Origin of the sequence: Pseudomonas sp. FJ2-5-13, from assembly GCF_029201605.1 — a bacterium.
Classification (GTDB): Bacteria; Pseudomonadota; Gammaproteobacteria; order Pseudomonadales; family Pseudomonadaceae; genus Aquipseudomonas; species Aquipseudomonas lactis.
This window is the reverse complement of the sequence record NZ_CP104045.1, coordinates 230,686-287,220: the sequence shown is the minus strand read 5'-3', so window position 1 is coordinate 287,220 and position 56,535 is coordinate 230,686. Positions and strand designations below refer to the sequence as shown.

At 60.3% G+C, this 56,535-nt stretch carries 54 protein-coding genes and 1 tRNA gene (2 of these 55 cut by a window edge); 21 read left to right on the top strand and 34 right to left on the bottom strand.

The window, feature by feature from the left end:
- Positions 1-849 carry the 3' portion of an AAA family ATPase gene (locus N2A98_RS01230; RefSeq protein WP_003187620.1) on the top strand. 315 nt of this gene lie to the left of the window's left edge, so only the last 849 of its 1,164 coding nucleotides appear in the window; the start codon falls outside the window, past its left edge; the stop codon is at positions 847-849.
- A gap of 119 nt (positions 850-968) precedes the next feature.
- On the opposite strand, the gene N2A98_RS01225 is transcribed toward N2A98_RS01230, so the two are convergent.
- The 12 genes from N2A98_RS01225 to N2A98_RS01170 form a co-directional block, all read right to left on the bottom strand.
- Entirely contained in the window at positions 969-1,817 is an 849-nt protein-coding gene (locus tag N2A98_RS01225; RefSeq protein ID WP_003187618.1) for a transporter substrate-binding domain-containing protein, read from the bottom strand.
- Entirely contained in the window at positions 1,814-2,590 is a 777-nt protein-coding gene (locus N2A98_RS01220; RefSeq protein ID WP_275622919.1) for an amino acid ABC transporter ATP-binding protein, read from the bottom strand. Before N2A98_RS01220 ends, N2A98_RS01225 begins: the two co-directional genes overlap by 4 nt.
- Positions 2,587-3,246, bottom strand: a complete 660-nt coding sequence (locus tag N2A98_RS01215) for an amino acid ABC transporter permease (protein ID WP_034125471.1) — start codon at positions 3,244-3,246, stop codon at positions 2,587-2,589. The genes N2A98_RS01220 and N2A98_RS01215 overlap by 4 nt, the downstream gene beginning before the upstream one ends.
- Complete coding sequence (locus N2A98_RS01210; RefSeq protein ID WP_078802300.1) at positions 3,227-3,892, bottom strand: amino acid ABC transporter permease; 666 nt, start codon at positions 3,890-3,892, stop codon at positions 3,227-3,229. Before N2A98_RS01210 ends, N2A98_RS01215 begins: the two co-directional genes overlap by 20 nt.
- A gap of 788 nt (positions 3,893-4,680) precedes the next feature.
- Entirely contained in the window at positions 4,681-5,463 is a 783-nt protein-coding gene (locus N2A98_RS01205) for a MetQ/NlpA family ABC transporter substrate-binding protein (RefSeq protein WP_003187613.1), read from the bottom strand.
- A 106-nt stretch (positions 5,464-5,569) separates the two neighbouring features.
- Complete coding sequence (locus N2A98_RS01200; protein ID WP_275622918.1) at positions 5,570-6,496, bottom strand: sigma 54-interacting transcriptional regulator; 927 nt, start codon at positions 6,494-6,496, stop codon at positions 5,570-5,572.
- A gap of 47 nt (positions 6,497-6,543) precedes the next feature.
- A complete protein-coding gene (locus N2A98_RS01195) occupies positions 6,544-7,125 on the bottom strand; it encodes an alpha/beta hydrolase (protein WP_078467157.1) in 582 nt (193 codons plus the stop codon).
- A 238-nt stretch (positions 7,126-7,363) separates the two neighbouring features.
- Complete coding sequence (locus tag N2A98_RS01190) at positions 7,364-10,288, bottom strand: DUF6543 domain-containing protein (RefSeq protein WP_275622917.1); 2,925 nt, start codon at positions 10,286-10,288, stop codon at positions 7,364-7,366.
- Between the two features lie 184 nt (positions 10,289-10,472).
- A complete protein-coding gene (locus N2A98_RS01185; protein ID WP_032894164.1) occupies positions 10,473-10,874 on the bottom strand; it encodes a biopolymer transporter ExbD in 402 nt (133 codons plus the stop codon).
- On the bottom strand, positions 10,875-11,597 hold the full coding sequence (locus N2A98_RS01180; RefSeq protein ID WP_102047798.1) for a MotA/TolQ/ExbB proton channel family protein: 723 nt from the start codon (positions 11,595-11,597) through the stop codon (positions 10,875-10,877).
- Between the two features lie 25 nt (positions 11,598-11,622).
- Positions 11,623-12,426, bottom strand: coding sequence for an energy transducer TonB (locus N2A98_RS01175; protein ID WP_047712314.1), 804 nt, complete (start codon positions 12,424-12,426; stop codon positions 11,623-11,625).
- 232 nt (positions 12,427-12,658) lie between these two features.
- Complete coding sequence (locus N2A98_RS01170; protein WP_275623585.1) at positions 12,659-13,510, bottom strand: LysR substrate-binding domain-containing protein; 852 nt, start codon at positions 13,508-13,510, stop codon at positions 12,659-12,661.
- Between the two features lie 110 nt (positions 13,511-13,620).
- Here N2A98_RS01170 and N2A98_RS01165 point away from each other — a divergent pair, with 110 nt between their 5' ends.
- A complete protein-coding gene (locus N2A98_RS01165) occupies positions 13,621-14,820 on the top strand; it encodes a CynX/NimT family MFS transporter (RefSeq protein WP_275622916.1) in 1,200 nt (399 codons plus the stop codon).
- Here N2A98_RS01165 and N2A98_RS01160 read toward each other — a convergent pair.
- A complete protein-coding gene (locus N2A98_RS01160; protein ID WP_275622915.1) occupies positions 14,791-17,106 on the bottom strand; it encodes a TonB-dependent receptor in 2,316 nt (771 codons plus the stop codon). The two genes, N2A98_RS01165 and N2A98_RS01160, sit on opposite strands and share 30 nt — an antisense overlap.
- 155 nt (positions 17,107-17,261) lie before the next feature.
- Here N2A98_RS01160 and N2A98_RS01155 point away from each other — a divergent pair, with 155 nt between their 5' ends.
- Both N2A98_RS01155 and N2A98_RS01150 read left to right on the top strand, forming a co-directional pair.
- A complete protein-coding gene (locus N2A98_RS01155; RefSeq protein WP_275622914.1) occupies positions 17,262-18,206 on the top strand; it encodes a LysR family transcriptional regulator in 945 nt (314 codons plus the stop codon).
- Between the two features lie 668 nt (positions 18,207-18,874).
- Positions 18,875-20,482: an alkaline phosphatase family protein gene (locus tag N2A98_RS01150; protein ID WP_275622913.1), complete on the top strand. Its 1,608-nt coding sequence runs from the start codon at positions 18,875-18,877 to the stop codon at positions 20,480-20,482.
- Between the two features lie 124 nt (positions 20,483-20,606).
- Here N2A98_RS01150 and N2A98_RS01145 read toward each other — a convergent pair whose 3' ends face one another.
- Positions 20,607-21,512 carry a TauD/TfdA family dioxygenase gene (locus tag N2A98_RS01145; protein ID WP_078802292.1) on the bottom strand — a complete coding sequence of 302 codons (906 nt, stop codon included), beginning with the start codon at positions 21,510-21,512 and terminating at the stop codon, positions 20,607-20,609.
- A 184-nt stretch (positions 21,513-21,696) separates the two neighbouring features.
- Here N2A98_RS01145 and N2A98_RS01140 point away from each other — a divergent pair, with 184 nt between their 5' ends.
- On the top strand, positions 21,697-22,617 hold the full coding sequence (locus N2A98_RS01140; protein ID WP_098949861.1) for a LysR family transcriptional regulator: 921 nt from the start codon (positions 21,697-21,699) through the stop codon (positions 22,615-22,617).
- A 100-nt stretch (positions 22,618-22,717) separates the two neighbouring features.
- On the opposite strand, the gene N2A98_RS01135 is transcribed toward N2A98_RS01140, so the two are convergent.
- Positions 22,718-23,719, bottom strand: coding sequence for an ABC transporter substrate-binding protein (locus tag N2A98_RS01135; protein ID WP_014716431.1), 1,002 nt, complete (start codon positions 23,717-23,719; stop codon positions 22,718-22,720).
- A 279-nt stretch (positions 23,720-23,998) separates the two neighbouring features.
- On the opposite strand from N2A98_RS01135, the gene N2A98_RS01130 reads away from it, so the two are divergent.
- A complete protein-coding gene (locus N2A98_RS01130) occupies positions 23,999-25,597 on the top strand; it encodes an ABC transporter permease (RefSeq protein WP_275622912.1) in 1,599 nt (532 codons plus the stop codon).
- Positions 25,594-26,409, top strand: coding sequence for an ABC transporter ATP-binding protein (locus N2A98_RS01125; protein ID WP_047712308.1), 816 nt, complete (start codon positions 25,594-25,596; stop codon positions 26,407-26,409). Before N2A98_RS01130 ends, N2A98_RS01125 begins: the two co-directional genes overlap by 4 nt.
- On the opposite strand, the gene N2A98_RS01120 is transcribed toward N2A98_RS01125, so the two are convergent.
- On the bottom strand, positions 26,396-27,469 hold the full coding sequence (locus N2A98_RS01120; protein ID WP_047712307.1) for a fatty acid desaturase: 1,074 nt from the start codon (positions 27,467-27,469) through the stop codon (positions 26,396-26,398). The genes N2A98_RS01125 and N2A98_RS01120 overlap by 14 nt on opposite strands.
- 101 nt (positions 27,470-27,570) lie before the next feature.
- On the opposite strand from N2A98_RS01120, the gene N2A98_RS01115 reads away from it, so the two are divergent.
- The 3 genes from N2A98_RS01115 to uraH all read left to right on the top strand — a co-directional run bounded on the left by N2A98_RS01115 (position 27,571) and on the right by uraH (position 30,203).
- Positions 27,571-28,575, top strand: coding sequence for an AraC family transcriptional regulator (locus N2A98_RS01115; RefSeq protein WP_069558905.1), 1,005 nt, complete (start codon positions 27,571-27,573; stop codon positions 28,573-28,575).
- 716 nt (positions 28,576-29,291) lie between these two features.
- The gene (locus N2A98_RS01110) at positions 29,292-29,765 is read left to right on the top strand and encodes a heme-binding protein (protein WP_044271345.1); all 474 of its coding nucleotides are present in this window, start codon (positions 29,292-29,294) and stop codon (positions 29,763-29,765) included.
- A gap of 27 nt (positions 29,766-29,792) precedes the next feature.
- Positions 29,793-30,203: a hydroxyisourate hydrolase gene (gene uraH / locus N2A98_RS01105; protein WP_014716425.1), complete on the top strand. Its 411-nt coding sequence runs from the start codon at positions 29,793-29,795 to the stop codon at positions 30,201-30,203.
- On the opposite strand, the gene N2A98_RS01100 is transcribed toward uraH, so the two are convergent.
- On the bottom strand, positions 30,198-30,884 hold the full coding sequence (locus N2A98_RS01100) for a Crp/Fnr family transcriptional regulator (protein ID WP_078802288.1): 687 nt from the start codon (positions 30,882-30,884) through the stop codon (positions 30,198-30,200). The two genes, uraH and N2A98_RS01100, sit on opposite strands and share 6 nt — an antisense overlap.
- 83 nt (positions 30,885-30,967) lie before the next feature.
- Between N2A98_RS01100 and N2A98_RS01095 the strand changes: the two genes are divergently transcribed.
- Positions 30,968-31,495, top strand: a complete 528-nt coding sequence (locus N2A98_RS01095; protein ID WP_069557421.1) for an Mpo1-like protein — start codon at positions 30,968-30,970, stop codon at positions 31,493-31,495.
- A 107-nt stretch (positions 31,496-31,602) separates the two neighbouring features.
- Here the strand turns inward: N2A98_RS01095 and N2A98_RS01090 are convergent, their stop codons facing one another.
- The 6 genes from N2A98_RS01090 to dibA all read right to left on the bottom strand — a co-directional run bounded on the left by N2A98_RS01090 (position 31,603) and on the right by dibA (position 38,033).
- Positions 31,603-32,571, bottom strand: coding sequence for a sulfate ABC transporter ATP-binding protein (locus tag N2A98_RS01090; protein WP_032894194.1), 969 nt, complete (start codon positions 32,569-32,571; stop codon positions 31,603-31,605).
- A gap of 3 nt (positions 32,572-32,574) precedes the next feature.
- Entirely contained in the window at positions 32,575-33,447 is an 873-nt protein-coding gene (gene cysW, locus N2A98_RS01085; RefSeq protein ID WP_044271338.1) for a sulfate ABC transporter permease subunit CysW, read from the bottom strand.
- A 13-nt stretch (positions 33,448-33,460) separates the two neighbouring features.
- Positions 33,461-34,279: a sulfate ABC transporter permease subunit CysT gene (gene cysT / locus N2A98_RS01080; RefSeq protein WP_032894195.1), complete on the bottom strand. Its 819-nt coding sequence runs from the start codon at positions 34,277-34,279 to the stop codon at positions 33,461-33,463.
- A 199-nt stretch (positions 34,280-34,478) separates the two neighbouring features.
- Positions 34,479-35,489, bottom strand: coding sequence for a sulfate ABC transporter substrate-binding protein (locus N2A98_RS01075; protein WP_275622911.1), 1,011 nt, complete (start codon positions 35,487-35,489; stop codon positions 34,479-34,481).
- A 148-nt stretch (positions 35,490-35,637) separates the two neighbouring features.
- On the bottom strand, positions 35,638-35,820 hold the full coding sequence (oscA, locus tag N2A98_RS01070; protein WP_010565387.1) for a sulfur starvation response protein OscA: 183 nt from the start codon (positions 35,818-35,820) through the stop codon (positions 35,638-35,640).
- 296 nt (positions 35,821-36,116) lie between these two features.
- Entirely contained in the window at positions 36,117-38,033 is a 1,917-nt protein-coding gene (gene dibA, locus N2A98_RS01065) for a phosphodiesterase DibA (protein WP_275622910.1), read from the bottom strand.
- A 166-nt stretch (positions 38,034-38,199) separates the two neighbouring features.
- Between dibA and desA the strand changes: the two genes are divergently transcribed.
- Both desA and N2A98_RS01055 read left to right on the top strand, forming a co-directional pair.
- The gene (gene desA / locus N2A98_RS01060) at positions 38,200-39,384 is read left to right on the top strand and encodes a delta-9 fatty acid desaturase DesA (protein WP_032894197.1); all 1,185 of its coding nucleotides are present in this window, start codon (positions 38,200-38,202) and stop codon (positions 39,382-39,384) included.
- A 187-nt stretch (positions 39,385-39,571) separates the two neighbouring features.
- Positions 39,572-40,573, top strand: coding sequence for a sensor domain-containing diguanylate cyclase (locus N2A98_RS01055; protein ID WP_034134599.1), 1,002 nt, complete (start codon positions 39,572-39,574; stop codon positions 40,571-40,573).
- 99 nt (positions 40,574-40,672) lie between these two features.
- On the opposite strand, the gene N2A98_RS01050 is transcribed toward N2A98_RS01055, so the two are convergent.
- The 11 genes from N2A98_RS01050 to N2A98_RS01000 form a co-directional block, all read right to left on the bottom strand.
- Complete coding sequence (locus N2A98_RS01050) at positions 40,673-41,875, bottom strand: HDOD domain-containing protein (RefSeq protein ID WP_275622909.1); 1,203 nt, start codon at positions 41,873-41,875, stop codon at positions 40,673-40,675.
- Positions 41,876-42,089: 214 nt separating this feature from the next.
- The gene (gene gabT, locus N2A98_RS01045) at positions 42,090-43,367 is read right to left on the bottom strand and encodes a 4-aminobutyrate--2-oxoglutarate transaminase (RefSeq protein ID WP_014716416.1); all 1,278 of its coding nucleotides are present in this window, start codon (positions 43,365-43,367) and stop codon (positions 42,090-42,092) included.
- 177 nt (positions 43,368-43,544) lie between these two features.
- Positions 43,545-44,987: an NADP-dependent succinate-semialdehyde dehydrogenase gene (gene gabD, locus N2A98_RS01040; protein ID WP_275622908.1), complete on the bottom strand. Its 1,443-nt coding sequence runs from the start codon at positions 44,985-44,987 to the stop codon at positions 43,545-43,547.
- A 419-nt stretch (positions 44,988-45,406) separates the two neighbouring features.
- Positions 45,407-45,721, bottom strand: coding sequence for a RebB family R body protein (locus N2A98_RS01035; RefSeq protein ID WP_003187551.1), 315 nt, complete (start codon positions 45,719-45,721; stop codon positions 45,407-45,409).
- Positions 45,722-45,771: 50 nt separating this feature from the next.
- Entirely contained in the window at positions 45,772-46,086 is a 315-nt protein-coding gene (locus tag N2A98_RS01030) for a RebB family R body protein (protein WP_003187550.1), read from the bottom strand.
- 79 nt (positions 46,087-46,165) lie between these two features.
- Positions 46,166-46,477, bottom strand: a complete 312-nt coding sequence (locus N2A98_RS01025) for a hypothetical protein (protein WP_056782563.1) — start codon at positions 46,475-46,477, stop codon at positions 46,166-46,168.
- A gap of 40 nt (positions 46,478-46,517) precedes the next feature.
- Positions 46,518-47,144, bottom strand: a complete 627-nt coding sequence (locus N2A98_RS01020; protein WP_003187547.1) for a hypothetical protein — start codon at positions 47,142-47,144, stop codon at positions 46,518-46,520.
- Between the two features lie 82 nt (positions 47,145-47,226).
- A complete protein-coding gene (locus N2A98_RS01015; protein WP_047712301.1) occupies positions 47,227-47,799 on the bottom strand; it encodes a hypothetical protein in 573 nt (190 codons plus the stop codon).
- A gap of 18 nt (positions 47,800-47,817) precedes the next feature.
- Entirely contained in the window at positions 47,818-48,045 is a 228-nt protein-coding gene (locus N2A98_RS01010; protein ID WP_003187543.1) for a RebB family R body protein, read from the bottom strand.
- A gap of 103 nt (positions 48,046-48,148) precedes the next feature.
- The gene (locus N2A98_RS01005) at positions 48,149-48,691 is read right to left on the bottom strand and encodes a sigma factor-like helix-turn-helix DNA-binding protein (protein ID WP_177342979.1); all 543 of its coding nucleotides are present in this window, start codon (positions 48,689-48,691) and stop codon (positions 48,149-48,151) included.
- Positions 48,692-48,778: 87 nt separating this feature from the next.
- Positions 48,779-49,474, bottom strand: a complete 696-nt coding sequence (locus N2A98_RS01000) for a Crp/Fnr family transcriptional regulator (protein WP_275622907.1) — start codon at positions 49,472-49,474, stop codon at positions 48,779-48,781.
- Between the two features lie 216 nt (positions 49,475-49,690).
- On the opposite strand from N2A98_RS01000, the gene N2A98_RS00995 reads away from it, so the two are divergent.
- From N2A98_RS00995 to N2A98_RS00960, 8 genes are all read left to right on the top strand, one after another.
- A tRNA-Arg gene (locus tag N2A98_RS00995) sits at positions 49,691-49,767 on the top strand.
- Positions 49,768-49,934: 167 nt separating this feature from the next.
- Positions 49,935-51,170 carry a tyrosine-type recombinase/integrase gene (locus N2A98_RS00990; protein WP_275622906.1) on the top strand — a complete coding sequence of 412 codons (1,236 nt, stop codon included), beginning with the start codon at positions 49,935-49,937 and terminating at the stop codon, positions 51,168-51,170.
- 246 nt (positions 51,171-51,416) lie between these two features.
- Positions 51,417-52,328: a hypothetical protein gene (locus N2A98_RS00985; protein WP_275622905.1), complete on the top strand. Its 912-nt coding sequence runs from the start codon at positions 51,417-51,419 to the stop codon at positions 52,326-52,328.
- 87 nt (positions 52,329-52,415) lie between these two features.
- Positions 52,416-52,682, top strand: coding sequence for an AlpA family phage regulatory protein (locus N2A98_RS00980; RefSeq protein WP_275622904.1), 267 nt, complete (start codon positions 52,416-52,418; stop codon positions 52,680-52,682).
- A complete protein-coding gene (locus tag N2A98_RS00975; protein WP_078740119.1) occupies positions 52,679-53,017 on the top strand; it encodes a hypothetical protein in 339 nt (112 codons plus the stop codon). Before N2A98_RS00980 ends, N2A98_RS00975 begins: the two co-directional genes overlap by 4 nt.
- Positions 53,018-53,545: 528 nt before the next feature.
- Positions 53,546-53,830, top strand: coding sequence for a hypothetical protein (locus N2A98_RS00970; RefSeq protein ID WP_275622903.1), 285 nt, complete (start codon positions 53,546-53,548; stop codon positions 53,828-53,830).
- Complete coding sequence (locus tag N2A98_RS00965; RefSeq protein ID WP_275622902.1) at positions 53,827-54,099, top strand: DUF3077 domain-containing protein; 273 nt, start codon at positions 53,827-53,829, stop codon at positions 54,097-54,099. The genes N2A98_RS00970 and N2A98_RS00965 overlap by 4 nt, the downstream gene beginning before the upstream one ends.
- Positions 54,096-56,535: the 5' portion of a DUF927 domain-containing protein gene (locus N2A98_RS00960; protein WP_275622901.1), read on the top strand. It continues 449 nt past the right edge of the window; 2,440 of the gene's 2,889 nt are visible here — the first part of the coding sequence; its start codon is at positions 54,096-54,098; the stop codon falls past the right edge of the window. The genes N2A98_RS00965 and N2A98_RS00960 overlap by 4 nt, the downstream gene beginning before the upstream one ends.

Here is a 56,535-nt window from a genome sequence, read left to right as displayed (position 1 = left end):
TACGCCATCTCCCTGGGCATGCCCATCCCGGTTCCCGGCAGCGAGTTCAAACTGGACCCGGAAATTAAAAAGGAATGTATCTGGGCCGGCCCCCTCTACCGCCCAGCCAGCCTGTTGGTGCAGCGTTCGGGGCCGATGGTACGCGCCCGTGATGGCCGCGCCTGGGACGTACTGGCCCAGCACACGCCCAACTATCACAGCCTGTTCGATCAGGTCGGCAGCCTGCGCGGTTCGCCGGAAGTGTTGCTGCTGCGCGAAAGCATCCGTGGCTGGCGTTTTTATGATCACTTTCGCAGCGATGTGGATGCGCCGGTACGCCAGCCGCAATTAGGCACGCGCACGCCGGTGCTGCATCACGATGGTCGGGACTTGGCGGCCGCGTTACAGACGATTCGCGAAGTGGGCGATGTCGAGGCGTTGCAGCACGCGGTCAGTGATGCCTTCCCCGGCGCACGGTTGCATATCGAACCCTTGCAGGGCGGACGCTTTGCCATTGAGTTCTATCAGGAAGGCTTACTGCGCCCGTTGTCGGCGGCGGAACTGTCGGACGGCACCCTGCGCTACCTGCTGCTGATCGCCGCGCTGCTGACGCCAAGGCCGCCGACCATGATGGTGCTGAACGAGCCGGAGACCAGCCTGCACCCGGACTTGTTACCGGCACTGGCGCGCTTGATTATCCAGGCCTCGAAGCAGTGCCAGGTATGGGTGGTGAGCCATGCCAGCCGATTGATTGCGGCGTTGCAGCAGGATGAAGAATGTAATTCGATTGTGTTGGAGAAGGTGATGGGGGAAACGCGGATTGTGGGGCAGGGCATTTTGGATGCGCCGGCGTGGCATTGGCCGGAGTAGGCGGTGACTGTACTGGCCTCTTCGCGAGCAAGCCCGCTCCCACAGGTTGGAATGCATTCCAAATGTGGGAGCGGGCTTGCTCGCGAAAGCGGTAGATCAGGCAACACACAAACCTGGAATCAGCCCTGCCACTTACCGCCTTCAACAATCACACTCTCAGGCTTGGTGTCGTCGCTCAGCTCTTTACGCACATATTGGTCATAAAGCTTGAGCAGAAACTTCTCCTCGCCCAACTTCGCCAGCTCGGCATTCACCCAGTCACGCAGCTCGGTATTGCCCTTCTTCACCGCCGGGGCAATCGGCGCTTCATCCCCCAGCTTCTCTTCCAGCACGCGGTAGCCTGGGTTCTGCTTGGCCCAGCTGAACAACACCAGATTATCCTGCGCATACGCATCACCACGGCCAGCCGACAGCGCCTGCAGCGACTCGGAGTTCTTCTCGAACTTGAGCAGTTTCCAGTCCGGGTGGTTCTTGGTCAGCCAGATATCCGCCGTGGTGCCGGTGGTGACGATGGTGGTGCGGGTTGCCAGGTCGTCCAGGCTTTTCACCGCACTGTCATTCGGCACCAAGGCCTGCACCGCGACTTTCAGGTTGGGGTTGGTGAAGTCCACCGCTTCCTTGCGTTCAGGCGTCACGGTCATGTTGGCGAGAATCAGATCGACCTTGTCGCTTTGCAGGAAGGGAATGCGGCTGGCCGGTTCCACGGCGACAAATTCCACCTTGTTTTCGTCGCCCAACAGGTCCTTGGCGAATTGCCGGCCGATGTCGGTATCGAAGCCGACATAGCGACCGGCTTCGTCCACAAAACCAAACGGCGGCTTGTCGGTAAACACGCCGACAATCAGCTTGTCCCGCGCTTTGATTTTGTCGATGTAGCTCACAGCCGCGGGTTTTACCGGCTCTTCGGCCTTTTTATCGCAGCCGGCCAGCAAGGCGACGGCAAACAGTGGCAGCAGTAACTTTTTCATATCAGCTCCAGCTCCTTGATCTTTTTGGGCAGTGTTGAAACAAAGGAGAACTTCTCCAGGAACTGCTGCGCGCGTGCGGTCTGCGGGTTCGTAAAGAATGCCTCGGGGGTGTTGTGTTCGAGGATGCGACCAGCCTCCATGAACACCACGCGGTCGGCGACGGCGCGGGCGAAGGCCATTTCGTGGGTGACGATCAGCAGGGTCATGCCATCGCGGGCCAGGTCCTGGATCACTTCCAGCACTTCCTTGACCATCTCCGGGTCGAGCGCTGCGGTGACTTCGTCAAACAGCATGACCTGGGGGTTCATGCACAACGAGCGCACGATAGCGATACGTTGTTGCTGGCCGCCGGAAAGCTGGCGTGGGAAGGCGTCGCGCTTGTCGGCCAGGCCCACGCGCGCCAGCAGTTTTTGCGCCTGCTCACGGGCCTCGCGGGGGTCGCGCTTTTGCACTTTCAGCGGGCCGAGCAGGATGTTGTCGAGCACGCTCATGTGCGGGAACAGGTGGTAGCTCTGGAACACCATGCCGATGGCCTGGCGTACCTGGCGCCAGTCGGTGGTTTTATCCAACAGCTCAAGGCCTGCAAACCGCAGACTGCCGCTGTGTGCCACTTCCAACCCGTTCAAACAACGCAGCAAAGTGCTTTTGCCACAACCGCTGGGGCCGAGGATCACCACTACCTCGCCGTTTTGCACGCTCAGGTCGATGCCCTTGAGCACCTGCGTCTCGCCGAAGAATTTGTTGAAACCCTGGAACTCGATCAATGCGCTCATGCTTGGGCCCAGCGCCGTTCCAGCACCTTGGAGGCGGCTGACAACGGGTAGCAGATAAAGAAGAAAAACAGGAACAGCGCGCCGTAGATCAATACCGACTCATAGGTACGCTCGATGATTTGCTGGCCGACCTTGATCACATCCACCACGCCGATCAGCACCGCCAGGGAGCTGGTCTTGATGATGCGCGTGTACACGTTGATGGTCGGCGGCGTCATGCGCTTGAGGGCCTGGGGCAGCAGTACATAGCCGTACAACTGTGGGCCGGACAGGCCAATCGACAGGCCCGCTTCGCGCTGGCCACGGGGCAACGAATGCAGCGCGCCACGCACCACTTCGCCCACCTCGCTGGCACCCCACAACGACAGCACCAGCACCGCGCACCAGAAACTCGGGATACTCAGGCCGAAGAAAATCGGCACGCCAAAAAACAGCAGGTACAACCACACCAGCACCGGAATGGCGCGGAACAGTTCCAGGTAAACCCGCAGCACGCCGTTGATCGCCTTGTTATTCAAGGTGCGCAGCACGCCGTAGAGCACGCCGCCCACCGTACTGAAGGCGATGCTCAAAAACGAAATCGACAAGGTTTGCGCAGCGCCCTTGCCCAGTTGCGGCAACGACACCCAAAGCAACTCAAGACCCGAACTGGCCATGCTGGAGCCTCCTTTCCAGGCGGCTGAGCAACAGCGACAACGGCAGGAACAACAGCACGCAAATCAGCGTCAGCACGGCGAGCATTTCGTAGGTCTTGTAGTAGAGAGCGATGTAGCTCTTGGTGGTGTAGAGAATCTCCGGCACCGCCACCGCCGACACCACGGTGGTTTCCTTGAGCAGGAAAATGAAATTGGCGAACAACGCCGGCAAGCTGAGGATGCCGGCCTGGGGCAGGATCACGTGGCGCAGCAGCTGCCAGTCGGACAGGCCAATGGACTTGCCCGACTCGATCTGCGCCAGCGGCACCGCTTCCACACCGGCGCGCAGCACCTCGGTGAGGTAGGCGCCGCCCAGAAAGGTCATGGTGATAATCGCCGCCCAGAACCCGGAAATATTGAACCCCAGGGCCGGCAGCGCGAAGTAGACGAAGAACAGTTGGATCAACAGCGGCGTGTTACGCGCCAGCTCCACATACAGCGCTACCAGACGCGACAGGTACGGCGTGCGAAACACCAGCAGCGCGGCGTTGATCAGCGCCACCATCAAAGACGTGGCAATAGCGATCAAGCCGACTTGCAGCGTCACACCCACGGCCTTGAGAAACGCCGGCAAGGTGCTGAGGATAAAAGCGAAATCGAAGGTCATGTGCAGTCCATATCGCCGCATGGGTAATGCCGCGAGCGCAGTCCGTGCCGACGTGGATAACGTCAGCTAGCGCGAACTTTAAAGGTATAAAAATCAAATTTTAAATACCAAAATAGCATATTGATATCACTCAAAAACCTAACCTCTGTGGAAGCTGGCTTGCCTGCGATAACCATAGGTATCTACACATCTGTAGCGCTCAACGGTAACCACGATGCGAAGCGAGCCGCTCTTGATCTTGATCTGCTTTTGATCTCAGGCGCCCCGTCAAACCACGCTGGCCGGAATTCGACAGGGATTTGGGGGGTAAACCGGCAGGGATGCCGGTTTAGCCGCCCCGCGCCATGGATGGCGCGTGGCGGCGGCCCCCAAAATCACTGGCGGATTACGGGCACACCGAGCCTAAGCGAGGTGCCGAGTGGTGGGGCGAGGACCTTTTGGTTACTTTTGGGTCCTTCCAAAAGTGACCCGCCGTCAGGGCGGAACCCTAAGTGGCCGTTACCGCAGCAATGGATATGCACACAATCCCACGGTGTTGACTGTTAGGCCGCCTTCGCGAGCAAGCCCGCTCCCACAGTTGGATCGCGGGGTGTCTGGTAGATAAGCGTTGCCGCTATCGCAGGCAAGCCAGCTCCCACATTTGGACTGAGGCGCGTCAGGTAAATAAGCGTCGGCTGTCATGCTGTCACGGGACCAAGTCCCCACAGTTTCGAATGTATTTCAGATAAAAAAACGCCGACGCTGGAAAAGCCGTCGGCGTTGAAACCTTGAAGGGGTTTTGGCTTACATCAGAACGCTGGCACCACCGCGCCGTTGTACTTCTTCTCGATGAAAGCTTTGACTTCCGGGCTGGTCAGGGCCTTGGCCAACTTCTGGATAGCATCGCTGTCCTTGTTGTCCGGGCGCGCCACCAGGAAGTTCACGTATGGCGACTTCGCGTCTTCAATGATCAGCGCGTCCTTGGCCGGGTTCAGGCCAGCTTCCAGGGCGTAGTTGGTGTTGATCAGGTCGAGGTCAACCTGATCCAGCACCCGTGGCAACAGGGCCGACTCCAGCTCTTTGAACTTCAGGTTCTTCGGGTTGCTGGCGATGTCTTTCGGCGTAGCCAAGGCGTTGGTCGGGTCTTTAAGGGTGATCACACCGGCCTTTTGCAGCAGCAACAAGGCGCGGCCGCTGTTGGAGCCCTCGTTCGGAATCGCCACGGTGGCGCCGTCTTTCAGATCTTCGATTTTCTTGATCTTTTTCGAGTAGCCGCCGAAGGGCTCAACGTGCACGCCCACCACGGTAATCAGGTTGGTGCCCTTGCCCTTGTTGAAGTTTTCCAGGTACGGCAGAGTCTGGAAATAGTTGGCGTCCAGACGTTTCTCAGCGACTTGCACGTTCGGCTGCACGTAGTCAGTAAAGACTTTGATCTGCAGGTCCACACCTTCCTTGGCCAGGGTCGGCTTGATCAGCTCGAGGATTTCGGCGTGCGGGATCGGCGTAGCGGCCACCACCAGTTTCTCGTTGGCCTGGGCGAAGCCGGCAGTCAGGGCAGCCGCCAGAGCGGTAAACAACAGAACCTTTTTCATGCAATGTCCTTCTAACGACCGTTTTTATGTGAGGTGCCAGCGAAGTGCTATCGCGGCGTGGGAAGGACAATACCTAGATTTTTTATTCCCGAACAATATCTTTTATTCACGTTGATATTCCATTTTGCTCATACAGGAATTTACGCACCGATTCCTGCTCGGCTGGGCTGGCGCTGGCAAAAATTCGTCGTACTTGGTCCAGCGGTGAACCCGCCACCGGCAAGTTCAAATGCTCGGGCAAGATTTCATCGCCACTGCTCACCAACAAGGCAAAGTGAATGACGTTTTCCAGTTCGCGTGTATTGCCCGGCCAAGTGTGGCGTTCCAGCACCTGCTGGGCGGCGTCGCTGATCAGTGGCACCGGCAGGTCCAAGCGCTGGCTGTAGATGCCGAGGAAATACTCGGCCAGGGACAAGATATCCCCCACCCGCTCGCGCAACGCCGGCAGGTCCAACCGGCCCTCACTCAAATAACGGAACAGACGCTCGTGGAACTTGCCCACGGCGACGGCCTGCGCCAGGTCGATGCTGGTGGCGGCCACCAGGCGCACATCCACCGGGCTAGGCTGATGGGCACCGACACGGGTGACTTCGTGGTTTTCCAGGGCCGCGAGCAATTTCACCTGGATCGGCAGCGGCAAGTCGCCAATCTCATCCAGGTACAAGGTGCCGCCATTGGCCGAGCCGAACCAGCCCGCGCGGCTGCTCGCCGCGCCACTGTGGCTACCGGCGGCATAGCCGAACAACTCGGCATCGGCATAGGTGGGGCTGATGGCGCCACAGTTGACCGAGACAAACAGGCCAGTGCGGTCACTGCCACGGTGGATGTGCCGCGCCAGCAATTCTTTACCGCTGCCTGTTTCACCGCGAATAAGTACGGGTAAGGCGCGCGGCGCAAGGCTTTCCAACTCTTCACGCAGTTGGCGTGAGCGTGGGTCAACGAACACCAGCGCCTTGGCGCGGATGCTCAACGGGCTTTTTTCAGCATCGGGAAAGGTCAGCAGCGGCTGGCCGAAGGTTTCATGCAGACTCATGGCAGGCTCCCGCCCCAATCCACACAGGGACGGGGCGTTGAAAAATATTAGGCGCTGCGCCTAGCGTGGTGCTCGAGGCGATGTTGCAGGCGGTAGAGGTAAGCAAACCCTTGCTCCCACCGCCGGTGGCCGGACTTCACATTGATATGCCCGGCACCCGAGAGGATGCCGGCTTCGGCGCCCCACTGGCGCGCCAGTTCCAGAGCCCTGTGGGCGCTCACGGCACTGTCGTTGTCGGAGCTGACCACCTGGCTGGGGAATGGCAACAAATCGGTGGGAATCGGTGCGAAGTTACGCAGGGCGGGCGCACATGCAGGGCGCTCGACATCCGCAGGGGCTACCAGCAATGCGCCGCGCACCTGCCGCAAGACCTGCACGGGAGCGGTAGCGGCCCAGTGGGCCACGGTGATGCAACCCAGGCTGTGGGCGATCAGGATGACCGGCGTACTATCGGCGGCGATGGCCTCAGCCAGCGCGGCGACCCAGTCCTCGCGACGGGGCGTCAGCCAATCGGCTTGCTCCACCCGCGCGCTGTTGGGCAAGCTGTTCTGCCAATGGGTTTGCCAATGATCTTCTGGCGATCCTTGCCAGCCCGGCACGATCAGATAACGAATCGACTCGCTGTGCATGGGTGTGCCCTCCTGCAGCGTTTAACGTTGCTGACCAGTATAGGGGCCGCTCAACAACCAAATAAGGAATAAAAAGTAATTTATTAATAACCATATGGAATTTATATTTTCCGAAATCTGTCAATGCTCAACCATCGCCCCCTCTTCACCAAGGTGCCAGGGGCGATAGCGACAGTGCAGACTGTCAGCCGGTGGATTCACGCAAGCCACTGCTAGTGGCTCGCCACGCTTTGCCGACTCAACGCGAATGATGCATGGAGTGCTCTGCGCCGATGGTGACGCCAAATTTATTACTCATTGGCATATAAAAATCGTGAACTTTCATGTAGTGTTTTGCATAATCCTGAGGCAATAAAAGACGCGCACTCATGAGTTCTGTAAGCTCATTAATGATCGGAAACATCCCATATTCTTCTTGCTCCAATACATCACCAAACATTCTCGGCCCGGTGACCTCGAATATCTTCGTTTCATACGCCTTATAAGCCTGCTGTTCTGCGGCGGTCGCCCCCTCCTCAAGGAAAGGTCGATGATTGGTAAACCAAGATTCGTTGGCTTTATACCGCTGATATGACTCCTCTAAAATCTTATCAAATAACGGATTGCCCGGATGACTTGCAAAATTGCTGGTATTAAACCCTTCAAAGTCTGTGGCTGCATAAGTCACTGGCGAGTTCAACAGAATATCATTGGCCGTGGCCTTCAGCGTGACCTCTCCCACGTTAAACTCTAATGTATCGTCCGTATCCAGGTAAATGCCACCGTATTTCTTCATCAAGGCCACGCGCATCACGTCCGATGATGCAGATAAATTCTGCCCTTGCCCTGAACGAAAATACTGATACATCTCCCCATACTTTCCAGCATTCAGCTCTTGAAAGGCTTCATCTTCCTTCAAGTTATGCACTTCAAGCCCACCGACTTTGTGATCCAGCGCCGCCTTTATTTTCTGGAACGTATCTGCATCATTGGCATCCACATGAACGATTGACTTATAACCAGGACTTTTTCTGGAATTTTCCACGATATTTTCGAGCAAGTGCTCTGGTATTTCATTACCGGCCCAAAAATAGTGGATCACCTTGGGCACTTCTGTCGCACCCGACGGCAGCGACGGCAACCGCGGTAGCTTGAGGGTCTTATTTATGATGGAAGCCGGGGTGTTTTTGCTTCCGACAACCGCTTCGGCCTTTGAACCCGCTTGCCATGTTCCTCGACCGTCACGCCAATAAAACAGGTCATTGACTTGACCATTTTCTCTAAGCCCGCGCCAAAGGCCTGCCTGTATGTCATACGTGACTTTCGTGCCGTATTGACCCACATAAACCATGTAGTCTTTAGAGAACATTTGATGGACACCGTCCATGGGAACCGTGAATTCGTCAAGGATCGCCGGTGTCGAAATGGGACTCATCGGGTACCCAATATGTCCGTTCACATGTCGTGGCGGGTTGAAGAACGGGCGGCCTTGTTCATTCACTTGAGCGGGCGCCTGGGCGGCGGCATCCACCTCTGTTGCCAGGCCACCGCCGGCCATCCGCCCGGTCACTTTCGCAAGCGGCGCCGCAGCATGTGTGGCTAATGGCGGTACAGCGTTCAACACCCCAAAAACGATACGGTCAGAGGCTGTCGCTTTACCTTTGACGGCATCGTCAATGCCGATACCTGCCTGGGTGGCGCCGGCAGCCAGGAAGAAAACATCCAGGGCTATTGCTACCTCCGGCATCACCAATGCCAGCGGCGTCATGAACATGGCGACCTTCGTGGCTTCCTCAACAAGCTGCAGGGCCTTGTTCTTGTTGTAGTCACCGTCACTGACAATCGCATTTTGCGCATCCGAATACGACCGCGCCTTTTGTCGAACCTTGATGGCTTCAAAAGGGTCGTTGCTTATCGGCTCAACCGAAACGTAGCGCTCCGGCACCCAGCCGTTGAGCGTGCCAAGGATAGACCTCCCGGCCGCCTGATGATCAGACCAGGTGCCCATCCCCACCAAGGTTTGACGTACACCGTCCGAAAAAATCCTTTCGGCCTGGTCCTCCAGCGAAAAGTGCGACAACAAGGATTCGCGCTTTGCCGGATCACTGGCTTGCTTAGCCAGCCAATTGCTTATTTGTTGCGGGTTATCGAAACGATGTATGGGCGAGGAGTTGCCCGGGATGTAAAGCAATGTCAGCTGAGTTTTCCGGTCGGTCACGCACATCAAGTCGGTCGACTCAAACCCATTGATGCTCAGCAAGCCGATGTCCAGGTCCGGGTCCTTCACGGCAGCCTCTTTAAAGTCCTGGACCGTCAGCTCGGACCAATCCTTTTGCGCCGCAGGCCCCAACGCACGCTGGGCGAGTGCCGTCTCGGCAGGGCCAAGGGTCCCTTCCAGGCTCTGCAGATTGATGGCTTTGACAAAGGAGATTTTACTCAATGCCGCATAAGAGTCGGTGTGTTTGTCCCAAAACCCATCCAGGGTTTTTTTATACATGCTGGTCCGGTCTGTATCCCAGACTAATGACTTGAAGCCATCTACCGGTATGGACACGCGAGTGTCGGCATTATACGGCGCATCGCCCGGTGCACTCGGTTCCCGATAAATACCTTGGCGACTGTTTGCTTCCTGCACCCAGCCGTCGATCTTGTTGTACACATACACCACTGGCGAAAAGTATTTGCCAATTTTTACAAACCAGTTTTCATTATCTTCAATCGTTACATCTTGCCTGTTTTTCAATGCCGCTTGTGTCAGGGTGATTTTTTCCACTACTTCCTTTTCATCTTCACTGTCACTTTTAAATGTCACCAGATAGGTTTTATCAGGGTCAACATCCACGCCCCATTGCTGTTTTATCTTTTCAGTTAAAATGCTGGAAATTTCTTTTTCTGGCGTTACAAAGTCGGAGGAATGCTTGCTGATATAAGATTCCAAATCCGCATTTTTCTTCAATACCGAGCTGACGCCGCCTGGCACAGGCTTTGTTTGAGCACCCTGCAATACACTATTTTTTCTCTTATAATCAGCCAGCGAGGGCAAGATACAGGCCGATGGATGTTTGAGATCCGGCGCTCGATAGTTTGAAGATGCCATTACGGGAGGCTTTTCTTCAGGCTTTTCAACCTCTACAGGCGGATTAACGAACGTGCTCACCATTTGAACAGGAAACCGTATAGACATGTATTACTCCATTAATTCAATCACTCCATGCGCCGACCAGCATAAGCATGCTCCCGAAAATTGCACGCTCGCAAACATGTAAATTCTTTACCTATGCAACATCTGTAAATACGTAGCCTTTAAATAAAAAAAGGCCGCACCCTGCCAAGGAAAGCGGCCCAAAAACTGTCGAATTCTTTTGAAACTAACGCGCGGTGATCACCGACAACTTGGTAATCCCTGCGCGTTCGATCGAGGCCATGGCGCGCGCCACTTCGCCATAATTCACCCCGTCGTCCGCCTGCAGTTGCACCCGCACATCGGGGTCCTTGGCCTTGGCCGCCTGCAGGTTGAATTCCAGCAGGTCCGGCTCGATGGCGTCCTTGTTGATAAACACTTTGCCTGCGCCGTCGATGCTCACCACCAGCGGGTCTTTCTGCTCAACCGGCGCCACGGCCTGGGTCTTGGGCAGGTTGATCGGGATGGAGTTGGTCAACAGCGGCGCGGTGACGATGAACACCACCAGCAGCACCAGCATCACGTCCACCAGCGGCGTGACGTTGATCTCGCTCAGCACCTCATCGCTGTCTTGCGTGGAGAAGGCCATTCAGGACGCCTCCTTTACTTTCTGCGGGCTGCCGGCGCTGGCCTTGGCCAACGTCGGATGCAGCAGCACGCGGAACGCGTTTTTCTGCGCCAGGCTGTAGAAGTCGTGGGCAAAGTCATCCAGGTCTGCCGCCGTCAGCTTCAGGCGACGCAGGAAATAGTTGTAGACCAGCACCGCAGGCACCGCGACGGCGATCCCCACGCCGGTCGCGACCAACGCCGCCCCGATCGGGCCTGCCACGGTTTCCAGGCTGGCGGACCCGGCGGCGCTGATCCCCTTCAGCGCTTCCATGATGCCCCACACGGTGCCAAACAGGCCGATAAACGGCGAGGTGCTGCCGATGCTGGCGACCACGGCCAGGCCGGTTTCCAGGGAGCGACGCTCACGCACGATCTGCTGGCGCAGGGCGCGTTCGAGTCGGTCTTGATGGTTGATTGCCTGGCTCAAATCCGCAGCATGGCTGGCGTCACCCACCTGGATCGCCGCGTAACCGGCCTGGGCCACACGCGCAGCGGCGCCAGGCTGGGTTTCGGCAAGTTCTGCGGCAGCATCGAGGCTCGATGCCGCCCAGAACTGTTTGTGGAACTTGCGATCCTGGGCCTTGAGGCGACCGAACTGCACGCCCTTGAGCAAGGCCAGGCCCCAGGTAGCGACTGAAAAGGCCACCAGCAGCCAGATCACTGCGCTTTCGATGGATTCAAGTGGAGATGCCAATGCCATGATGTTTTCCCTCTGCGCCGCTGAATAATTAATGAATCTTGAAATCGATGGGCACGCTGACCCAGCCGTTCTGGGCCACATCGCCCTGCTTGGCCGGCACGAAACTCCAGCGCTTCACCGCCGCCAATGCCGCGTCATCCAACTGCTGGCGACCGCTGCTTTTTTGCACCTGGATCTCACCCGGTTTACCGCTGGCCAGCACCTGCACGCGCAGCAACACCGTGCCTTCCCAACCACGACGCTGAGCCAGTGACGGGTATTCCGGCGCCGGGTTTTTCAGGTACGCGGCGTTGGCCGACGCGGGTGTCACCGGCGCGGGCGCCACGGGCACTGGCGCAGCGGCGGGTGCCGGCGTCGGTGGTGTTGGCACTGGTGGCGGCTCGACCGCTTTGGGTACAGGCTTGGGCGCAGGTTTAGGCGCGGGCTTGGGTTTGGGAACCGGTTTGGGTGGCGCCGGCTTGGCGGCCAACTCATCCACCACCGGCGGTGGTGGTGGCTCGACCACGGGCGGCGGTGCTGGCGGTGGCGGCTCAACCAGCGGCGGTGCCGGCTGGGAAAACTCGATGGTCATCGGCGGAATTTCCGGCGGCACAATCGGCAGCACCGGCGTGGGCTTCTGACTTACCCAATAGATCACCGCGCCATGCAAGGCCAACACCAGCAGCCCCAGCAGAATGCCTTCGCGGCGGCTGGAGAAACGCTTCGGAGTCTTTTGCAGACGCAATTGCCCCAACGGCGCGCGGTGCGGCCGGCCAAGGTCGACCAACTCACCACTCGGTGCCTGGCGCCACAGCGCCTCGTGTGCACTGGCGGCGGTCTGGACATTGCCCATTGATTCACTCCCTGCGGTTTTGAAAACCGACGGCCTGTATGCAGGGCCGTCTAGGGCTGAATCATCGGGGCCACACACTTATCTCTTAAAGTAATCTTTAAAGTTATACATAGATCAAAATTGAATAATCAGGACGACCATCCGGCGCCAGCCCGCGTCCGTCGTGGCCTGGCGCCCAGCGGCCATTTTTCGATGCTTTCAAGGCATGCAAAATATTCGGCAAAGGTATCGATCAGTGCGGGTTTCCAGCGCATAACGCGAGCAATTCACTCAGCAATGTCTGCCCTGCCGCACCGAGGCCACTGCGGCCATACAAGGCCAGTCGCACGCCGTGTACCGGCGGCAGGCCACTTTCCGGGCCGAGTATGCGATGGCCGGGTTGCAACACCCGCTCCGGCAATAAACTGATGCCCAAGCCTGCCGCCACCGCCGAACACACACTGGCCAGGCTGGCGCTGCAATAGCCGATGCGCCAACGCCAACCAGCACGCTCAAGATGGTGCAGCATGTCGTTGCGATACAGGCCGCCTACCGGAAAGGCCACCAGCGGCAGCGGGTCACGGCCCAGCGCCGGCGTGCTGAGGCTGTCGACCCAATACAAGGGCTCGGGCCACGACGCCACACAGTCGTCGCTGTCGCCCATCTGCTTGACCAGCAACACGTCAAACTCACCGCCCCGATACTGACGCTGCAATTCGGGGCCAAGGCCACTGGTGACTTCCAGCCGCACCCGTGGGTACGCCACCACAAACGCCGAGAGCAAAGGCATCAGGCGCTCGGCAGCAAAATCCTCCGGCACGCCAAGGCGCAATACGCCGTCGCTTTGCTGGTTGATCAGCACATCGGCGGCTTCTTCATGCAGCACCAGGATGCGCCGGGCATAGGCGAGCAGCCGTTCACCCTCAGTGGTGGGCACCACACGGCGCTGGTCGCGATCGAGCAACTGGCACGTCACCACGTCTTCCAGGCGGCGGATCTGCTGGCTGACGGTAGACTGGGTCAAATGCAGGCGCTCGGCGGCGCGGGTGAAATTGCCGCAGTCCACCACGGCGACAAAGCTGCGCAACAACACGGGATCGAACACACTCATCACCATTGCGTTTGCCACTGGTTGGCATGGTTATATTTAATTTCAGCATACCTTGGCGCCTCGCCATACTCATCCCCCCTTTGCCCACGCGGACCCTGCCTTCCATGACGCTGAACACGACACTCGCCGGACGACTTGCCGGCTGGGGCCTGCTGGTGGTGCTTGGCCTGAACCTGCGCCCCATCCTCAGCTCCATCAGCCCCTTGCTCGGTGAGATTCGCCAGGCCACCGGCTTGAGCTTTCAGAGCAGTGCCTTGCTCACCAGCCTGCCGGTGATCTGCATGGGGTTGGTGGCACTGGTGGGCGTGAGCGTGGAGGCTCGCCTGGGCGAACGGCGTGGCATCGCCCTGGGCTTGTTGATGATTCTGCTGGCGTGCCTGGCGCGCTGGCTGATGGGCCAGGCTTCGGCACTGCTGGTTACCGCGCTGCTCGGCGGCGCGGGCGTGGCGCTGATCCAGGCGCTGGTGCCGGCGATGATCAAGCGCGAGTTCCATCACCGTGTGCCGGTGGCGATGGGGGTGTACTCGGCCTCACTGATGGCCGGCGGTGGGCTGGCGGCGCTGCTCAGCCCGGTGGTGGCCACGCACTTTCAGCAATGGCAGGCGGGATTGGGTGTGTGGCTCCTGCCGGCGCTGGGGGCGTTGCTGCTGTGGGCCTGGCTGCCGCTGGGCGCGGCGCGAAACCCACAGCAGGCGCCTGCGTTCAAGGGCTTGCGCAACCGCCGCGCCTGGCTGCTGGCGCTGTATTTCGGCCTGGTCAATTGCGGCTATATGAGCATGGTCGCGTGGCTGCCTGCCTACTATCAGCAACTGGGCTGGGGCGTGCTGCCCAGCGGTTCATTGCTGGCGTTCATGACGATTTTTCAGGTGACTGCCGCCCTGCTGATGCCGGTGCTGGCGCAACGCGGTATCGACCGTCGCCCATTGCTCAGCATCAGCCTGTTGGCGCAAACCATTGGCTACCTGGGCCTGATCATTGCGCCGCAGGAATATCCTCACCTATGGGTGGCCTTGTGCGGCTTCGGCCTGGGCGCCTGTTTCGCCCTGAGCCTGCTGCTGACCCTCGACCACCATCGCGACCCACGCCAAGCCGGGCAACTGGCTGCGTTCGTGCAAGGCGTGGGCTTTTTGATCAATGCGATTTCGCCATGGCTGACCGGCTGGCTGCGCGAGCTTACCGGCCACTTTGTCAGTGCCTGGGTGGTGCTGACGGTGACGGCGGTGGCGATGCTGCTGGTGACGCGGGTGTTCAGCCCGGCCACCTATCGCACTGATCTAGAAGTCGTAGCGCCCAGTCACGCCTAGGGTACGCGGCGTGCCCAGCAGGCCCTCGTAACCGCCGTTACCGCCGGTCCACAGGGTGGTGTAGTAGGTTTTGTCGAAGGCGTTTTTCAGCCACAGCGACACATCCCACTGCCCTTGGTCATAGTCGCCGCGCAAACCGGTCGACAGGTTGACCACCGCATACGCCGGGATCTGCCCGTAGTCGGAATCTTCCACCGTGCCCACCGCCTTGGAACGGAACGCGTAGCTGGCGGTGACGTAGGGTTCGAAGCCGTTCGCCAGGTTCCACTTGTACTCGCCGTTGGCGTTGGCAATCCACTTGGACGCGCCCACCACCTGATGGCCGCTCAAGTCGCAGGACGCCGGCGCACCGGGGCGCAGGCTGGTTTCCGGCGGGCATGGCGCATCCTTGTAAGACAGGTACGTCACGTCATTGAAGGAGCCGTTGATGTTCAGGGTCAGGCCCTTGATCGGCACCAGGGTGCTTTCCACTTCCACGCCCCGCGAGCGCACCGAGCCGGCGTTGGTCAGGTACTGCACGCGGTTGTCCTGGTCGTAGGCGTTGGTCTGGTAGCCGTTGACCTGGGTCCAGAACAGGTTGGCATTGAGCTGCAGGCGGCGGTCCCACAACGTGCTCTTGAAGCCCAGCTCGGCGTTGTTGGCGCGCTCGGTGCCGATCAGCAACGAGTCGGCTCCGGCTGTTGGCGCAGACCCCACCGCCAGGTTCACACCACCGGACTTCTCGCCATGGGACAGCGTCGCGTAGCCCAGCAGGTTTTCATTGAAGTGATAACTGAGGTTGAGCAGCCCCGACGGCGTGGCGCTGTATTGCGACAGGTCGCCCGAATCATAGGCCCCGGTACGCCCACGCCGCGCCGTGGCGGCAGCCCCGCTGACCGCCGCGCCACCGACCGGCGCATTGCGCGTGACCCAGGCGCTTTTCTCTTCGTAGGTGCCGCGCACACCGGCGGTGAAATCCAGGCGCTCGGTCAGGTGCCAGGTGCCTTGGGCGAACAACGCGAAGCTGTCGGTGCGGATATGCCCGTTGCCCACACTGCTCACGTTGCTCAACGCACCGGCGGGCGTGCCGTTCCAGATATCGGCCTTGGGCCCGTAGTAGGCAAAGGATTTGTTATCCAGGTCGGAGCCGAAGTAGTAGGCGCCGAGCACGTAATCGAAGAAGCCACCGCTGGGCGACGCCAGGCGAAACTCCTGGGACCACTGCTTATCTTCCACCGAAACCCCGGCGTTATACGACGCCGGTACATTGAGGCCGTCATCGTTGCGTGGGGTGAAATTCCACCAGCGGTACGAACTCACCGAGGTCAGGGTGAAGTCGCTGGGCAGCGTCCAGTTGGCTTCCAGCGACGTACCGCCCTGGAACACCGTGACATGCTGGTCGTTGTCCAGGTTGACCTTGCGATGAGTGCCGTCCACCAGGGTGGCGCCTGCCGCGTTGGCCCGGGATTGATACAGGTTGGTGCCATTGATGGTCGGCCCGGTGCTGTACAGCACGCGGGTGCCGGCGCTGGAGTCTTCTTCGTTGTAGTCGCCGATCCAGCGCAGGTTGAAGGCTTCGTTGGGCTTGTACAACAGTTGCCCACGAAAGCCCTGGCGTGAGCCGCCGTTCAAATCATGGCCGTCGTGTTCATTCTTGATGTCGCCGTCGCTGCGCGTGCGATAGGCCGAGAAACGCCCTGCCAGCTCATCGGTCAGGGGGCCGGAAATCGTGCCCTTGGTCTGGAAATAACCGTCCTCGCCCAGGGAGGTTTCGATGCTGCGCTCTGAGGTAAAACTCGGCGCGCGGGTGCTGATATTGATCACGCCAGCGGTGGTGTTCTTGCCGAACAACGTGCCCTGGGGACCGCGCAAAACCTCAAGCTGCTCGATGTCCATCAGGTCGAACACCGCCATGCCCGGGCGCCCCAGGTAGACGTTGTCGATATACAGCCCCACGCTGCCTTCCAGGCCATCGCTGGCCGGGTTGTTGCCCAGGCCGCGGATCGACACGCTGGACTGGCGCGCATGCATATAGGCGACGTTGACGCTGGGCACCAGTTGCTGCAAATCCTGGATGCGGTACACCCGCTGGGTTTCCAGGGCCTGGCCGCCGACCACGCTCATGGGCGTCGGCACCGCCTGGGCACTTTCGGTCCGCCGCCGGGCAGTGACCGTGACAGTTTCCAGTTGGCCACTGGCGCTTTCGCCCTTGCCGGCAGGCGCGGGGTTTTCAGCGGCCTGGGCCGGCGACCAACTGGTACTGCCGGCCACCAACATCGCCAGGGGCAAGGACTTGAACAGACTCATAAGCGGCTCCAGAACCCCGGAATACTCGTCGCCTCATATTCCTAAAGGTTATTTATTTATGTTTTTACGAACATTTACTGCATAAGAGATAGCCTTTATAAGGAGTCGACGTAATGCATAGCCAATGCATTTCCCGGATATTTTTGATGTGAAAAATGCATATCGACTTGCGCCAGCTTCGCCACTTCATCGCCCTCGCCGAACAGCGCAGTTTCGTCGCGGCAGCCGCAGCGGTGAACCTGTCGCAGTCGGCGTTCAGCCGTAGCATCCAGGCTCTGGAACACAGCGCCGGCTGCCAACTGGTGGACCGTGGCCGCAAAGACCTGGCGCCCACCAAGCAAGGCCAGGTGCTGCTCGAGCACGCACGGCGCCTGGTCAGCGGCGCACAACAACTGGCCAACGAAATCAGCCAGTTCAACGGCCTGGAAGCCGGTGAACTGCGCTTCGGTTGCGGCCCCGCGCCGGCAGCTGGGCTAGTCCCGCGTGCCATCGGCAGTTTTATCGGGCGCTACCCCAAGGCCCGCGTGCAGTTCCAGGTGGACGACTGGCAAAGCCTGAGCAAGCGCCTGCTCAGCGAAGAGTTCGAATTCTTCGTCGCCGACACCCGCCACTTCGAAGCCAACCCCGACTACCACACCCACCGCCTGCGCCCGCGCCGTTGGCACTTCTGCTGCCGCGCCGGCCACCCCTTGGCAACGCACAACAGCGTCAGCGCCGCCGAGCTGATGAGCTACCCGCTAGCAGTGACCATCCGCCCGCCGAACCTGCGCAAAGTCATCGTCGACCTCAGCGGCCGGCCGGATTACCAACCCAATGTGGAATGCGAAAACGGTTACAGCCTGATGGGCGTGGTACTGCGCTCGGACGCCATCGGCATCGTCAGCGCCAACAGCGACGTGCTGCACATGGCGCGCGGCGAACTGGTGTGTTTGCAGATTGAGGGATTGGACGAAAACCTGGAGGAGCGCTACACCCGCTACGGGATCGTCAGCCGCGCGGGGTATCGGTTGTCGCCGCTGGCGCAGGCGATGATTGAGCAGATCAAGGAGATTGATGAGTTGGATGAGGAAGTGTGCGCACTGGAAAATGTTGCCATCTGATGAAGCGTCATCACGGCATTGCTATTTACACAACCTGTGGGCTGCAGCAGCAAGGTAACCACGATGCGAAGCGAGTCGCTCTTGATCTGCTTTTGATTTTGATCTCAGGCGCACCGTTAAACCACGCTGGCCGGAATTCGACAGGGATTTGGGGGGTAAACCGGCAGGGATGCCGGTTTAGCCGCCCCGCGCCATGGATGGCGCGTGGCGGCGGCCCCCCAAATCACTGGCGGATTACGGGCACACCGAGCCCAAGCGAGGTGCCGAGTGGTGGGGCAAGAGCCCTTTGGTTACTTTGGGCTGGGCCGGCATTCCGGCTTTTCCAAAGTGACCCGCCGTCAGGGCGGAACCCTAAGTGGCCGTTACCTAAATAACGGATAGGTACTCGGTCTGATCCAACATCCCGGTCGGCTGTCAGGCCGCCTTCGCGAGCAAGCCCGCTCCCACAGGTTGATCGTGGGGCGTCAGGTAGATGAGTGTCGGCTGGCTGGCCGTCATCGCAGGCAAGCCACACAGTTGGATCGCGGAGTGTCAGGCTGGCTGGCCTGCGATGACGCCAGCCGCCACACCCATGCATTCCCTGCATAAAATCCAGACCTCAAATGCACTTGCCAGCCCCCCCTGCGAACGGCGAAAAAACGCTTCTGTCCTCCGTCCGGTAAACCCCCATGTCTGAACCAAAACCCGTGCGCAACGTGCTCTACATCATGTGCGACCAACTGCGCCGCGACTACCTGTCCTGCTACGGCCATGCCCATCTGCACACGCCGAATATCGACCGCCTGGCCGCCGCAGGCGTGCGTTTCAGTCGGGCCTATACACAGGGCACCATCTGCGGCCCGTCGCGTATGTCGGCCTACACCGGGCGCTATGTCAGCAGCCATCAGGTGGCGTGGAATGCAGTGCCACTGCCGCTCGAAGAGCTGACGATCGGCGACTACCTGCGCCCCCACGGCATCCGCACCGCCCTGGTGGGCAAGACCCACGCCACGCCGAACCTTGAGGCCTTGCAGCGCCTGCAGATAGACCCCGACAGTGCCCAGGCCGAGCCGCTCAATGAAGTCGGCTTCGACGCGTATCTGCGTCACGACGGCATCTACCCCGACAGCCCGCTGTTCGACGATAAGCGCGAGTCCGCACCCTACACCCAGTACTTGCGCGATCACGGCTACAGCGGCCGCAACCCCTGGCATGAATGGGCCAACGCCGCCGAAGGTGAGAACGGCGAAGTGCTCAGCGGCTGGCACATGCGCAACGCCGGCAAGCCCGCACGGGTGGCCGAAGAGCATTCGGAGACCGTCTACACCACCGACCGCGCCATCGACTTTATCGACGAGCAAGGTGAACAGCCGTGGTGCCTGCACCTGTCGTATATCAAGCCGCACTGGCCCTACATCGCGCCGGCGCCTTATCACGCGCTGTACGGCGCCGAGCATGTGCAGGCGCCGATTCAACCGGAACACACCAGCGACCATCCGGTGTACCAGGCATTCCGCCAACACCAGGAGAGCGTGAACTTTTCCCGTGACGAGGTGCGCCTCACGGTGGTGCCCACCTACATGGGGCTGATCAAACAGATCGATGATCAACTCGGGCGGCTGTTTGATTTTCTGCAAGGCACTGGCCGCTGGGACGACACGCTGATCGTGTTTACCAGCGACCACGGTGACTTCCTCGGCGATCATTTCCTCGGTGAAAAAGAATTCTTGCTGGAGCCTGCGGTGGGTGTACCGCTGATCGTGCGCGACCCACGTGCCAGCGCCGATATCAGCCGCGGCACCGTAGACGAGCGCCTGGTGGAAACCATCGACGCCCTGCCCACCTTCCTCGACGCCTTGGGCTTGCCCGCCGCCGACCATCGCCTGGAAGGCCGCTCATTGATTCCATTGCTGCAGGGCGAGCAACCCAGCTGGCGCCGCTACGCCATTGCCGAATACGACTACGCCTTCCAGGCCCCGGCTCGCGAGCGACTGGAACAGCCCATCGACCGTTGCCGCATGACCATGGTGCGCAGCGAGCGTTGGAAATACCTGGCATACGACGGCTTTCGCCCGCAGCTGTTCGACCTGGAAAACGACCCGCAAGAACTGCACGACCTGGGCAGCGATCCGGCCTATGCCGAGGTGCGCGAAACTCACTTGGGCTATCTGTTCGACTGGCTACGCGGGTTGAAGCGGCGCACTACCATCAGCCACACGGAAGTTGAACTGCGTGGGCAGTGGTTTCGTTATGGTGAGCCAGAGGCAGAGAAAGTGGTGAAAATCGGAGTCTGGTAAACACCACAAACCAAATGTGGGAGCGGGCTTGCTCGCGAATGCGCAGTGTCAGTCGACGAATTCATCAACTGACCCACTGCATTCGCGAGCAAGCCCGCTCCCACATTTTTAATCTTCACCCGGCTTAGAGACCTTTAGTGGTTTTGCTTGATTGCCCCTGCACCCCCACCGGCACATCCCCTTTGAGCGTGACCCGGCGCACGATGCGTTCCTGGGTGCCGTAGTCGTCCACCGCGTAATGCTGGGTGGCGCGGTTATCCCAGATCGCCACATCACCGGTGTTCCAGCGCCAGCGTACGGTGTTTTCCAGGCGGGTGACGTGGCCTTGCAGCAGGTTGAACAACTGCGCCGACTCCGCCTGAGAGTAGCCTTTCAGGCGTTTGACGAAGTGCCCCAACAGCAGGGTTTTCTCACCGCTGACCGGGTGCACGCGCACCACCGGGTGTTCGGTTTCGTACACCGTGGAGGTGAACACTTTGCGGTACTCCTCAAGCTTCTCCACCGCCACGTCCGGCTTGCGGGCGGCATAGTCGTATTCGTTGCTGTGCACCGCCCAGAGGTGGTCAGCCAATGCTCGCAGCTCCACGCTGAGGTCGTTGTAGGCAGCGGCGGTGTTGGCCCATACGGTGTCGCCGCCGGAAGCAGGCGCCAGCACCGAACGCAGGATCGAGGCCTTTGGGTACGCATCGACGAAGGTCACGTCGGTGTGCCAGGAATTGGCGCGCTGGCCACGGGTGCCATCCAACTCCATCAGGAACCGCGTGCCGTCTCGTACCGGTACGGTGGGGTGGGCGATCGGCTCGCCGAGCAGGTGAGCAAAGGCTTCCTGGCTCTGGTCATCGAGATGGGTTTGTTCGCGAAAGAAAATCACCTTGTACTGCACCAGCGCCTGCTCGATGGCCTCGACGGTGGCGGCATCCAGCTCACCGGACAGTTTGATGCCACGGATTTCGGCGCCGATCCGCCCGGCTACCGGGTGAATATCGAGTGCGTGGGCGATGGGTTGAACGGCTAATGCGGCGTTGCTCATTGTGATGACCCTCATGTGCCTGCGAAACGGTGGGGGGAAGCTTCCAGCAACGCTCTATTCATATGCGATTTAGGTCTAGCAAATGAATAAATGCTTCGTTGACGGAATAAGAGCATGCATTTAAAACCTCAGCTTGCTCGGTCGCAAATGCCTTCGACCTATTTTTAAAATGCCGGGAAAGCATATGGATCTTCGCCAACTGCGCTACTTCATCGCCCTCAACGAACACCGCAGTTTCGTGCGCGCTGCGGACGCCATGGGCATCACCCAACCGGCGTTCAGCCGCAGCATCCAGGGGCTGGAACAGGAGTTCGGTTGCGTGCTCGTAGACCGTGGCCACAAGGACTTGCGCCCCACGCCGGAAGGCCAGGTGGTGTTGCAGCACGCCCTGAGCCTGGTGCATGGCGCGGCGCTACTGAGCAGTGAAGTGACGCGCATGACCAAGCTCGACGCCGGCGACCTGCGCTTCGGCTGCGGCCCGGCGCCAGCGGTGAAACTGGTGCCGGATGCGGTGGCGCGGTTTATCAACGCCCACCCGAAAATCCGCACCACGTTTCAAGTGGATAACTGGGAAACCCTCAGCCGCCGCCTGAGCCGTGAAGAGATCGAATTCTTTATCGCTGACATTCGTCAGTTCGAGGCCGACCCGAATTTCCAGACCCGCGCACTCACCCCCAAACGCGGGGTGTTTTTCTGCCGTCCTGGGCACCCGTTGTTGGCCAAGGACAGCCTGTCCACCAATGACATGTTCGACTACCCGCTGGCGGCGCCGCTCATCTCCCAGGGCATTCGCAAGCTGTTGGCGAACCTGAGTGGGCGCATGGATTTTTCACCGAGTATCCAGACCGAGCACTTCCCGGCACTGGTGAGCATCGTGCTGCAAACCAATGCCATCGGCGTCGGCACTGAAGAGGCCTTTGCCGAGGACATTGCCAAGGGAGCGCTGGTGCTGCTGCACTGGCGCAACTTGCCGCAGCACATGGAGACAATGAGTGCGCGCTGCGGGATCGTCAGCCGCACCGGGTCGCGGTTGTCGCCGGCGGCGAAGGCGATGATTGAGATGTTGGTGGAGGTGGATAGTCAGCCGGTGAGTGTGGCGGTTTGACGGGCCCCTTCGCGAGCAAGCCCGCTCCCACAGGTTGGAATGCATTCCAAATGTGGGAGCGGGCTTGCTCGCGAAGACGGCAGTACAGGCAACAACAAAATCAGAGCCCCGCCGCCACCAACCCAGGCGCCACCCAATCACTCACCTGAAACGACTTGCGAATCAACTTCTCCCTGGACGCCAAGTCCACCGCATCCTGCAATTTGCCCAGGAACACCGGGTCCAGCGTGGAGGGGAAAACTTCGCTGAGTTTCTGGTCCTTTAAATCATTGGTGAGGATCACCGGCGGGTAACTGGCCAGCCCGGACACCAGCGCGATGTAGGCCTGTTTGTTATTGTCATCGGTCAACCACTGCACCGCTTGCTGCTGAGCCTTGAGCAACGTGGCCACGGCGTCTGGGTGTTCATCGACAAACTTGGCGCTGCCCACCAGCACGGCCTGGATGCTGCCGGCATCGCCCAGGTCCTTGGTGGTCAACGGTATCTCTGCCAAGCCTTTGGCCTGCAACGCCGTCAGGGTGGAACCGCCCCAGGTGGCATCAATCTGCTTGGCGGCCAGGGCGGCAGCGGCCGCATTGAAGTCCAGGTTGATCACCTTCAGGTCCTTCTCGCTCAAGCCCTGGCTGGCCAATGCGCTGTCGAACGACAACTGGCTGGCCGTGCCACGGAACACCGCCACGCGCTTGCCCTTGAGGTCTTGCAAGGTCTTGATGCCGGAGCCCGGCACCACGCCGAGGTAGTGTTTCACTCCCCGTGCGGAGGCGCTGAGCAGCCGCGTATCCAGGCCATTGGAGCGGCCGATGATCGCCGCCAGGTCGCCCAGATAAGCCAGGTCCACCTGGCCGTTGGCGAAGGCCTCGTTGATCACAGGGCCAGCGCCCTTGAAGTAATTCCACTGGATCTTGATGCCTTGGTCGGCAAAGGCTTTTTCGAAGATCTGCTGTTCACGCAACACGTCGGTGATGCCACCGCCACTGTGTTGGCTGCCGGCACTGAGGTCGGGCACGGCGATGCGGATTTCCTTGAGGTCGGCGGCATGCACCAACCCGGCCAGGGCGGTGCCGGCGAACAGGCTGATCAAACGTTTAAAGGGCAGTTTCATAAGCGCAGCTCCTGGTGGGCGACGGTCGCCTGGGGAGCAAAAAGTAGGCACAAGCTGAACAAAACTTTAAATACTATAAATTCACAATTTAATAGCTTTTAGGACTATGCGAGCTAACACGCAGCCTCCAGAAGGATATGCACAAACAGCATCGAAAATATTCTTCGAATGCATTGGATGCGTGGTGGCGTGAGGCTTTAAATGACTTTCTTTAGCTCGCAATCATCTTGATCACGCTTTTGTAAGATCGAAATCACATAACGCATTCGGAGGTCTTCCATGGCCCGGATTTCACTTCTGAGCCTGCCGCTGGCGGCCCCGTCCAAAGGCGTCGCGCCGCGCTGGCCGCAGCTGGGCCAGCGGTTATTGCCGTGGCTGCTGCCGCTCACGCTGTTTGCCTTATGGTGGCTGGCCAGCCGCAATCATTGGATGAGCGAGCAGATTCTGCCTACCCCCGCCCTGGTGTGGAGCAGCGCGGTGGAGTTGGCCGGTGGCGAGTTATGGAGCCATCTGGCGATCAGCTTGCAGCGCTTGTTCTGGGGCCTGCTGGCCGGTATCAGTGCCGGCGCGATACTGGGTGCGTTCCTGGGCTTCAGTGCACGCGCCGAGCGCTTGGTATTCCCGACCTTCAGCGCCCTGGCGCAAGTGCCGACCCTGGCCTGGATCCCGCTGTTCATGGTGTTTTTCGGCATTGGCGAAACCCTCAAGCTGGTGGTGCTGGTCAAGGCCATCGTGGTGCCCGTGACCCTGCATACCCTGGTGGGCGTTCGCGACGCCCAGCCCAACCTGCGCGAAGCCGCCCGTATACTGCGCCTGCCTGGCCACTTGTTGGTCCGCCGCCTAGTCCTGCCCGCCGCACTGCCGGCGTTCATGGCTGGCGTGCGCCTGGCTCTGGGGGCCGGCTGGACCTCCCTGTTGGCCGTGGAGTTGCTGGCCTCCAGTGAAGGCATCGGCTACCTGATGGTGTGGGCACGCCAGTTGTTCATGCTCGATATCGTCTTCGTGTGCATCGTGGTCATTGGCGTGCTGGGGGTGGTGATGGACCGCGGCATCGGCTGGCTGGATCGCAAGTGGGTGCACTGGCCGCACCCCGCCACCGCGCAGATCCGCCGCGGGCCACGCTATGAAGGCTGGCAACGCCTGCAGCCCTGGTTGTTACCCTTGCTGTTGTTGGCGCTGTGGCAGGCAGCGACGCAACAGGGCTGGGTAGACCCGAACATTCTGGTCAGCCCCTGGACCGTGCTGCAAACCACCCTGGCCGGCGCGCTGGATGGCAGCCTCACCACCGCCCTAGGCAAAAGCCTGGGCCGAGCCGTGGGCGGCTTGCTGCTCGGCGGCAGCCTGGGCTTTGCCTTGGGCCTGTGGCTGGGGTTATCGCGGCGCAGTGAGCGACTGTTCGGCCCAACCTTGTCCGCGCTGCGCCAGATTGCGATTTTTGCCTGGGTGCCGCTGCTGACCGCCTGGTTCGGCCTGGGTGAGTTGGCCAAGTGGGTATTTATCGCCCTCGCCGCCTTCTTCCCGTTGTTTATCGCCACCCAGCGCAGCGTGCTCAACCAGTCGCCCCAGCTGCGCGAAGCCGCGCAGGTGCTGCGCCTGAACCTCTGGCAACGCCTGCGCCGCTTGGTGCTGCCGGGCGCCGCGTCGGGGATTTTCGCCGGCCTGCGCCTGAGCCTGATCTACGCGTGGATGGGCACCCTCGGCGCCGAATATTTCATGCCCTCCAATGGCGGCATCGGCAGCCTGATGATCGGTGCCCAACAGCTGCTGCGCATGGACCTGATCATGAGCGGCATGCTGCTGGTCGGCCTCACCGGCGCTACCCTCAACCTGCTCGGCCAACGCCTCGAAACCCGCGCCACTCGCTGGAGACACGCATGAACGCACCGATTGTCAGCTTCAACCATGTGGGCAAGTCCTTCGACGTCGATGGCTTCGAACTGGAAGCCATCCGTGAATTCAACCTGGAGGTGGCCGAAGGGGAATTCGTCGCGATTGTCGGCGCCAGCGGTTGCGGCAAGTCCACCCTGCTGCGCCTGCTGGTGGGGCTCGATACGCAGTATCGCGGCGAGATCCGGGTGGATGGCAACGCCGTCAGCGGCATCGGCGGCGAACGCGGCATTGTGTTCCAGGAGCACCGTCTGTTTCCGTGGCTGACCGTGGCGCAAAACATCGGCCTGGGCTTGGTCAACGAGCCGCTGAGCGAGGCCGAGCGCACGCGGCGCATCAACGATTTTATCGAGCTGGTGGGCCTCACCGACTTCACCCGCGCCTACCCGCACCAACTCTCCGGCGGCATGGCGCAACGGGTGGCGATTGCCCGTGGCCTGGTGGCCAGCCCGCGCATCCTGTTGCTGGACGAACCCTTCGGCGCCCTCGACGCGCTGACCCGCCAGCAGATGCAGGATGAGCTGTTGGCAATTCGCGCCCGCGCCAGGATCACCACAGTGCTAGTGACCCATGATGTGGAAGAGGCGATTTTCCTCGCCGACCGTGTGGTGGTGATGGAGCCCAGGCCCGGGCGCATCAAGCAAATAGTCGACATCGCCCTGCCCCATCCACGCCAGCGCAGCAGCTTTGAATTCCACCAGCTGCGCGAAGAACTGCTGCACGAACTGATCAGCGATGACCACTACCAACCGCCCGTGCGCGAACAGATTCGCGATTTGCCCCTGGCGTTTATTGCCTGCTGAGGTGAGCTAAATCGCTGTGTGCCTGCTCACGTCGCTCGAAGCGGTTGGCGCGGGCAAAGGTGCCCAGATCATTGAAGCGCACCCCCATCTCGGCCATGACCTTATGCGCCACCTTGGTGGTCATCTGGCGGATGTAGAACGGCTCTTTCACCACGAAGTGATGGATGCCGTGGGTGCTGCCGAAGTTGAAGCAGAACGCCTGCAACGGCCACAGCCACCAGGGGTTCAGCACTTGGGTTTGCTGGATCACATTGCCCAGCTCCACATCGCCGTAGTAGTGCATGTTGGAGCTGACAAAGTGCAGGCAGAAGGTGCGCAACACATTCGGGCCGATGATCACCACCGCAGCGATATCGATCACCTGCATCACCTGCAAGGTATCGGCTGACCATTGAATGGGCGCGCCCACCAGGCTGGCAATCCCATTGGCGGCATGAAAGCCCAGGAAGACGTACCACGCGCCCCAATGCAGCAAGGCCAGCGGTGCATACACCAGCAGCACGCGCTTGAGGATGCTGACCCTGTGCGGCCAGGTCTTGGCGCGCACCAGGCGGATCAAGGCCGACATCATGTTGTCCCCCACCATCAACAACCGCGCGATACCCCAGGGTTCGCCGTTGGTGATCGCGCGCTCTTCCATATCGGCCTCGGTGCCCGAAACCTTGTGATGGTTGAGGTGCAGATGCCTACGTATCCACGGGTTGATGGTGCTCGGGCGCGCCAGCCACACCAGGCCCATCATCACATTGTGGGGCACGCGCTGTTTGCGAAAGTACATGCTGTGGATCAGGTCGTGTTCCAGCTCGTGGGTGAGCGAGGCGAAGAAAGCATTGAGCAGCAGACACACCCACCAGGCCATATGACCGCTGATATAGAGCGCTGCCGAGCCAAACATGCCCAGCAGGGCAAAGGCCAGGATGCCCGCGCCCAGCGCATCCTGATGCAACAACCAGGGGTGCCGCTGGCGCAGGCGCACGCCTTCGGCCATCACGACCTCGCGGATGTGCGCTGAACGCTGTTGTGCGTTCAACGACTGGGGGCTTGCAGAAGTACCGTCCATGCTTCCATTCTCTTGTGAAGTGATGCCTGAATCCTGCACCTAACCCTAGCGCAGGACGCTAGCCGCGCACGCCAATCTGTTGACCACAAGCGCCAATTGCCATGACCGAACCCACGTCCCTCGCCAGCTGGACCCGCGCCCTGCGCAAGCAGCTCGACGCCCTGGGCCTCGACAGCGCCGCGCTGTGCGCCGAGGCCGGGCTCGACCCGCAGCAGATGGACGACCCCAACGCCCGCTACCGGTTGTCGGCCACCACGCGCTTATGGGCGCTGGCGGTACAGGCCAGTGGCGACCCGGCGATTGGGCTGCGGGTGTCGCGGTTTGTCAGCCCCACCACCTTTCATGCACTGGGTTACGCATTGGTGGCCAGCGGCAGCTTGCGCGAGGTATTCGAGCGCATCGTGCGCTATCACCAGGTGGTCAGTGATGCCCTGGACCTGGAGCTGAGCCGCCACGGCGACATCTACCGTTTTCGCCTGCTCCAACCCCCAGGTAGCCCCGCGCCTGCGCCGGAAGCGATCGATGCCTTTGCGGCGATCTACGTACGCACCTGCCGCAACCGCCTGGGGCGCGACTATGCGCCATTGGCCGTTTACCTGCGGCGCCCGGAACCCACCGACCCCAAGCCGTGGCACACGGTATTTCGCTCGCCAGTATTCTTTGCCGCCGACGAAGACCGCCTGGAATTCGCCGCCAACGACTTCGACAGCCACCTGGACGACGCCAACCCGGAGCTGGCCGAACACAACGAAACCGTGCTCAAGCGCACCCTCGCCCAACTGCAACCGCTGACCTGGGAACGCAAAGTGCGCGCCGCCATCGAGGCGCAATTGCCAGACGGCGAGCCAAGCGCCGAACGCATCGCCCAAGCGCTGCACTTGAGCTTGCGCAGCCTGCAAAGGCACCTGGCCGATGAAGGGTGTCGGTTTGACGCCTTACTTAACGAGTGCAGGCAAAACCTGGCGTTATTGCACCTGCGCGACCCGCACTGCTCATTGGCCGAGATCAGCCATTTGCTGGGGTTTGCCGACACCAGCAGTTTCAACCGTGCGTTCAAGCGCTGGACAGGGATGACGCCGGGGCAGTTTCGCGACGGGTTGCAGTAGCAAGGGCCTCATCGCAGGCAAGCCAGCTCCCACAGGGGAATGGGTTCACATCCTGTGGGAGGTGGCTTGCCTGCGATGAGCATAGATATCTACATAACTTTGTAGGCTGTAGCAGCAGACGGTAACCACGATGCGAAGCGAGCCGCTCTTGATCTGCTTTTGATTTTGATCTTAAGCGCCCCGTCAAACCACGCTGGCCGGAATTCGACAGTGATTTGGGGGGTAAACCGGCAGGGATGCCGGTTTAGCCGCCCCGCGCCATGGATGGCGCGTGGTGGCGGCCCCCCAAATCACTGGCGGATTACGGGCACACCGAGCCTAAGCGAGGTGCCGAGTGGTGGGGCAAGAGCGTTTTGCTTACTTTTGCGCTGTTCAAAAGTGAGCCGCCGTCAGGGCGGAACCCCAAGTGGCCGTTACCGCAGCAATGGATCTACACACAATCCAACTGTGTTGACTGTCAGCCCGCCTTCGCGAGCAAGCCCGCTCCCACAGTTGGATTGTGGGGTGCCTGGTAGATAGGCGTCAGCTGAAAGGTCGCCATCGCAGGCAAGCCCGCTCCCACAGGGGAATGCGTTCACATGTGTGGGCTTGCCTGCGATGAGGCCGGTACACCCACCACACATCCCTGGGTTTGATTACAAACCTGTCATCCAATTGTGCGGCTTTTGTCCGCATCCGCTGGTTACCGTGACGGCCTGCTTTCTGGAGCCCTCACTATGTACCGCACTGCCTTGTTCCTGAGCCTCGCCGTGGCCACCGCCGCCCAGGCGGCGCCACAATTGCCCCGCCACGCCGAGCTGGATTTGCACACCGCTCGCCAACTGGCCGATGCCAGCCTGGCCCACTGCAGCGCAGCGCTGACCGTCCTCGACCGCGGTGGCAACCTGTTGCTGGGCCTGCGCGCTGACGGTGTCGGCCCGCACAACAGCCTCGCCAGCCAACGCAAGGCTTACACGGCGCTGTCGACAAAAACCCCGACCCGGCTGTTTGCCGAACGGGCGCGTAATAACCCCGAGGCCGCCAACCTCAACAGTTTGCCCGAGCTGCTGTTGCTCGGCGGCGGCGTGCCGCTGTTTGCCGACGCCGAACTGGTCGGTGCGCTAGGCATCGCCGGTGCCGGTGGCGCCGCGCAGGATGAAGCCTGCGCCGTGCAGGCCGCCGAGCAACTGGGCTTGAAAATCACCCCTTGATTCCACTTCCCTCAAAAGGACTTCGCGATGAAAACCTTGAGCATGACCCTTGCCGCACTGAGCCTGAGCGGCCTGTGCAACCTGGCCCTGGCCGACGGCAACCCCCTGAGCGTGCACGTACTCAACCTGGAAAACGGCCTGCCAAGCGCCGGTGTCAATGTCACCCTGGAACAGCACGTGGGCGATAAATGGCAGTCGCTGTCTGAAGGTGTGACCAACCAGCAAGGCCGCATCGCCGAGCTGTTCCCGGCCAACCGCAGCATGCAGCCGGGCGAGTACCGCGTGGTGTTCAAGACCGGCGATTACTACAAGAAGGCTAACCGCGAGACGTTCTTCCCCGAGGTGCCGGTGATTTTCCAGGTCAAGCAGGCCGACCAGCACTACCACATCCCGCTGCTGCTCAGCCCTTACGGCTTCTCCACCTATCGCGGTTCATAGGCCCGCGGCCAGCTGCAGCCCATTGAGGTCGCGTATCTCGATGGCGCCGTAACTCAAGCCGATAATGCCCTGTTGCTCCAGCGCCTTGAGCAGACTGTTGATGGTCTGGCGCGACAGGCCCAGCATTGCCGCCAGATCCTCCTGGGGCAGCTGCAGCACGCGGCGCGCCTGCTCCACTTCGCCATAGCCTTGGGCAATCATCAGCAAACGATGGGCCAGCCGCTCTGAGGCGGGCATCAGGCTTATCTGTTCGATAGTGATCAACGACAGCCGAAGTTTATGGCTCATCAACAGGGCCATCTCCCGCCAGAACACCGGACGCTGTTCGAGGATGCCGAGCATCGCCGCCTGCGGCACCTGCAACAACTTGCATGCGCCGGTGGCCAGGGCATCGTGGGTGCGCGGCAGGTTGTCGAACAGGCAGATCTCGCCGAACCAGTAGGGCGTTTCCACCAGGCTCAGCACCGCTTCCTTGCCTTGGGCACTGACCGCGCTGATGCGCACCGTGCCTTCCAGCACCGCATACACGCCGCACGGCGGGTCACCGCGCTTGAACAGGTACTGCCCCGCCGTCAGCACACGCAACCGCGCCGCCGCCAGCAGGCTACGCTGCAAGTCAGGTGGCAAATGGCTGAACCACTGACCGCGAGCCAATTGTGCGTGCCATGTCCCTGTGTCCATGCGAACTCCGAAGATTGTCGCCCAGTTGACAGTTAGGCACCGACTGACAGGGCATGATCAAACATCCTACAGGAGGAACAACAATGAAAAGCCTCGTCGACCACCTCAGTCAATACGCCGCGTACCACCGCGACCCACGCAACATTGCCAGCCACTTCATCGGTATTCCGTTGATCGTGGTGGCGGTGGCCGTGCTGCTGTCGCGCCCCGAATGGTCGGTGGGCGGGCTGTGGCTGTCACCTGCGGTGCTGTTGGCGCTGTTTTCGGCGTGGTTTTACCTGCGCCTGGAACTGGCCCTGGGCGTGTTGATGACGGTGCTGATGGGTTTGTCGGTGTGGGCCGGGCATGTGCTGGCGGCGCAAAGCACGGCGGTGTGGCTGAGCAGCGGCGTGGGCATGTTTGTGGTGGGCTGGGTGATTCAGTTCGTCGGGCACTACTACGAAGGCAGGAAGCCTGCGTTTGTGGACGATGTGTCGGGGCTGATCGTGGGGCCGTTGTTTGTGGTGGCGGAGTTGGCGTTTTTGCTGGGGTTGCGGCATGAGCTCAAGCGGCAGATTGAAGAGCGTTCGGGGCCGGTGGCTCGCCGCGATCTTAAGCCAAGCGAGGTCTAAATGTGGGAGCGGGCTTGCTCGCGAATGCGGTGGGTCAGTGATGAATGTATCAACTGACACTGCGCATTCGCGAGCAAGCCCGCTCCCACAGGGGTTTTGTGTTGGGCTCAGGTTTTGGGTTTGAAGAACAGGGTCTCGCCACGGGCCAGGCCGGTGAGGCTGTCGTGGTCTTTCACCACTTCGGCCTCGATCAATTCACTCTGGCCTTCCACCTTCAAGGTCACGCGAGTGGTCGCACCCAACGGCCGGATATCCCGCACCTGCGCCGCATGGTGATCCTCCAGCTCATGGCGCGACAGCGACACTTCGTGGGGGCGGAACAGCAGGTGCTTGTCTTCGCCCAAATGCAGGCGGTTGGAGTCACCCAGGAAGTGATAAACAAAGTCACTGGCCGGGTTTTCGTAGACGTCGCCCGGTGAACCGATCTGCTCGATCACTCCCTTGTTCATCACCACAATACGGTCGGCGACTTCCATGGCCTCTTCCTGGTCATGGGTCACGAAGACCGAGGTCAGGTTGATATCCTCGTGCAGGCGCGCCAGCCAGCGGCGCAGTTCTTTACGCACCTTGGCGTCGAGGGCGCCGAAGGGTTCGTCGAGCAGCAACACCTTGGGCTCCACCGCCAGGGCGCGGGCCAGGGCGATACGCTGGCGCTGGCCGCCGGAGAGTTGTTCGGGGTAACGGTCGGACAACCAATCCAGCTGCACCATGTTCAGCAGCTCATGAACCTTGCTCGCGATCTGGCTTTCGCTGGGGCGTTGGTTTTTCGGCTTCATGCGCAGGCCGAAGGCGACGTTATCGAACACAGTCATGTGGCGAAACAGCGCGTAGTGCTGGAACACAAAGCCCACGTTGCGATCACGCACATCGTGGCCGGAGACGTCTTCGCCATGGAACACGATGCTGCCGGCATCCGGGGTTTCCAAGCCGGCAATGATGCGCAGCAACGTGGTCTTGCCGCAGCCGGACGGGCCCAGCAACGCCACCAGCTCGCCACTCTGGATATCCAGGTTGATGCTGTCCAGGGCCTTGAAGGCGTTGAAGTTCTTGCTGACATTACGGACTTCGATCGACATGACTTATTCCTCACCCGCGCTGTTGCGCAGGCGGTTGATTCGGTTCTCGCTCCACTGCTTGAGCAGCAGGATGAAGAGCGCCAGGATCAGCAACAGGCTGGCCACCGCAAACGCGGCAACGTGGTTGTATTCGTTGTAAAGAATCTCGACATGCAGCGGCAGGGTGTTGGTGACGCCGCGAATGTGGCCGGACACCACCGACACCGCGCCGAACTCACCCATGGCCCGCGCCGTACACAGCACCACGCCGTAGATCAGGCCCCACTTGATGTTCGGCACGGTGACATGCCAGAACATCTGCCAGCCATTGGCGCCCAGCAGGCGTGCGGCTTCTTCTTCCTGGGTGCCCTGCTCCTGCATCAGCGGGATCAGCTCACGGGCCACGAACGGCACGGTGACGAAGATGGTCGCCAGCACGATGCCCGGCAGGGCGAACACGATCTGGATGTCATGGTCTTGCAGCCACGGCCCGAAGAAGCCCTGGGCGCCGAACATCAACACGTACACCAGGCCGGCGATCACCGGCGAGACCGAGAACGGCAGGTCGATCAGCGTGACCAGGATGCTCTTGCCACGGAACGAGTACTTGCTCACGCACCAGGCGGCGCTGACGCCGAATACCAGGTTGAGCGGCACCGAAATCAGCACGGCGATCACCGTGAGTTTCAGCGCCGACAGCGCGTCTGGTTCAAGGATTGCGGTGAAGAACGTGCCGAGGCCGTTCTTCAAGCCCTGGGACACCACCACCAGCAACGGCAGCAGCAGGAACAGCACAAATACCAGCCAGCCAAGGCCGATCAGGATACGTCGCGAGGTCGCGCTGCCACGCCGGGCGGCGTTGGCCGAGGACGCGGCGCAAATAGACGATTGGGACATGTTCCGCGCCTCCTTATGGACGTTCGATGCGCCGCTGCAACAAGTTGATCAGCAGCAGCAAGACAAAGGACACCACCAGCATCAGCACACCAATGGAGGTGGCGCCGCGGTAGTCGTATTGGTCGAGCTTGACCATGATCAGCAGTGGCAGGATCTCGGTTTTCATCGGCATGTTGCCGGCGATGAAGATCACCGAACCGTACTCACCCACGCCTCGGGCAAACGCCAGGGCGAAGCCGGTCAGCCAGGCGGGCAACAATGCCGGCACGAGGATGTAGCGGAACACTTGCAACGGCTTGGCGCCGAGGCAGGCCGCGGCCTCTTCGATTTCCCGGGGGATATCGGCCAGTACCGGCTGCACCGTGCGCACCACGAAAGGCAACGTGACGAAGGTCAGCGCCAGGGTGATACCCAGGGGGGTGTAGGCGATCTTGAAACCCAGGTCGGTGGCAAACTGGCCGACCAGGCCGTTGGGTGCGTACAACGCCGTGAGCGCGATACCGGCGACGGCAGTGGGCAGAGCGAACGGCAGGTCGATCATCGCATCAATGACCTTGCGCCCGGGGAAGGTGTAGCGCACCAGCACCCAGGCGAGCAGCGTGCCGATCACACCGTTGATCAGCGCGGCGTACAGCGCAGTGCTGAAGCTCAGCTTCAAGGCTGCCAGTACCCGAGGTGCGGAAATGATGTTCCAGAACTGATCCCAGGTGAGTTGAGCGGCGTGTACAAACATCGCCGCCAGGGGGATGAGTACGATCAGGCTGAGGTACACCACGGTGTAGCCCAGCGTCAGCCCGAAGCCGGGTATGACGGGGGAGATACGACGCGACATAAGAGTCCTTGGTTAAAGGGTAGAAACCACTGCAGGAGCGCGCTTTTTGTGGCAGCTGGCTTTTCTGTGGGAGCCGGGCTTGCCCGCGATGCAGGCACCTCGGTGTATCAGCCACACCCCGGTGATGCTATCGCAGGCAAGCCAGCTCCCACACCAGCCCAGTTCCTACAGAAAGTCAGGCCCCTACAGGTACTTTGGCTTATTGCGCCGTGTAGATCTGGTCGAACACACCACCATCATTGAAGAATTTCGGTTGGGCAGTTTTCCAGCCGCCGAAGTCTTTGTCGATAGTCACCAGGTCCAGTTTCGGGAACTGCTGGGCGTATTTGGCGGCGACTTTTTCATCCCGTGGACGGTAGAAGTTCTTCGCCGCAATCTCCTGGCCCGCCGGGCTGTACAGGTGGTTGAGGTACGCGGTGGCGATCTCGGTGTTGCCCTTTTTCTCGGCGTTCTTGTCCACCACCGCCACCGGCGGTTCCGCCAGGATCGACAGGGACGGCACGACGATGTCGAATTTGTCGGCGCCGCCGTCTTCCTTCAAGGCCAGGAACGCCTCGTTTTCCCACGCCAGCAGCACGTCACCCTGGCCATTGTTGACGAAGGTAATGGTAGAACCGCGCGCGCCGGTGTCCAGTATCGGGACGTGCTTGAACAGCTCTTTGACGTATTCCTGGGCCTTGGCTTCATTGCCGCCGGCCTTGAGGCCGTAGGCCCAGGCGGCGAGGAAGTTCCAGCGCGCACCACCGGAGGTTTTCGGGTTGGGCGTGATCACCGACACGTCTTTCTTGATCAGGTCGCCCCAGTCCTTGATGCCTTTGGGGTTGCCCTTGCGCACCAGGAACACAATGGTGGAGGTGTACGGCGTGCTGGCGTCCGGCAAGCGGGTCTGCCAGTTCTCTGGCAGGGTCTTGCCCAGCTTGGCGATTTCGTCGATGTCACCGGCCAGGGCCAGGGTGACGACGTCGGCGCGCAGCCCATCGATCACCGCCCGGCCTTGTTTGCCCGAGCCACCGTGGGACTGCTGGATCTTGACGTTGTCGCCGGGGTGGGACTGCTTCCAGAAGCTGGTGAACTCAGCGTTGTAGTCCTGGTACAGCTCACGAGTGGGGTCGTACGAAACGTTGAGCAACTCGTAGTCCTTGGCAACGGCGGAACCGGCAAACACGGCACTGGCCAATGCGGCCAAGGCATAACGGCGAATCGACGACATAGAAGCTCCTGAAATTCTTGTATGTTGGCGCAACCCTGTAGGAGCGAGCTTGCTCGCGAAAAACCCAAGAGCACCGCGTTAAAACTGATGCGCTGCGTTATCGTTGGCGTTTTTCGCGAGCAAGCTCGCTCCTATTGGTGACGTGTTCTTAGGCGGGTTTGTTACCCGGGTTCTGCAGACGGAATTTTTCCTTGCGTTCGATCTGTACCACTTGGGCGTTGTGCACGGTGATTTCCACCGCGCCAAACCGCAGGTCGCGCAAGGCGCTCTGGATTTCACGCAAGATGGCTGCTTCGTCCTGGCCGTCAACGCTACGTAGAGATGCGCTCATGGTCTCGCTCCTGAAATGAGTAGTGCCTGGCAGTGGCGGCACTGCTTGCGGCGTGAGGGCGATAGTAGATAAGCGCGGATATTCTTAAAAATACTATTTAAGAATGTTTATATAACCAGAAAGAATTTTCTGATAGGGCATGGGGTTGCAAGGCTTTCGACAGAAAAAACGCACACACACAGGCGCCGCAGAACCTCTGTGGGAGCTGGCTTGCCTGCGAAAGCGGTGGTGCAGTAACACCTGCAGTGACTGACACACCGCCTTCGCGGGCAAGCCCGGCTCCCACATTGACCGAGTCAGTCTTGGCGGATCAGAGGGGCCCGCGTCCAATCAATCTCCTGGGCCGGCATCGGCCGTCCAAACCAATACCCTTGGCCCATGTCGCATTCCTGATCCAGCAGGAACCGCGCCTGTTCCACCTGCTCGATGCCTTCGGCGTGTACCTGCATGCCCATGCTTTTGGCCAGGGCGATCACCACGCGCACAATCGCCGCGTCGTCTTCGTCCCATGGCAAGCCCGCCACAAAGCCCTGGTCGATCTTGAGCTTCTGCACCGGCAGGCGTTTGAGGCGCAGCAACGAGGAATAACCGGTGCCAAAGTCGTCGATGGCCAGGCGCAGGCCCAGTTCGCGCAAGCGGTGCAGTTGCTCCAGGGCGACTTCAGGGTCGTCCATCACGGCGCTCTCGGTGACTTCCAGCTCCAGGAAGGCCGGATCCAGCCCCGTGGCGTGCAGCACTTGGGCCACTTGCTCATACAGCTCGCGCCGGGCAAACAGGCGGCTGGAGACATTGATTGCGATAAAGCTCAGCGGCGCGCCGTCGGCCAACCATTGGCACATCTGGCGGCAGGCCTGGTCCATCACCCATGCATCGATGTCGGCAATCAGCCCGGTGCGCTCGGCGATGGGGATGAACTCGCCCGGCGGGACCAGGCCGCGTTCCGGGTGCTGCCAGCGCACCAGTGCTTCAACGCCGACCAAACGGCTGTCGTGCAGGTCGTGCACCGGCTGGTAATACACGCGCAGCTCATGTTGGTCGAGGGCGCGGCGCAGCTCGCCGGCGATTTCCACTCGGTGTTGGGCGTGAGCGGTCAGCTCTTCGGTATACAACGCGTAGCCTTCGCGCCCGGCGCTCTTGGCCTTGAACAAGGCGGAATCGGCGTTGCGCAGCAATTGCTCGGCGCTGAGGGCGTCACTGGGGAACAGGCTGATACCGATACTGGCGCTGATAAACAGCTGGTTGCCGTCAAAAATGAACGGATCCTTCATGGCGTTGAGCATGCGCTGCGCCAAGGCCGCCGCTTGCACCACCTGCGGGCAGCTTTCGGCCAGCACGGCAAATTCGTCACCCCCCAGGCGCGCCAGGGTCACCCCCGGCCCAAACAGGCCGCTCAGGCGTTCGGCCACCAGCTTGAGCAATTGATCGCCGACGTTATGGCCCAGGCTGTCGTTGATGATCTTGAAGTGGTCCAGGTCCATCAACAGCAGGGCGCAGCCACGCTTATGCACCTGCGCAGAGGCCAGGGCCTGCTCGGCGCGATCGGTAAACAACAGGCGGTTGGGCAGGTCGGTGAGCGGGTCGTGATGGGCCAGGTGCGCCAATTCGTGCTCAGAGTTCTTCATGGCGCTGATGTCCGAGAACACCGCGACGTAGTGGCTGACCTTGCCCTGGTCGTCGTGAATCACGCGGATGGTTTGCCACTGGGGGTAAACCTCGCCGCTTTTACGTCGGTTCCAGATTTCGCCGCTCCATTCGCCGGTGCTTTCCAGGGCCTGGAACATTTGCTCGTAGAAATGCGCCGAGTGGCGCCCGGACTTGAACAGGCTTGGGCGCTGGCCCATCACGTCGTGGCGCTGGTAGCCGGTGATCTCCATGAACGCGCGGTTGACGTGCACGATCAGCCCCTGAGTATCGGTGACCAGCACCCCTTCGCGGGTGCAATCGAACACCGCAGCGGCCTGGCGCAGGCGCTCGCGATTCTCTTTCAGGGGTTGTTGCAACGCGTGGGCGCGGGCAAAACGCCGGCCTATCCAGTAAATGAGCAACGCGCTGAGGCTGACCCCCACGTATCCACGCGCCTGCAGCCAGTGCCCCAGCTCCATGGGTTCATCGATAAAGTTGATTAATAGGTAATTGCTGAGCTGGAGCCAAACGATAGAAACCAGCAGGTATACCAACCCCGCACGTAGGGCACCTCGGTATGAAAACAGCATATGCTTAGTAATCCTTACTAAATAACCAGAATCGCCCTACAAAGAATCCGGATTATAGAGTAGGAAACACTTTGTAAGTCTTATCTGAAACGGTGACTGGTTTTATCTGCAAAGGAAGTGATAATGCGGGTGCTGTTTTTTACTTTATCTGAGGGCCATACAGCCTATGTGGTACAACGGTTTTCTTGATCTGTCCGCCTGGCAACTGGTGGCAGTCACGCTGTTGATGACCCACGTGACCATTATTGGGGTCACTGTCTATCTGCACCGTTATTCGGCCCATCGCTCGCTTGAGCTCAATGCCGGCCTTAAACACTTCTTCCGCTTCTGGCTGTGGCTGACCACGGCGCAGAACACCCGCGAGTGGACCGCCATCCACCGCAAGCACCACGCCAAGTGCGAAACCGTCGATGACCCGCACAGCCCGGTAATCAAGGGCTTGTCCACCGTGCTGCGCAAAGGTGCCGAGTTGTACCGCGCCGAGGCGGAAAACCCCGAGACCCTGCGCATCTACGGCAAAAACTGCCCGGACGACTGGATCGAACGCAAGCTCTACACGCGCTACCCGCTGTTGGGCGTGGCGCTCATGGGCGTGATCGACCTGCTGCTGTTCGGCACCATCGGTATCACCATCTGGGCGATCCAGATGATGTGGATCCCATTCTGGGCCGCCGGCGTGATCAATGGCCTGGGGCATGCCGTGGGCTATCGCAACTTCGAATGCCGTGACGCCGCCACCAACCTGGTGCCGTGGGGCATCATCGTCGGCGGCGAAGAGCTGCACAACAACCACCACACCTACCCCAACTCGGCGAAGCTGTCGGTGAAGAAGTGGGAATTCGACCTGGGTTGGGCCTGGATCAAAGTGTTCAGCTTCCTGCGCCTGGCCAAGGTGCAGCGTGTAGCGCCCATCGCCCACCGCGTCGAAGGCAAGGGCAGCCTGGACATGGACACCGCCATGGCGATCCTCAACAACCGCTTCCAGATCATGGCCCAATACCGCAAGTTGGTGATTGGCCCACTGGTCAAGCAGGAGCTGGAGAAAGTCGATCATTCGGTACGCCACCAGTTCCACCGCGCCAAGCGCCTGTTGTCGCGGGAAACCAGCTTGCTGGAAGACCGCCACCACCTGCGCATCCAGAGCATGCTGGAACATAGCCATGCCCTGACCGTGATCTACGAAAAGCGCCTGGCGCTGCAGCAGATCTGGCTCAAGACCAGTTCCAACGGCCACGACATGCTGGCTGCGATCAAGGAATGGGTGCATGAGGCCGAGGCCAGCGGCATCCAATCCCTGCGCGATTTTGCCCACCAGTTGAAGACTTACTCGCTGCGTCCTACAGCGGCGTGAGGGCGCCGTGGGAGGGTTCGCCCTCCCACGCACTGGCTTTTTGGCGCCATTTTCCGGGCACCGTCAATCCACGCCGTTCACGGAACTTCACCGCAATTCCCCTCTCTCAAAGAACACTTCGCCATCATGGTGACCCCTTGTAGTGACCGCTTTTGCACCTGCGGCGCGCCCAGAGAGAGTTGTACCGATGGTTCACGAAAAGCCCAGCCTGCCCGATGTGCCCACCGCAGAGCCGCCGCGCCCGGCCGCGGCGGCGACCCTGTTGGCGCTTATGCATGCTCAAGGTGAAGTCGAGCGGCTGAGTGAGCGCGAGCAACTGCTCAGCTCCCTGCTGGTCAGCGTGAACGCCGTGCTCTGGGCCATCGACTGGGAAACACGCCGCGTGCTGTATGTGAGCCCGGCCTACGAGCGCCTGTTTGGCCGCTCCGCCGGCCTGCTGCTGGCCGACCACCGTGAATGGCGCAACAGCGTCCACCCCGAAGACCTCGACTACGCCGAGCACAGCCTGGCCCGCGTGCTGGAACAGGGCGCCGTGGAGGACCGCGAGTACCGCATCATCACCGCTGACGGGCAGATCCGCTGGTTGAGCGACAAGTGCTACATCAATCAGCAGGTGGTGCCCGGTGAAGCGCTGATCGTGGTGGGCATCGCCGAAGACATCACCGAAAAGAAGCAACTTGAGCTGGAACTGCATCGCCTCGCCACCACCGACGTACTGACCCAAAGCAGCAACCGCCGACACTTCTTCGAACTCGCCAACCAGGCGTTCGACAATGCCTGCGCGCAAGGCACGCCGCTGGCGTTCCTGTTGCTGGACATCGATGATTTCAAAGACATCAACGACACCTACGGCCACCTGGAAGGCGACCAGGTGCTGCGGCGCATCGCCGAGAGCGGTCGCGGGGTATTGCGCCGTGGCGACCTGTTCGGGCGCGTTGGCGGCGAAGAATTTGCTGCTGTGCTGCCGGGTTGCCCACCGGAGATGGCCCTGCAGGTGGCCGAACGGTTGGGCAAGGAGATCCAGGCGTTGGTGTTCAGCTATGAGGGGCATGAATTCAACGTGACCGTCAGCCAGGGCCTGGCCGGCCTGCGCGAAGATGACTCCACCCTCGACGGCCTGTTTGCGCGAGCGGATGCGGCGATGTACGAGGCCAAGCGCCAAGGCAAGAACCGCGTTATCGCCGGTTAACACCGGTCAACTGTGGGAGCTGGCTTGCCTGCGATGGCGTCTTGACTGACACACCGCTATCGCAGGCAAGCCAACTCCCACAGTTGTTCGGTGGGTGTTTCAGGTTTTGCGCACTCGGGTGAGTTCCGGCAAGCCGACCTTGAGCAGCCGTGCGGTCTTGCTGCCTGCCAGTTCTTCGAGCCCTTCGTGCTCGGTCAGCCGCGCCATTTGCACCGCCAGGTTCACCACCAGGGCTTCGCGCGAATACACCCCGCCTTCAAGTGAATAGATCCCCGCGATCAACTGCCGCAACTCCAGCGGCAAGCGCCAACGTGTGCGCAATGCCGAACCGTAGGCGGCGCCAAAGGCGTCGAGGCATTCGCCGATGGTTTGGTCATCCAGGGCACCGCCGCCCTGGCGCCAGTCTTCCAGGCAGCGCAACAAAGCCAGGTCGCCCAAGCGGTGCAGGATGCAGGCGCTGTAGCAACGCTCGTGATCGAGCTCCAGCATGCGCGCCAGGCGCCGGGCGTAGTCGGCGCTGTCCTGGGACAGTTGCCAGTGCCGCTCGGCGTAGGCCACCAGCCCAGGGTCACCCAACACTACGTTGTGCTTGAGCGCCAGGCCGAGGATGAGGTTCATGCTCTGGCCGGGCACCAACTTATGCAGGGCTTCTGGCAGGGTCTGCACCGGCGTGCCGTGGTAGCCGGCGCTGTTGGCGGCGGCGATCAGTACGGCGGTGATTTGCGGGTCGCTGTGTACCTGGTCTTCCAACTGCTTGAGGTCCAGGCCTTCGGGGCCGAGGCTGTGTTGCACGGCCGCTTTCACATCCACGCGCAGTGGCGCCCCATCGCAGACCTCACGGCGCCGCTCCAGGAAGGCGGACAAGGTCATGCCCGGCGCCAGCGGTGGGATCTCGCAGTACACGCTTTCGCCTTCGTTGAGCAGCAGGTCTTGCAGGCGCTGGGTCAGGCTTTCCATGTTCAGTGGGCGGGTGAGGTAGGCGGTGGGCGCCAGAGGCAAGGCTTCGCGCACGCTGGCGCTGTCGTTGCGACTGCTCAGCAAGATAAACGGCAGCGAGCGACGCTTCTGGCGCACGCTGCGCAGCAGGCTCAGGCCATCCACGCCCGGCAGCTCCCAATCTGCCAGGATCAGGTCATAGGTTTTTTCGCCCAACAGCGTGGCGGCGTGCTGCCCATCGGCGCACACATCCAGCCGTGCGTCACAGCGCACATTCAACAGCACTTGCTTGAGCAGGTCCCGCGACCAAGGGTCTGCTTCGGCGATTAACACTCGGGGTACAGCGGGTAAATCAACAGCAGTCATCCAGCACGCTCCATCGGCAATGCTTGCACCTTAGACAATGCAGGCGCGTGCGTACAATGAAGCAGGCACAAAAAAACCGCCGAAGCGGTTTTTTTGCTTTTTCTTTTTGTAGGAGCGAGCTTGCTCGCGAAGGTCGTCAACGAAAACGCGGGCAGCCTTTGAAACGCGGTGCCTGGGGGTTTTTCGCGAGCAAGCTCGCTCCTACAGGGGCGTGTCAGAGTTCGGAGAAGCACTCTTCGATGATCGCCAGGCCTTTGTCCAACTGCTCGTCCGGCGAGGTCAGGGGCACCAGTACGCGCAATACGTTGCCGTAGGTACCGCAGGACAGCAGGATCAGGCCCTTGTCACGCGCCTTGGCCACCACGGAGGCAACAGCGGCAGCGTTTGGCTTGTGAGTATCGCCGTCTTCGAACAGCTCAACCGCGATCATCGCGCCCAAGGCACGCACTTCGCCGATCACCGGGTACTTGGCCTGGATGGCCTTGAGGCCAGTCACCAGGCGCTCGCCCACGGCCTTGCAGCGGTCCAGCAGGTGTTCTTCTTCGAACACTTCCATCACGGCCAGGGCCGCGGCGCAGGCGATCGGGCTACCGGCATAGGTGCCGCCCAGGCCACCCGGGGCGATGGCGTCCATGTATTCGGCCTTGCCGCACACACCGGCCAGCGGGAAGCCGCCGGCGATGGATTTGGCGAAGGTGGTCAGGTCGGCGGCAACGCCCATCTGTTCCATGGCGAAGAAGGTACCGGTACGGCCGGCACCGGTTTGCACTTCGTCGGCGATCAGCAGGATGCCGTGCTTGTCGCACAGTTCGCGCAGGCGCTTCATGAAGGCTTTGGGCGCGACGTAGAAACCGCCTTCGCCCTGCACCGGCTCGATGATGATGGCGGCGATATCACGCGGTTCGGCATCGTTCTTGAAAATGCGCTCGATGCTGGCGATGGAGTCGTCGACGCTCACACCGTGCAGTTCGTTGGGGTACAGCGCACGGAACACGCCGCCCGGCATCAAGCCCATGCCGGCCGAGTAAGGCACCACCTTACCGGTGAGGCCCAGGGTCATCATGGTGCGGCCGTGGTAAGCACCGGTGAAGGCGATTACACCGGCACGGCCCGTGGCGGCGCGGGCGATTTTCACGGCGTTTTCTACCGCTTCGGAACCGGTGGTGACCAGCAGGGTTTTCTTGGCGAAATCACCTGGCACCTTGGCGGCGACTTTCTCGCACACTTCTACGTAGGGCTCGTAGGCCAATACCTGGAAGCAGGTGTGGGTCAGCTTGTTGAGTTGCTCGGTCACGGCCGCGATGATTTTGGGGTGCACATGGCCGGTGTTCAGCACGGCGATACCACCGGCGAAGTCGATGAACTCGCGACCTTCAACGTCGGTCACGGTGGCGTTCTTCGCGGAGTCGGCGAAGATCGGGTGAATCTGGCCAACACCGCGCGGTACAGCGGCTTCACGGCGTTTCATCAGGGATGCGTTGGTCTTGCTCATAAAGTCCTCATTCGCCGCTCATCGGGCGGCGTGGCTCAAGGATAGGTGGCGGGGAGGCAACTACGGCAGCATGCGATGATCGACTGCCACAGCTTTCCCGGCCACTGCGAATAACCATGTGAAACACGCAAAGGGGCAGCGCTCTCGTGCCCTCTGCGTTTACTGCAATCCCGTGCCTTAGATGCCCAGGCAGAGGTATTTGATTTCCAGGTAGTCCTCGATCCCGTACTTGGAGCCTTCACGGCCCAGGCCCGAGGCCTTGATGCCGCCGAACGGCGCCACTTCGTTGGAGATCAACCCGGTGTTGACGCCGACCATACCGTATTCCAGGGCCTCGGCCACACGGAACACCCGGCCCAGGTCGCGGGCGTAGAAGTAGGAGGCCAGGCCGAACTCGGTGTCGTTGGACATGGCGATCACTTCGGCTTCGTCTTTGAAGCGGAACAGCGGCGCCAGCGGGCCGAAGGTTTCTTCCTTGGCGACGGCGGCGTTTTTCGGCACGTCGACCAGGATGGTCGGTTCGAAGAAGTTGCCTTCCATCACCTTGCCACCGGCCAACAACTTGGCGCCTTTGCTCAGGGCATCAGCGATATGTTCCTGCACCTTGGCCACGGCTTTTTCGTCGATCAGCGGGCCGGTGGTGGTGCCGTCCTCCAGGCCGTTACCGATCTTCAGTTTGGTCACCGCCACCTTGAGCTTTTCAGCGAAGGCGTCGTACACCGAATCCTGAATGTACAGGCGGTTGGCGCAGACGCAGGTCTGGCCGTTGTTACGGTACTTGGAGATGATCGCGCCTTCGACGGCCTTATCCAGGTCGGCGTCGTCGAACACGATGAACGGTGCGTTACCGCCCAACTCCAGGGAAACTTTCTTGATGTCCTTGGCGCATTCGGCCATCAGCTGGCGACCAATTTCGGTCGAGCCGGTGAAGGACAATTTACGCACGATGGGGTTGCTGGTCAGCTCGCCGCCGATGTCGCCAGCGCTGCCGGTGACTACGCTGAGCACGCCTTGAGGGATACCGGCGCGGTGCGCCAGCTCAACCAGGGCCAGGGCCGAGAATGGCGTTTGCGAGGCGGGCTTGATCACCATGGTGCAACCGGCGGCCAGGGCCGGGCCGGCTTTGCGGGTGATCATCGCCGCAGGGAAGTTCCACGGGGTGATGGCTGCGGTCACGCCGATAGGCTGCTTGATCACGATCAGGCGCTTGTCGGGCTGGTGGCCGGGGATCACGTCACCGTAGATGCGCTTGGCTTCTTCGGCGAACCACTCGATAAAGGACGCGGCGTAGACGATTTCGCCCTTGGCTTCGGCCAGCGGCTTGCCTTGTTCGAGGGTCATCAGGCGGCCGAGGTCGTCCTGGTTTTCGATCAGCAGCTCATACCAACGGCGCAGCTTGTTGGCGCGCTCCTTGGCGGTGAGTGCGCGCCAGGCTGGCAGGGCCTTGTCGGCGGCTTCGATGGCACGGCGGGTTTCCGCGGCGCCCATCTTCGGCACGGTGCCGAGAATCTCGCCCGTGGCTGGGTTGTTGACCTTGATGGTTTGACCATTGTCCGCATCGACCCAAGCGCCATCAATGAAGGCTTGCTGGCGGAACAACTGGGTGTCTTTAAGCTGCATGTCGGCTTTCCTTAACAGCACCGCGCGCACGCGGAGCGAATTAGAGTTGTTGAAAGGCGCCTTGTGGGCGATGTCTTTGTAGGAGCGAGCTTGCTGGCGAAAAATTCAAAGGCGCCGCGTAAAACCAGAAGCGCGACGTCATCGTTAACGATTTTCGCGAGCAAGCTCGCTCCTACATGGCATCAGCCTGGGGCTGCCGTCAGGGAAATCAGTCCAGCACGCCAGGATAGGTGAAAGCGCACGGGAGACAGAGCGTTTGAAATCTCAAACGAATCCTAGGATCAATGGGGGTGCAGGGCAATAGTCTGTTCAAAAAAAAGAACGATTATGGCGCATCGGGCTCATCTTTCGGATCAAACGCACACACGGCAACAGCCCCGGAGCCTTGTGGGCGCCGGGGCTGTTGGGGGCTTTGCAGCTTAAGGTTGGAACGACTTGAGCACGGCCAGCAGGCTGGTCAAGTTGTCGGCCACGCCGCCCTGGGCGACTTTTTCGGTGGCGGCGGCGCCAGCGGTGGTGTCGACGCTGTAGATCTGCATTACGCCCTGGTTGGTGGCCGCCTGAGCCAGGGTGTTTTGTTGCTGTTGGGCCGAGACCGAGTTCTGGAACAGAATCGCCGTGGCCTGGCCCATGGATTGGTAAATGGTGCTCATGGCCATCGCGGGTGATTCGGCAACCACTTTGACGTTGGTCTGGGTGACGGCATCGGTGATTTGCGGGCTGACTGTACTCATGGTGGAAACTCCTGGGTTGAGAAAGAACAACATCCGTTATTGCTCAGTGCTTAAGGCTGAAACGACTTGAGCACGGTCAACAGGCTGGTGAGGTTATCCGACACGCCGCCCTGGGCGACTTTCTCGGTAGCCGCCGCACCTGCGGTGGTATCGACGCTGTAGATCTGCATCACGCCCTGGTTGGTGGCCGCCTGGGCCAGGGTGTTTTGCTGCTGCTGGGCCGACACCGCGTTCTGGAACAGAATCGCCGTGGCCTGCGCCATGGATTGATAGATAGTGCTCATCGCCATCGCAGGCGATTCGGCCACCACTTTGACGTTGGTCTGGGTGACCGCGTCGGTAATTTGCTCGTTGACTAATGGCATGATCAATTTCCTTATTTAGTACACGGTGCATTCCGTGTTCATCAATGAACGTTGCGAAACAGGCGCTGTGAAACCTGGTTTAGGGTTTCGCTGCGGGACCCAACGCCGCTTCAATCTGGGCGATCAACCCTTGGATCAGTGCCTGCACTTCCTTGCGTTGCGCGTCCTGGTCGGGAGCTGCGCCGTCCAACACCTGTCGCAGGGCCGCTTCACGCTGCTGGGCAGCGGTCTTGAGCGCTTGTTCGTTGGCCTTCGATTGCTCAAGCACCTGGGTGGCGCGCTTGAGGGTTTCGTCGACGATGGCCTGGGGCGTTCCGGCGAATACCTGCGGGTTGCGCAGCATTGCTTCGAGCCGTTGGCGGTCGTCGGTGGACAGGACCGAGGGTTGCATATCGACCTCCTTAGGGGCTGCCTTGGCGGCGACACGCCCGCTAAAGCCGCACCTCAACGTTGTCCTGCCAGAAACCGGCAAAGTAAAAGTGTGGCGAAGAATCACAGAAGGTCGCCAACTCCGCAGGCGTGATGGCGCTGGGCTGGTTGGGAAAAATGGCAGGCGGAGGCGGTAGCAGGTTGGCCTCGTTGTAGAGGTTGCCGACTTCATAGCAGTTGGCCGCGAATTGCGAACAAAAGGACCCGCTGCCAATGTCGATAGACTCGTTGATCCGCGTCACCAGGCTGGTATCGGAAGTCCAGCGCCGGAAAGCCGAAATCATCGCGTTCCACACACTGTAGCGGCCCCGAATATCACCGCCGATCTTGTCAAAGTAGAACTGCTTGGCAGCCACCGTCGCCGCCTCGCCCAGCTCGGTATCCACGCAGGAAAACACCATCGCCGAGCGCGGCGGCTTTTCCAGGCTCAGGTCGGTCAGGGCCAGGCCACTGCCGACACTTTCGATCACCATGGTGTCGCTCACCGCAATCGCTGGGTGAACCACATTCAAGTAGGTCGTGTCCTGCGAGAACACCTTGGCCTTGACCAGTTGACCGGCTTTGATAAACGCCCGCGTTGCGCTGTCGTCATCTTGTTTGACAGAAAAAATAATATCTCCAGGCTGCATGATGTCGCTCCTCACTCAAGAAAAGTTGCTTTCAAGTTGCTGTTGCACCGCCCCAGCAGAACGCTGGAGCGCTGTGCTCGGTTCAAGCCGCTGGCGCGGCCCGGTTGGCCAGGGTGCTCGCGTACTTGGCGATGCTCTGGTCGATCTTGTCGATGGCCACGCTGGCGGCTTCGGCTTCCATCGCACCGGCAGCGGCAGCCACGGCGGCAGCGGCGCCCACCAGCAGGTCGGTGGCCAAGGCGCCCAGGGCGTCTTCGGCAGCGGCTGGCAGGTTGTCCTTGACGATGTTCTCGGTCATTTGCTGGAGCAGCACGGCCTGGGCCGCCAACGCGATCTTGCTGACCCCGTCGAAGTACCCCGCCGCCGCTTGCGCCACCAGCCCGGCCGCCTGGCTGATCATCATGTCCGCCGGCACCGCGATCTGCGCTGGGGCGTAGGCAAAGTTCTGCGAATTGGTGAACTGCACCGCCTGCACAATCTGGCTATTGAGCGCCGCCGTGCTGTCGGATGACGGCGCGCTCACCTGGTTGAGCAGGTGCTCGTTCATGCGCGCCATGATCGAGCGCGAGGCCGGTGCGGTAGGCGCCGGCGCAGGTGGATCGGCGGCGGGCGTTGCTTGGGAGGCGGCGGGTTTCTTTCTGCTGAACCACGACATAATCGATCTCCCGAGGGCTCAGCCCTTCTCGCCAATCTGCATGATCAGCGCCACGGCCTTGGAGATCACCGCGTTGGAAATCTGATTCATCGCCTGCTGGCTGTTGACCGCATTCTGCAACGACAGGCCCGCCGCGCTGCTGGCCACCTGGTACAGCGACGCGATGGCCTGGGCCGGCGCCTCGGCTACCACCTTGACGTTGGTTTGAGTGACCGCGTCGGTGATCTGGCTGTTGACCTCTGTCATACATCTCTCCTTGATGGCATTCACCCAGGTTTGGGTGTGGATAGCGGCGGCGTGCTGCGCTCATACCACTAGAACGCCCCACGCCAGCATGTGTGAATCACCTTCAGCGCAACGCATCGCGCAGCAGTTGCACGCGCTTGCGCACCAGCGGCAGCTTCACGTGCAGCTCGGCGGCAATTTGCGGGTAAGGCAGGTCATCGACAAAACGCATCTCGAACAATCGCTGCTGCAACAGCGGTAACCGTGCGACGTGCGCCTCGAGCTGCTCCAGGCGCTCATAGCATTCCACCCGCTCCAGCACCGAAGCGCAGGGCGCGGCGAGCGCGGCCAGGTGATCGTGCTCAAGGTCTACCGAATCATCGAACAGCCGCCCCTCGCGCTTGCTGCGCCGCAAGCTGTCGAGAAACACATGGTCGAGCACCAGAAACAGAAACCCCTGAGGGTCGCGAATGCGCTCCGGCGAGCGCCGAAAAAACAACAGGGCCTTGATCGCCGTGGCCGCCAACCACTCCTGGCCCTGATCCAGATTGCCCTTGGCCCGCCGCAACGCCCGGCGCCTAAGCTCGCCGTGCACAGCGCGCCAACTCGCTTCGAACAAACGGTCATCGGCGGCCCATTGATCCTTAAACTGAACAGTCATCCCCATCGCCAGCACTCCTGTGCATCCTTGATGAAGGGCCAGTCTGCGAGGGCTCGACGGGGGTACGCTGTTACCTGGGGAACACCACCACAACTAATTCAGCGCAAAAGCCTTGCGCCGCAACTGCTCAACATCGTTGATCACCATGCGCTCCAGATCGCCGCTGATCACCCCACTGCGCCGCCACACTTGCAGCTGCACATTCAACTTGGGGCGACTGGTATTCAGCATCGACGCCAACACCCCCTGGCTTGCGGGCAACGACACACTGGGCAAAGCCAACGCCAGGTCGATCTCGCCCAGGTTGGCCAACAAAAACCGCGCCAACCGCGACTCCAGCCGATGCAGGCACACCAACTCCAACAACTCGATGACGTGCAGCAACCGCAGCATCATCAGCATCAACAAACGCCGCAGAAACACCGGCTCCTCAAACAACACAGCAAAATGCCGGCTACCCAACTGCAACAAACGCGTAGGCCCGCTGGCAAAGGTAGAAGACTCGCGCCCATGATCCTTGATCAACGCCGTCTCCCCCACCACCTGCCCGGCCCCGGTACTGCCGATAATCTGCTCGCGCCCATCCGGCCCATGCACCACCGAATAAATCCGACCCTCCACCACCAACGCAATGAACTCGAGGGTGTCGTCCTTGAAATACAACAGCTCACGATCATCCAGCGTGCGCTCCACCATATGGGTGGCGACGTAGCGCAAGAGATGCTCCGGCATACCTCGAAACAAATCGGAGCGAGCCAGCAGGGTTTGTCTGAGCGGGAGATCGAGCATCACGGTTCCTTTGGAATGCATGCGTTCACCTGAGGAATTGCGGCGTGGAAGCGGTGTAAAGCCACAAGAGCAAAGCAAACAAAGGGACGTGCGGCGCGGGGAGTTGTGAATGAGGGTGGCAATTAGCCATTTTTTGTCGGAAATGGACGACAGGGGGCGGGGGGAATACCGGAATGGACGCATCAGGTCGACATGGGTATGATGTCGCCCGCACAAGCATCCGTAGCTCAGCTGGATAGAGTACTGCCCTCCGAAGGCAGGGGTCGTGGGTTCGAATCCCGCCGGGTGCACCATATAGCAGTCTCGGGCTGTCTCAGACAGTCTACGAAACACCCCAAGAAGCCCGCCCTGTGCGGGCTTTCTTGTTTCTGGCTATCCATCCCTGTCTACCCCTATAACTTCCCGCCGTGTATGCCCACGTGTATGCTTTGAGATTCCTATAACTGGAGGCATACAGGAAGTGAAGCGCACTGAAATCAAACGCCGCCCCTTAGCAGACACCACGCTTGCAGGCCTGGAGCCTGAGCACACAACGTATCGGGAGCAGGACGGGAATGGCCTGTACTTCCGGGTGAAACCTAACGGGCAGAAATCATGGGAGCTGCGCTACAAAAAGCCAGACGGAAAATGGTCTTGGCTGGGTCTGGGCGGCTACCCGGAAATCAGTGGCTCATTGGCGAGACAGAAAGCAGCTCAACTGCGTGAAGACGCATCGACCGGCAAAAATCCATTGGTGAGTAAGCACGCTCGGAAGGTTGCAGACCAGGTTGCTGCCAACAACACCTTTGAAGCGTTAGGGCGCGAGTGGTTTGAGGCCAGACGCACAAGCTGGGAATCAGGTACGTCTCGACGGGTACTTGGCGCACTTGAGCTTCATGTGTTCCCCGTCTTCGGAAAACGCGTGTACACAGAAATATTGCCCCTGGAATGGATGGAATTTCTACGCGGCATGGAGCAGAAGGGGATCATTGAACAAATGGGCCGAGTTCGTGCCTTTTGCAAGGAGATCTATGACCTGGCCCGCGTAACAGGACGAGCCGTCCACAACCCCCTTGAAGGTCTCAGCAAATTCCTGCAATCACGTAGCGCTGAAAACTATGCACACGTTTCGATTGAAGAACTGCCTGCGCTACTTCGAGCGATCAACTCCTACCCTCACGCAAAGGACGTTCGTATAGGGCTTCGCTTGCTTTCCTTATTAGCATCGCGCCCTAGCGAAATCCGAGAAGCACGCTGGTCAGAAATCGATCTCTCCAAAAAGCTATGGACGATCCCAGCCGAGCGAATGAAACGTCGTCGCGAACATGTGGTGCCTCTCTCTCGGCAGGCAATCGAAGCGCTCGCTGAATTACGAACACTTACAGGTGCGTACCCTCTCCTATTTCCAGGCAGGAAAGACAGGACAATCCCCCGTAGCAACACCGTCTTTCTAATGGCGCTCCGCAGACTGGGATATGCCGGTCGGCAAACAGGCCATGGCTTTCGTCACATCGCGAGCACCATACTCAATGAGCAGGGTTTCGATGAGAATCACATTGAGGCACAGCTCTCTCATGCAAAGGAGGGGATCGCCGGGGTCTATAACAAAGCGGTGTACCTCCCTCAGCGCAGAGTGATGATGCAGTGGTACGCCGATCATCTTGATTCCCTAGTGGCCGGAAATGTAGTGCACGGTCAATTTGGGAAGGTCGTGTGAAGCAGCTAACCCTGTACCCCCTAAAAAATAGCGTTACGGGTGTTACGCGTGTTACGCACTCACTCAAGACATTGTTTTTATTGAAAATATTCAGCGTTACACGCAATGCGAAGTCTGTGAACACCACGTGTTACATCGAGCAGTCGTGTTACAGAAAGGCCACACCCGCAACCCTGCTGGCATCGGCGTTTCCATCCGAAAATCGCTGCGTTAGCTCACTGGCCTCGGGGCGGCGGGGAGACCTAAATGGAAACTGAGCTAGGTGTGGAGCTAGAGATCGCCGGCGTAGATGTCGACTGTCTACTTTGGGATCTCGACGATGTTGAAATCGCTGTTCGCACGTTGTCGTTGTATCACCAATTCTCCGAAAGATTTAGCGATGCGTTTCACTGCATCGACAACGCGATGTCCTACTGGCTAGAGGACGGTCGCTACGCTGACTGCGCAGAATCAACTACGACGAAGATGTTTCACCTTCGAAGCGTGATTGATCAGCACGTTTGTTTTTCCGAAGCGACCTCACTACCTAGAGTCATTCGAGGCGTCCTAGGGATCAATCACCCAGCCAGCGACACCCAGCTTGTAGCAACCTATGCGCTCATTCAGGCAGTCGAGGCAGTAACGGCACTAGGCAACTGGCTTTTCAACCTAGAGCTGCGTCTTTACGACCTTGACTATGATCTAGTCGAACAGATCAGGCTGACTGACGCCACCCAGTATGCTTCTCTCCTCAAAAGGGAAAGGGAGCGTAGCAGCGAACTTGAAATAGAGGCCCGGGAGGAGTTCGCCATTCGGTATGGCGAGACCTCAAAAGCATTGATGTTAGCTTCGCTATACCAAGAAGCTGACCACACGGACAACCTCCGGAACGACTTGAGCGCATCTCGGTTTCTGCGAACTGCACTGGATCAGGCATTTGCAGCAAAAGCGTCGGAAAGAGCCAAAGCAGCCGGGAAAGCCAACAGCAAGCCGGGGACAGCGAAGCAAGAGAACACCAAAAAGCTTTTTGAAGAGATAAGCAAATCGGCAATAAAGCAAATCGCTATTGACCCCAAAATATCAGCGGCCGACCTCGTCAAAATACTCGTTAAACAGGGCAAGGGCTCTATACCAACCGTAAGGAAATACCTAAAGAAAGGCGGTTTTCTACCAAGATAATTTTTATGCAGTGGAAGAAAAGCAAACCATGTTTGCTTTTTTTTTGCCTCTTAGTCTGTGCCTGTCTTTCACTTTACAGGCACGACTATGACGAGCTCTCTCCCCTCCAAACCCGTACACATCAAAAATCTGGCGCCCGCAACAAGGTTAATCAGAGTTACTGAAGTAATGGCCATTGTAGGCCTCGCCCGCCCCACCATTTACAAGCTCATGAGCCAGCCTGAAAGCGGCTTTCCACAAGCAGTAAAGCTCACCGACAGCACCGCTCGGGGGGCGCCCGTCGCATGGGTCCTTTCTGAAGTTTTGGATTGGACTCACGCACGCATCGCTGCTCGCGACAGGGTGGCTGCATGACTCCTATGTTCCTGCCACAAACAACTTCGGACACCGGTGACTTACTCGGCATCGGCCTTCTACCCAACGTTACTGCCAAAGGCCAAGACCGCCTCCGCACATTGCGCGATGACGCCATATCAAAAGGGGCTCACGTAATGCTTCTCGTCTGGCCATCTCGCGAGTGGGTGATGCTCTCAATCGAGCCGCCAGAAGGGATGCTGGTTGAGGATACCGAGCAGCTCATTCCGAGTGTTCAAGCCAACGTGACTGCGCTGGAGCTGATGCTTACAAACTCCCGGCATGGCAATCACTTGTTCTGGATGAACTTGAGTCGTAACGCCTCCCAGCACTAACGAAAACGCCCCCGGCGGCAACCGGAGGCGTTGAGGTAAATCTACATGCCTGATCAATTTATGCCGCGTCGAAAAAATCCGCAAGTGATCTGCACAGTTGCACTTTCAAAAAACGGACGTTACTCTCTGGCCGTCGCTGCAAATTCAGCGACCGGGTTTAGCGGCCCGAGCACATACAGGCGCACAAGCGCTTCCGACTCGATTGCATGCGCTTTTTTTGTGCCTGCGACTCTCGTTTATGGTGGCTGTGCGTGGGAGACCTTCGGGTCTGCCGGGGTCCTGTATGCCCGGTCCGCTAACCCGCGCACAGCTGCCACCCTAATTCGTTTAGCGGCGAACCGTGGCAGCTCCTCACATACAGGAGCTTTACCAGATGCACGCCCTCAATCCGTCCAAAATTCGCGCCGCTGCTCATCGAGCAATGGCTCTCGCCGCTTTACACGCCAACTCCAGCCTCGCTATACGCCTTTCCCGTTACAACGCCCATATGTCCAAGGCTCGCGCCCTGGAAGCCGCAGGGGGTGCCCAATGAGCATGCTCCCAGGCCTTGCACTGCCCGAGGATCTACTCTGCGTCAGCCCGGACGCCGAAGCCGGTCTGCCTATCGACGCCATCACCTGTGCGCTCGACCGTGCCGACTCAGTCCTCATGCTGTTGGAAGATCACTTAGACGGCGATAAACCCTTGCTTTCCAACCGCGTGCTGTCGTCCGTTATTTGGGACGTGCGTGGCACCTTGGGCTTGATCAAAACACTCACCATGTACGGTGATGCCTCCTCTGTGCCGATGGGCCAGAAAGGCGGTGCTCTGTGACCCACTCCAGCACGCGTGGACGCTCCGAGTTTTCCCCTGCCAACGGTAACGGCCAGAACCTGTTTCGGGTGAATGCCGGTATCCCGCTGGAAGACGCACTTGAAGCCGTCTCCCAGATTCTGCACCACGCCAATCAACTGATCCTCGACGCCGCCATCAGCGATGCGGGCGAGCGTTTTAGTTGGCCTGCGTTCTACCTCGGCGAGATGGCTAAGGCGCTAATCGACGACGTGAACGAGGCGTTGCTTGAGTCGAGGGTCGCCCTATGACTCAACGCACCGGCAACACTTCAAAACGCCCCAGCTTTGCCGACGTGAAAAGCGCTGCCCTGAAGAACATCGACCGCGTCCTTACTCATTGGCTGCCGAATGGCAAACGCGTCGACGGCGGCAAGGAATACACCGCACCAAACCCAACGCGCACGGACAAACGTGCAGGCTCGCTCAAGGTCAATTTGAGCAAAGGCACCTGGGCGGATTTTGCCACCGGCGATAAGGGCGGTGACCTGATCGACCTGGTGCGCTACATCGACGGCGGCACGGACGTTGATGCCTGCAAAAAGCTGGCGGACCTGCTCAACGTTTCCGCAGGATCTGCAACTACCAAAAGCGCACCGACGAAAAGCGCAGTGCCTGAGTGGGTCGCGATTCAGCCGATCCCAGCGGAGGCCATGAACAAGTGCCCAACCAAGCACCGACAACACGGCGTCCCATCCAAGGTGTGGATCTATCGCGATGTGCAGGGCCAGCCGGTCATGGCGCTGTATCGCTTCGACCTCGATCCCGATGAAGACGGCAAACCGAGAAAGGTCTTTGCGCCGTTGACCTGGTGCAAGCGCTCCGATGGGCAAACCACGCAATGGCGCTGGCAAGGATTGCCGGAGCCTCGGCCACTGCTGCGCCTGGATGAGCTGGCACAGCGCGCCGATGCGCCAGTGGTGTTGTGTGAAGGCGAGAAGGCTGCTGACGCCGCTGCTCAACTGATGCCGGAACACGTCGCCACGTGCTGGCCGAACGGCTCCAACTCTTGGCACAAGGCCGACCTGACACCGCTCAAAGGGCGCACTGTGTTGCTGTGGCCGGATAACGATGCCAGCGGCATGACCTGCATGGACGCCATCGAGCTCAAGCTGATTGAGCTGGGAGCCGAGTCAGTACAACGAATCTCGCTCGACGTGTTCAAGCTCAAGCCCAGCAGCAAAGGCGGCAAGCCTACGCTGATCAAGGGTGGAAAATGGGCAGACGGCGACGATGCAGCGGATGCAGTAGCCAAAGGCTGGACCGCAGACCACGTCGCCCAGCTGGTGCGTAGCGGTGAGTTTTTCGGCGGTGCCACTGAGACCACTGAGCCTCAAGAACAGAAGGCCAAGACGCCCGCCAAACGCCCTGCCAAATCGAAAACCGACCTGTTGCCGGGCGGCTTTCGCCTGACGCCTGAAGGGGTCTTTTATTCCGGCGATGATGGCGAGGCGCGCCCCGTGTGCTCGCCTCTGGAAATCATCGCCCGCACTCGTGACGACAAGGGCCACAACTGGGGCTTGCTGGTTGAGTTCGACGACCCGGACGGCGCCAAAAAACGCTGGAACATTCCGGCCCGAACCATGACCGGCGACTTCGGTAAGGACGTACTTGGCCCGCTGGTAGACATGGGCTTACGCCTTGCCGGGAGTCGGTCGGGGCGCAATGCCCGAAATGACCTGCAGAGCTATCTCGGTGGCTTCGACAGCGCCCAGCGCGCACGTTTGGTAACGCGTCTGGGCTGGCACGACAATGCGTTTCTGTTGCCCGAACAACAGATCGGCTCGCACGCCGAACACCTGCATTTTTACGAAGCCGGTGCGCAGTTGCCACCGATCAGTCAGGCGGGCTCTCTGGAGCAATGGCAGCAGCAAATCGGCGCACTGTGTGTTGGTAACCATCGCTTGGCGTTTGTAGTCTCTGTGGCCTTTGCAGGCCCGCTGTTGAACATGCTCGGGCATGAGTCAGGCGGCTTTCATCTCTACGGCGACAGTTCCGGGGGCAAGACCACCCACCTGCAAGTTGCTGCCTCGGTTTATGGCGGGCCGCGCCTGGTGCGTTCGTGGCGCTCGACAGATAACGCCCTGGAGTCCATCGCCGCTGCACATTCGGACGGACTTCTGGTGCTGGATGAAATCGGCATGTGTGACCCGCGCATTATTGGCGAGACGGTCTACATGCTCGGCAACGGGACCGGTAAGGCCCGGGCAAATGATCGAGGACAAGCGGGCCGACAGGTGCAGGAGTGGCGCTTGCTGTTTCTCTCGACCGGCGAGAAGACGTTGGCGCAGCACATGGCGGATGCCAACAAGGAGCTGAAAGCCGGTATGGAGGTGCGCATGCTCGCCGTGCCTGCGGATGCCAGCAAAGGGCTCGGCATGTTCGATGTGCTGAATGGTTTTGAGGATGCGGCTGCCCTCTCTGATGCGCTAAAGGCCCGAGTAGCCAAATACTACGGCACACCCCTCACCGCCTTCCTGCACGAGCTGTGTGCGCCTGGAGAAATGCTCAGGTGGTCGGTGATCGTTCGTCGCACGGTGGAACAGTTCATCACCCAAAACCTGCCCGCGTCGGCCAGTGGTCAGGCGCAACGTGCCGCCCTTCGCTTCGGCCTCGCCGCAGCGGCCGGAGAGTTGGCCACCGCCTTCGGCGTCACCGGTTGGCCGGACGGCACGGCCACGACCGCCG

Excerpts from the sequence above, each read along its gene's own strand:
- N2A98_RS01130 (WP_275622912.1), top strand. The coding sequence starts at position 23,999 with ATGGCCCGGATTTCACTTCTGAGCCTGCCGCTGGCGGCCCCGTCCAAA.
- N2A98_RS01035 (WP_003187551.1), bottom strand. The coding sequence starts at position 45,721 with ATGAGTACAGTCAGCCCGCAAATCACCGATGCCGTCACCCAGACCAAC.
- N2A98_RS01100 (WP_078802288.1), bottom strand. The coding sequence starts at position 30,884 with ATGGACACAGGGACATGGCACGCACAATTGGCTCGCGGTCAGTGGTTC.
- N2A98_RS01190 (WP_275622917.1), bottom strand. The coding sequence starts at position 10,288 with ATGTCTATACGGTTTCCTGTTCAAATGGTGAGCACGTTCGTTAATCCG.
- N2A98_RS01030 (WP_003187550.1), bottom strand. The coding sequence starts at position 46,086 with ATGCCATTAGTCAACGAGCAAATTACCGACGCGGTCACCCAGACCAAC.
- N2A98_RS01020 (WP_003187547.1), bottom strand. The coding sequence starts at position 47,144 with ATGCAGCCTGGAGATATTATTTTTTCTGTCAAACAAGATGACGACAGC.
- N2A98_RS01195 (WP_078467157.1), bottom strand. The coding sequence starts at position 7,125 with ATGCACAGCGAGTCGATTCGTTATCTGATCGTGCCGGGCTGGCAAGGA.
- N2A98_RS01165 (WP_275622916.1), top strand. The coding sequence starts at position 13,621 with ATGACGCTGAACACGACACTCGCCGGACGACTTGCCGGCTGGGGCCTG.
- N2A98_RS01185 (WP_032894164.1), bottom strand. The coding sequence starts at position 10,874 with ATGGCCTTCTCCACGCAAGACAGCGATGAGGTGCTGAGCGAGATCAAC.
- N2A98_RS01110 (WP_044271345.1), top strand. The coding sequence starts at position 29,292 with ATGTACCGCACTGCCTTGTTCCTGAGCCTCGCCGTGGCCACCGCCGCC.
- N2A98_RS01155 (WP_275622914.1), top strand. The coding sequence starts at position 17,262 with ATGCATATCGACTTGCGCCAGCTTCGCCACTTCATCGCCCTCGCCGAA.
- N2A98_RS01050 (WP_275622909.1), bottom strand. The coding sequence starts at position 41,875 with ATGACTGCTGTTGATTTACCCGCTGTACCCCGAGTGTTAATCGCCGAA.
- N2A98_RS01140 (WP_098949861.1), top strand. The coding sequence starts at position 21,697 with ATGGATCTTCGCCAACTGCGCTACTTCATCGCCCTCAACGAACACCGC.
- gabD (WP_275622908.1), bottom strand. The coding sequence starts at position 44,987 with ATGCAGCTTAAAGACACCCAGTTGTTCCGCCAGCAAGCCTTCATTGAT.
- N2A98_RS00985 (WP_275622905.1), top strand. The coding sequence starts at position 51,417 with ATGGAAACTGAGCTAGGTGTGGAGCTAGAGATCGCCGGCGTAGATGTC.
- N2A98_RS00980 (WP_275622904.1), top strand. The coding sequence starts at position 52,416 with ATGACGAGCTCTCTCCCCTCCAAACCCGTACACATCAAAAATCTGGCG.
- N2A98_RS00970 (WP_275622903.1), top strand. The coding sequence starts at position 53,546 with ATGAGCATGCTCCCAGGCCTTGCACTGCCCGAGGATCTACTCTGCGTC.
- uraH (WP_014716425.1), top strand. The coding sequence starts at position 29,793 with ATGAAAACCTTGAGCATGACCCTTGCCGCACTGAGCCTGAGCGGCCTG.
- N2A98_RS01025 (WP_056782563.1), bottom strand. The coding sequence starts at position 46,477 with ATGCAACCCTCGGTCCTGTCCACCGACGACCGCCAACGGCTCGAAGCA.
- N2A98_RS01090 (WP_032894194.1), bottom strand. The coding sequence starts at position 32,571 with ATGTCGATCGAAGTCCGTAATGTCAGCAAGAACTTCAACGCCTTCAAG.
- N2A98_RS01015 (WP_047712301.1), bottom strand. The coding sequence starts at position 47,799 with ATGTCGTGGTTCAGCAGAAAGAAACCCGCCGCCTCCCAAGCAACGCCC.
- N2A98_RS01225 (WP_003187618.1), bottom strand. The coding sequence starts at position 1,817 with ATGAAAAAGTTACTGCTGCCACTGTTTGCCGTCGCCTTGCTGGCCGGC.
- N2A98_RS01120 (WP_047712307.1), bottom strand. The coding sequence starts at position 27,469 with ATGGACGGTACTTCTGCAAGCCCCCAGTCGTTGAACGCACAACAGCGT.
- N2A98_RS01150 (WP_275622913.1), top strand. The coding sequence starts at position 18,875 with ATGTCTGAACCAAAACCCGTGCGCAACGTGCTCTACATCATGTGCGAC.
- gabT (WP_014716416.1), bottom strand. The coding sequence starts at position 43,367 with ATGAGCAAGACCAACGCATCCCTGATGAAACGCCGTGAAGCCGCTGTA.
- N2A98_RS00975 (WP_078740119.1), top strand. The coding sequence starts at position 52,679 with ATGACTCCTATGTTCCTGCCACAAACAACTTCGGACACCGGTGACTTA.
- cysW (WP_044271338.1), bottom strand. The coding sequence starts at position 33,447 with ATGTCCCAATCGTCTATTTGCGCCGCGTCCTCGGCCAACGCCGCCCGG.
- N2A98_RS01010 (WP_003187543.1), bottom strand. The coding sequence starts at position 48,045 with ATGACAGAGGTCAACAGCCAGATCACCGACGCGGTCACTCAAACCAAC.
- N2A98_RS01205 (WP_003187613.1), bottom strand. The coding sequence starts at position 5,463 with ATGAAAAAGGTTCTGTTGTTTACCGCTCTGGCGGCTGCCCTGACTGCC.
- N2A98_RS01005 (WP_177342979.1), bottom strand. The coding sequence starts at position 48,691 with ATGGGGATGACTGTTCAGTTTAAGGATCAATGGGCCGCCGATGACCGT.
- desA (WP_032894197.1), top strand. The coding sequence starts at position 38,200 with ATGTGGTACAACGGTTTTCTTGATCTGTCCGCCTGGCAACTGGTGGCA.
- N2A98_RS01210 (WP_078802300.1), bottom strand. The coding sequence starts at position 3,892 with ATGACCTTCGATTTCGCTTTTATCCTCAGCACCTTGCCGGCGTTTCTC.
- N2A98_RS01125 (WP_047712308.1), top strand. The coding sequence starts at position 25,594 with ATGAACGCACCGATTGTCAGCTTCAACCATGTGGGCAAGTCCTTCGAC.
- N2A98_RS01055 (WP_034134599.1), top strand. The coding sequence starts at position 39,572 with ATGGTTCACGAAAAGCCCAGCCTGCCCGATGTGCCCACCGCAGAGCCG.
- dibA (WP_275622910.1), bottom strand. The coding sequence starts at position 38,033 with ATGCTGTTTTCATACCGAGGTGCCCTACGTGCGGGGTTGGTATACCTG.
- N2A98_RS01075 (WP_275622911.1), bottom strand. The coding sequence starts at position 35,489 with ATGTCGTCGATTCGCCGTTATGCCTTGGCCGCATTGGCCAGTGCCGTG.
- N2A98_RS01175 (WP_047712314.1), bottom strand. The coding sequence starts at position 12,426 with ATGGGCAATGTCCAGACCGCCGCCAGTGCACACGAGGCGCTGTGGCGC.
- N2A98_RS01200 (WP_275622918.1), bottom strand. The coding sequence starts at position 6,496 with ATGAGTCTGCATGAAACCTTCGGCCAGCCGCTGCTGACCTTTCCCGAT.
- N2A98_RS01145 (WP_078802292.1), bottom strand. The coding sequence starts at position 21,512 with ATGAGCAACGCCGCATTAGCCGTTCAACCCATCGCCCACGCACTCGAT.
- N2A98_RS01095 (WP_069557421.1), top strand. The coding sequence starts at position 30,968 with ATGAAAAGCCTCGTCGACCACCTCAGTCAATACGCCGCGTACCACCGC.
- N2A98_RS01160 (WP_275622915.1), bottom strand. The coding sequence starts at position 17,106 with ATGAGTCTGTTCAAGTCCTTGCCCCTGGCGATGTTGGTGGCCGGCAGT.
- N2A98_RS01135 (WP_014716431.1), bottom strand. The coding sequence starts at position 23,719 with ATGAAACTGCCCTTTAAACGTTTGATCAGCCTGTTCGCCGGCACCGCC.
- cysT (WP_032894195.1), bottom strand. The coding sequence starts at position 34,279 with ATGTCGCGTCGTATCTCCCCCGTCATACCCGGCTTCGGGCTGACGCTG.
- N2A98_RS01115 (WP_069558905.1), top strand. The coding sequence starts at position 27,571 with ATGACCGAACCCACGTCCCTCGCCAGCTGGACCCGCGCCCTGCGCAAG.
- N2A98_RS01220 (WP_275622919.1), bottom strand. The coding sequence starts at position 2,590 with ATGAGCGCATTGATCGAGTTCCAGGGTTTCAACAAATTCTTCGGCGAG.
- oscA (WP_010565387.1), bottom strand. The coding sequence starts at position 35,820 with ATGAGCGCATCTCTACGTAGCGTTGACGGCCAGGACGAAGCAGCCATC.
- N2A98_RS01215 (WP_034125471.1), bottom strand. The coding sequence starts at position 3,246 with ATGGCCAGTTCGGGTCTTGAGTTGCTTTGGGTGTCGTTGCCGCAACTG.
- N2A98_RS01000 (WP_275622907.1), bottom strand. The coding sequence starts at position 49,474 with ATGCTCGATCTCCCGCTCAGACAAACCCTGCTGGCTCGCTCCGATTTG.